Source organism: Spirosoma liriopis (assembly GCF_023196085.1).
Taxonomy (GTDB): domain Bacteria; phylum Bacteroidota; class Bacteroidia; order Cytophagales; family Spirosomataceae; genus Spirosoma; species Spirosoma oryzicola.
Window position 1 is genome coordinate 1 of record NZ_JALPRF010000010.1, and the last position, 57671, is coordinate 57671.

Below are 57671 nucleotides of genomic sequence, written 5' to 3' on the forward strand. Positions count from 1 at the left end.
TTTCGAACAGAGCCGTTAAGCCCCGTACTGCCGATGGTACTGCTGTCACAAGCGGGAGAGTAGGAAGGTGCCACCTGGTGATATTGAGGGGAAAGGCCGTTAGCGAGAGCTAGCGGCCTTTTGCTATTGGAGCCTATTCAACTACCAAGCTGTGGGCACTCCCACAAATAAAACGGGTAAACGGTTGGCTATACCTAGTTGATGTTTTGAAAGCAGTAGAAAAGCCGCGCTTGAGACATCAACTAAACATAGACAAATGGAATTAAATCGCCCTATTGAGCGAATGATAAGCTAGTGCGAATAGGGAATAGTCCACAGAGCGATTCGCTTTATGAGGCTTGTATTAACTTGTCGCTGATCGCTTTTATATCCAATCCGTCGAACACACCTGAACTCATAAACAAAAGAATATCAACTGTGCTGACTTGAGCTAACATGTATTCTTTTAAAGCTTCGAGTTCTGTAAAGACTTTTAAGTTTCTATGTCCGAAGGCGTTTGTAACATCCTCTGGACGTATAGGACTAGCCGAATTTAAGTAAGCCTGCGTGTTAGCGTTGAAGTAGACAACAACTTGGTCGGCGGTATCTACAGTACCTTTGTATTCATCTAGAAAGGTTTTGCTTAAGCTGCTTACCGTATGAAGTTCTACTATGGCCAACAAGCGTTGATTTGGGTACTGATGCTTAACTGCTTCTGTTGACGCTTCAACCTTGGCTGGTGAATGAGCAAAGTCGTGAAAACTGATTCTGTTGACTGAATTGGGTACCGAGATTTCGGCTATTTTTTGTAGTCGTAAAGCTACTGGCTTAAACGTTTGAATTGCTGCGTAGAATTGATCCTCTGTAATGCCAATACGATCACAAACAGTCATCGCACCAGTAACATTCTTCATGTTGTGCTCGCCAAAGAAGGAGACCGGTATTTTTGTTCCTTGTTTGGTAATCAAATAGGTTTGGCCATTCCTTACTTCGCTAAGATGGGCCTGATAGGGTATTTTTGTAATGTCGGTTCGTTCTTTCTGTCCAATTACATCGAGCATATTATCTGATTCATCAAAAATCAAGATACCTGCTTTAGGCATTGCTTCAGCCAGCAATTCAAATTGGTCGACGTACGATTCCCAGGAAGGGTAAATATTTACATGATCCCAGGCTATTCCATTAATCAGGGCGATATGCGGTTGATAATGTAAAAACTTAGGACGTGGATCGATTGGCGAAGAAGCATACTCATCCCCTTCAATAATAATGATAGGTGCCTCTGGTGTAAGCTTAGCCATAGTCTCGAAACCTTCGGTCTGCTCGCCTACCAGATAGTCAAAAGCTCGATTATGAAACGCCAAGGAATGCAAAATCATGGCAGTGATAGTCGTTTTGCCATGACTTCCGGCGATAACCACGCGTTGTTTCTGCTGACATTGCTGGTAAAGAAATTCCGGATAGGAATAAATCGCCAAACCTAATTCCTGCGCCCTGACTAATTCCGGATTATCCCGGCGAGCGTGCATACCAATGATGACCGCGTCTAAGCCCGTGTGAATTTTTTCTGGAAACCAGCCAGCCGTAGCCGGTAGAAGACTATGCTGCTGTAGTCGGGTTCTAGACGGGTCATAGATTTCATCGTCGGAGCCAGTAATTGTAAAACCTTGTTGCTGGAGCGCTAAAGCGAGATTGTGCATTGCACTACCACCAATTGAGATGAAATGGATAGCCTTGGGCATTCGAAAAAAGTCAGTGTCGAGCGGCAAAAGTAGGGTTTCTTTTTGGTTTGATGCAAGAAGGAGAACGAACGGCCAGGAAAGCCGATTTACCTACTATTAAATTTTATCGTTATTCGAATCAAACCCGCGGCATTTTCGTTGACTATCTTGCGAATGGATAGTACTTGGAAAGCCCGATTTTAGAACCCAAATTCGCGCCTGTTTTTGAGAAACACAAACCCCATTTTATGCGCCGAAGCTAGGGATGAAGACTTATTATGACCTGATCGACCAGACATTTGAGTTTCCGACGCGGGAATTCAATGTTGAGAATAATGAATTGATGTTCAACAATGTACCATTGATGGACATTATCAAACAGTATGGAACGCCCCTCAAATTAACGTATTTGCCGAAAATCACCGAGCATATCGAACACGCTAAGTTGCTGTTCAGAAATGCCATGAAGCGGTATAATTACAAAGGGAGCTATACCTACTGCTACTGTACGAAGTCATCCCATTTCCGGTTTGTGCTCGAGGAAGCACTGAAAAATAATATCCATCTCGAATCCTCATCTGCTTATGATATTCCTATTATTCGGGAATTGTATAAGATGGGTAAGGTTTCGAAAAGTACATACATCATTTGCAACGGCTATAAACGGCCTTTGTATACTCAGTACATTAGTGAACTGATCAATGATGGGTTCAACTGTGTGCCTGTTCTCGACAATCTAAAAGAGATCGAGGCTTACGAAAACTCGATAACGGCAGATAGCGTCAATTTTGGCATCCGGATCGCTACGGACGAAGAGCCGAATTTTGCGTTCTACACATCCCGTCTGGGCATCCGATACAGCGATGTTAACGAGCTGTATCGCAGTAAAATTCAGCCGAACGAGAAGTTCAAGCTCAAGATGCTGCACTTCTTTATCAATACAGGTATTAAAGATAGTGCTTACTATTGGAGTGAGCTGAGCCGGTTTATGTACAAATACTGTGAACTACGGAAGGTGTGCCCCGATCTCGATTCGATTGATATCGGCGGTGGAATGCCTATCCAAACGTCGTTCCAGTTCACATATGATTACCAGGCCATGATCGACCAGATTGTGGAGAGCATTCAGTGGATTTGTAACAAAAATAACGTACCAGTCCCCCATATCTTCACGGAATTTGGCTCGTATACGGTAGGCGAAAGTGGAGCGGTGATTTATAAAGTCATCGACCAGAAGCTACAGAACGACAAAGAGCTGTGGTACATGATCGATGGCTCGTTTATTACGCAGCTTCCTGACTCGTGGGGACTCGGACAGAAGTATATCATGCTGTCGGTGAACAACTGGGACAATCCGTACCAGAAAGTAAACCTGGGCGGTTTGACCTGCGATTCGCACGACTTTTATAATACCGAAGCGCATAGTGCCGATCTGTACTTACCTATCTTTAATCAGGATTCGGAAGATCAGTACATTGGTTTGTTCCACACCGGAGCATATCAGGAGTCGTTGGGAGGTTATGGTGGAATTCAGCACTGCCTGATTCCTGCCCCGCAGCATGTAATCATTGATAAAGATGAAGAAGGTAACCTGCGGTCCCGCTTGTTTGCCCCTGAACAGAATAGCGAAGTGATGCTGAAAATTCTGGGTTATGGCGGAGCAGAGCCGGGTATGACCGAGCTGGAAGCAACCGAGGCCGCCGAAGAGCGGGAAGTAGAAGCCGAGCTGCTGAAAGAAGATAACCTGTAGTTTTACGTCTAATGAGTCTGATGCGAACTGTAACAGGCTCATTAGACAAAGTTCACCGAACAATAAAGAAGTTAGACGAACATACCACTTTTGGTATTATTTTCGTTTAACAATCTGAAATTGTAAGCAAAACGTAGCAATATTTCATGAAAAGACTACTCATTTTAGGCGCTGTGCTAGCGACTTTATCGCTCGGGTCATGCGCTCGTAGGGCCAACTGCCCAGCCTATGGTAGTGTGCAGAAAGCCGCGCCAACGCAGGTACGTGTGTAGAAAGAAGCTTAGTGAAAACAAATAAAAGCCCTCTGGACGTTGAATACTCCAGAGGGCTTTTGTTAGGCAAGACCCAACACAAATCGGGATGCTTCAAGCAGATTAGTCGCACTACCGTCGCATTCAGGCGATTGATCTGGTTCGTGAGCGATGCGGACGGTACGAACACCTACCCGTTTACCAGCCTGCATATCCCGTAAAGCATCACCAATCATCCAAGACTCATCAGGAATGATATTGTACTTGGCCATGGCCTTTTCAAGCAAGAGTGAGCCTGGCTTCCGTGTCAACGATTCCGAGTCGTAATTTGGGTGATGAGGACAGTAATAGATATCATCGATAAGCTGGCCGCACTGCTCCTGCAAGTAATTATAACAGGCCATGACATCATCACGGGTATAAAGCCCTTTCGCAATGCCTGCCTGGTTTGTAATTACAATAAGTAGGTAACCTGCATCTTTCAATGAGCGCAGTGCTTCTGGTACGCCATCGGGTATGATAAAATCCTCAACACGATAAACGTAGTCAGTCCGGTCTTCATTTAGAACGCCGTCTCTGTCCAGAAAAACACACTTATTCATAAAGATTGACGGTTTGTTTTAGACAATAATACAACTATTCAACGAAATAATTGTATTGTCGGTTTGGTTGTTTGTATGTTTTACTAAATGGGAACATGTTCTTTCCCATTTAAGCCAATGCAGAAAGTCGTTTCAGGCTCGGTCGAGCAACTGGAAAAAATTTCTGCATCGGCCCACTTCAGAGTAATCAGGCACCTAAGTCCTGAAGGCGTTGCTCTAACGCTTGAATTTTGGCTTCGGCATCAGCAAGCTTTTGCCGCTCCCGTTCAACGACGTCAAGCTTAGCATTAGCAACAAACCGTTCGTTCGAAAGCTTTTTAAGCGTCGATTCCCGGAAGCCAATGTTATACTCCAACTCTTTGCGCGTAGCAGCAACCTCCTGTTCAACGTCAATTTCACCAGCGATATCGACAAAAAACTCATCGCCTTTGACCAGGAATGACAAACCAGCTGCTTTCTCGTTGACGTAACTAATCGTCGAAACGTTGGCCATTTTCTGTATCAGCGGCTCAAGCGTCTGGAAGCGTTCGGGCGTTACCGTCTTGATCGATACGGGTAATTCGGTCTTAGGCGAAATCTGCTTGGCATTGCGAATATTCCGGATGTTTGTGATTACGTCAAACAATGTGTCAAAATCAGCCAGAATCTGGTTGTCAGCCGTCGATGCTTTCGGAAAAGGAGCAACGCAAATGCTATCACCAGTCTGCCGTTCACGAATCTCCTGCCAGATTTCTTCGGTAATGAACGGCATAAATGGATGAGCTAAGGCCATCAACCGTTCAAAGAAATTAATCGTGGAATCGTACGTGACGCGGTCAATTGGTTGCTCAAAACCTGGCTTGATCAGCTCCAAGTACTGCGAACAGAAATCATCCCAGATAAGCTTGTAGATAGCCTGCAACGCGTCCGAGATCCGGAATTTGCTGAAATGATCTTCAATTTCGGTAAGTGTCAAACTTAGCTTTGACTCAAACCAACGGATAGCTAAGTTATTGCTGTTCGTAGTAGCCTGATTTGCTTCGTCAATCACCGTCCAGCCTTTAACCAATCGGAAAGCATTCCAGATCTTATTGCTGAAATTCCGGCCCTGCTCCACCAGTTTTTCGTCGAACAGCAAATCATTCCCAGCCGCTGAACTGAACAGCATTCCAGTCCGGACTCCATCAGCCCCATACTTTTCGATAAGGTCAAGCGGGTCGGGTGAGTTACCGAGTTGTTTCGACATTTTCCGGCCCAGCTTATCCCGAACCATACCTGTAAAGTAAACGTCCTTAAAAGGCTGCTCACTTTTGTATTCGTAACCCGCAATAATCATCCGGGCTACCCAGAAGAAGATAATGTCAAAACCCGTAACAAGCGTGTTGGTTGGGTAATAGTAATCCAGATCCTGCGGTCCAGCTTTAGGATCATCCGGATTGCCCGACGGCTTGAAAACCGACATCGGCCAGAGCCACGACGAGAACCAGGTGTCCAACACGTCTTCATCCTGCGTCAGATCGGCCTCGGTCATGGCGAACAGCAATTTCTCGTGCTGTACTTTTTCCAGAGCCTCGTGTTTGTTTCGGGCAACGATTACGGTGCCGTCCTGCATGTAAAAGGCCGGAATCCGCTGCCCCCACCACAATTGGCGACTAATACACCAGTCGTGCGGGTTTTCCATCCAAGAACGGTACATATTCTTGAACTTCGACGGATGAAGCTGAACGGTGTCGTTCATCACGTTTTCGAACGCAGGCTTCGACAACTCGTCCATCTTCAGGAACCACTGCAACGACAGCTTTGGCTCAATGACGGCATTCGTGCGTTCCGAAAAACCAACGTTCGATTTATACTCCTCGGCTTTTACCAGGTTCCCCGATTCTTCGAGTAGCTTGATAATTGCTTTCCGAGCCGCAAAACGGTCCTGGCCAACCAAAATCTGTGCTTTCTCGTTCAGTGTTCCGTCATCGTTCAGAATGTCGAGCGTTGGCAGGTTGTGCTTGATACCCAACGTATAGTCATTTGGGTCATGAGCGGGCGTGACTTTTAAGCCACCCGTGCCAAAATCCATCGTGACGTACTCATCCGTGATAATTGGAATCTCGCGATTGATGAGCGGAATGATTGCTCTCTTACCGTGCAGGTGCTTATAGCGTTCGTCGTTCGGATTGACCGCGATCGCTGCATCAGCCATGATCGTTTCGGGACGAACCGTAGCAATGGTGATCGAATCCTGCCCTACGCTTCCGGCTATGTCGTACCGAATATAAACCAGCTTCTGCTGAACTTCTTTGGTGACAACTTCTTCATCCGAAACGGCGGTCAATCCCTGTGGGTCCCAGTTGACCATCCGGACACCCCGGTAGATTTTTCCTTTGTTGTAGAGGTCAACAAATGTGTCGATAACTGACTCATAAAGCGCTGGTTCCATCGTAAAGCGCGTACGGTCCCAGTCGCAGGAAGCACCAAGTTTTCGGAGTTGCTTAAGAATGATGCCGCCGTATTTGTGCGTCCATTCCCAGGCGTATTCCAGAAATTGCTCGCGGGTGAGATCATGCTTGTTAATGCCTCGCTCCTTGAGCATAGCCACCACTTTAGCCTCGGTAGCAATACTCGCGTGGTCGGTACCGGGTACCCAGCAGGCATTTTTACCCTCCATGCGGGCTTTACGGATCAGAACATCCTGAATCGTATTGTTGAGCATGTGCCCCATGTGCAGCACCCCCGTTACGTTCGGTGGAGGAATGACAATGGTGTAGGGCTCACGTTCGTCGGGAGTAGATTTAAAAAGTTGGTTATCAAGCCAGTATTGATACCACTTTTCTTCAATGTCCTGGGGGGTGTATGTTTTTGAAATCATAGAAACAGTCGAAACCGGAAAAATTCCTACCAACTAACAAACAGAAGATGAATAGAAAAGGAGCGGTATTACCGATAAAAAGCAAAATTAGTTAAATTGAATAGGGTGAAAAAACGAAAGGCCGTCTTTAGCCGTTTTAACGTAACACTTCATCAGTCATTTATGGAATTCGGAAAAATACATAACCTTGACGCCGTCAATTTAACCTTACCACCCGGATCGGCTTTCAACGCCCGGGTCTGGGCAGGGGTAGAACCTACTCAACGGCCCAACGTCTTTATTGGCGGACCTATCTGGGCCAATAAAGACTATGTAGGTAAAGTGTACCCGTCCAACGCGAAGGAGCGTGACTTCCTGCATTACTACACCCGGCAGTTCAATACGATTGAACTGAACCTGACGCATTACCAGATTCCAACAATGAACATGATTGATAAATGGAAGGCCGAGGCAACCCAAGGGTTTACCTACTGCCCTAAATTTCCCCAGTCTATCAGTCATGAGCGGCAATTAATCGCCAGCGAAACCTTAACCGAAGAGTTTGTCAATGCCGTATTAGGGCTCGAAGAGTTCTTGGGAATGACGTTTCTGCAATTACCGCCGTCATTCGGACCTGACAAATGGCCGATATTAGAAGCGTACCTAAAGAGCTTACCCGACGAACTGGATGTAGCTGTTGAGTTTCGCCACCCGGATTGGTTCAGTAAAGCTGCCTTGTGGCAGCAGACCCTTGAACGGCTTTATGTGTTGCGCCGACATGTGGTCATCACAGACGTAGCCGGTCGGCGTGATGTGTTGCATATGGGACTGAGTAGCCCCGTTTTGACACTTCGATTTATCGCAAACGAGGGGCACCAAACCGATTATGTACGTACCAATGCCTGGATACAACGGCTTAAAACCTGGTTTGAGAAAGGATTGCAAACGGCTTATCTGTTTATTCACGGCGGTGCCGAAAACGACACCGCACCTGAGCTAATTCTTTATTGGACTCGGGAACTGAACAAGCATTGCGGCTTAAACCTGCGCGAACCCGTTTTACAACCCAAGGTCGTACAAGGCAGTTTGTTTTGATTTGCCAGACCGACCCATTATTTTTGCTCTATGACTTTAGCAATCGCAATACATCGGCATCATCATTCTGAGCGGTAACGCAGCAGAACGAGACGCTCGTGTTTGTGCTTTCGGAGAGAAAATCCTGATTCCCACAAGATACAAAGCCCGGTTCTGCCAATGAGCCGGGCTTTTTTTACGTATGAAAACTGTCATAATTAAATACAACGCAGGTAATGTTCAGTCTGTGATGTACGCGCTGGATCGGCTGGGAGCAAACTACCTCCTGACGGATGATGAAGCGGAAATTCGTTCGGCGGATAAGGTTATCTTTCCGGGTGTCGGCGAAGCGAGTACCGCTATGGCCTACTTGCGTGAACGAGGACTGGATAAGCTGATTCCGTCCTTGAAACAGCCTGTTTTAGGAACCTGCGTCGGTATGCAGCTCATGTGCCGTTATTCGGAAGAAAACGATACGACCTGCATGGGTATCTTCGATATCGATGTTCGGCGGTTTCCGGCAGAACCCGGTTTTAAAGTGCCACATACCGGATGGAACAGTATTCATACCTTGCAGGGCCCTTTGACAGAAGGGCTAGCCGAAAACGCTTATGTGTATTTCGTTCATAGCTATGCCGCCGACGTTTGTCCAGAAACGACCGCCGTTTGCGATTACGTGCGTCCGTTCAGCGCCATGCTGCACCGCGATAATTTTTACGCGGCTCAGTTCCACGCCGAAATCAGCGGAGACGTCGGCCAGCGCCTATTGGAAAACTTTTTGAAATTATAACACGAACATCCTGTTCGCCCGTTTATTGCTCTTTCTCTGCGGACAGGATGTCCGCGTTACTTATGCATATCATTCCCGCTATAGACCTCATCGAAGGCAAGGCTGTTCGCTTGACGCAGGGCGATTACAACCAGAAAAAAGAATACAACGCTCGCCCGTTTGAAGTGGCTCAGCAGTTTGAAGACGCTGGCCTGACCCGCTTACACTTAGTCGATCTTGACGGGGCCAAGGAGAAACGCGTTATCAACTGGAAAGTATTAGAACAAATTGCGTCGAAAACGCGGCTGCACGTCGATTTCGGGGGCGGAGTTCAATCCGACGATGATTTACGGATCGTGTTCGAATGTGGCGCTAAACAGGTTACGGGTGGTAGCATAGCCGTAAAAAATCCGGATCTGATGGAGCGCTGGCTTTCCCGGCACGGCTCGGAAGCGATCATTTTGGGAGCGGATGCCAAAAACGAAAAGATTGCTGTGAGCGGCTGGGAAGAATCAACCGAAGTATGGGTGTATGATTTCGTTGAAAAGTGGGTTGAGAAAAGCATCAAGTACGTGATTAGTACCGATGTCGCCAAGGATGGATTATTGCAGGGGCCTTCGTTCGACTTATACCGAAACCTGCAGGATCGCTTTCCCGATCTGAAAATCATTGCCAGCGGAGGTGTCAGCAACATGGCTGATATTGAAACGCTGGCTGATATGAACGTTTTTGGCGTTATCGTCGGGAAAGCGATTTACGAAGGACGGGTAAGCCTGAAGGAATTAAGTCTTTTTTCGGCCCAATAGCTGAATTTGATATGCGTCGTACTTTCTTTCTGATCCTGGCTTTTCTGGTATCAACCAACTGTCTGCGCGCTTCGGCTGACTCGACACGGCAGCGTCGTTTTCAAAAGCTGGCGGACGAAATGCGACTCAAAAAGCCAAAGCTGAAAGAAGGTGACTACGAAGTGCGTATCTGGAATCGGCAGTCATTGCAGTACGGAGACGCGCAAATGCTTTACCGACTAATCAAGCGGAAGGAAACGTTTACGGTAACTAAATCCATCATCCTGTGGAATAAGCATGAATTTAAACATGCTACGGAGTTTAACTCCAATAGGCCCGTTACCGTTGAGCTTTGGCAAAAGCTACTGCAACACAATATCTTGACGTTACCCGATATGACTGCGTTGCGTGATCAGCTGTTTCCGAAACCGGAGAAGGACTCGACCTGGAATGTAATCGAACCGGATGGGACGGTTAGCGTCAAAGCAAAAAGGAAACGAAACAAATGGATAATCATTGGAGATGGTGAAGGCTACTATTTTCAGGTGTTCGGCAAGGATAGCTACCATGACTACGAATACAGCAATCCGCTGGGCTACGTGAAAGAAAAGACCGAAATTATAGAGTTGTGTAACGTCGTCGCCATCCTGCATGATCTGGCACCCGCTTTCCAATCGACTCAATAAACGCACAAACCATGATTCAGGAATACACGGTTAGCGACGATAAAACCAAACTTGATTTAGCTGTCATTCACAGTTATTTAAGTCGCGAAGCCTATTGGAGCCAGAACATTCCAATTGAACTGGTGCAGCGGTCAATCGATAATTCGCTTTGCTTCGGGGTTTATCGGGCAGATCGGCAGGTTGGTTTCGCTCGGGTTGTTACTGATCTAGCCACATTCGGTTATCTGGCCGATGTTTTCATTTTGCCCGAACACCGGGGTAAAGGTTTGTCCAAGAAGCTGGTAGCTTTTATAATGGCTTATCCTGCTTTACAGGGCCTACGCCGGATAATGCTGGTTACGCGCGACGCGCATGGGTTGTACGAGCGGTTTGGTTTCAAACCGATTGATAGCCCCGAAAATACAATGTCTATTAAACTGTTTACGAGCTACTAATGCTGACCAAACGCATTATTCCCTGTCTGGATATAAAAGACGGACGAACCGTAAAAGGTACCAATTTTGTCAACTTACGTGATGCTGGTGATCCGGTAGCGCTCGCGGCTGCTTACGCGCAACAGGGTGCCGACGAACTGGTTTTTCTGGATATAACGGCTACCGTTGACGAGCGAAAAACGCTGATTGAACTGGTTCGCAACGTAGCGCACACAATCAACATTCCGTTTACGGTTGGTGGCGGTATTTCCTCGGTAGCCGATGTGTCGGCTTTGCTCAACGCCGGAGCCGACAAGATTTCGATCAACTCATCAGCGGTGCGTAATCCGGATTTGATCAATGAATTGGCTTTGGAGTTTGGGAGCCAGTGTGTGGTCGTAGCCATCGACACGCGGTATGTAGACGGTGAACACATCGTTCATACGCACGGCGGACGTAAGCCTACCGCTCTTCGCACAATTGCCTGGGCCAAAGAAGTAGAGGAGCGGGGAGCCGGTGAAATCCTGTTAACGTCGATGGATACCGATGGTACAAAGGCGGGTTTTGCGCTTGCGCTAACCGCTCAGATTTCAGGTGCTGCCAACATTCCGGTAATTGCTTCCGGTGGGGCTGGTACAATGGACCATTTCGTGGACGTTTTCACAACGGGCAAAGCCGATGCCGGATTAGCGGCCAGTATTTTCCACTTCAAAGAAATTGACATTCCGGCCTTAAAAGGGTATTTACGAGAAAACGGAATAGAGATGCGGGTTTAGTCAGAGCTTTGCCCGTTTTCGAGTGGTGTCGGGTTCTCAAACCGGACACCACGCCATTGCTAAAATTTGAAGCCCAGATCGAGCGAAACGATTCGGTTTTTGGAAACCAGTTGACTGCCACGTGCTACGTTTATCAGCCCGCGTTGATAGCTCATGCCGATGTTAAACGCGTTATTCTGGTTGATTTTGTATTGTACACCCGTACCAAGCAGTAGTTCAACATCGCCGAATCCATAGTGACGGCTATTGCCTCCATTCTCTGCCGTATACAATCCATTCCGGGCCTGATCCAACGCTTTTTCGGCTAGCTTTACGCTTACCAGCCCCCCCGTCTGAATGTATAAGCGCATGTTTGGCGCTATGTTGTTGGCAAACAACTTTACCGTCAGGGGTATTTGCAGGTACTGGAGGTTGTAGACCGATTCTTTTTCGGGAGCCCCCGGATTCCAGATGTTTTGCCCAAACGTACCGGGCATTTGAAACCCCGACCGTTTGATGGTATACCAGAGACCCGTTCCAAAGGCGTAGCGATTCTTGAAGAAAAAGTAATCCAGCGATGGGCCGACACTCATCCGAACGCCTGCGCCATTGGGTCGGAAACCAGCGTAATTACCGGATCCTTCTGCGGTGTTCAAATCAAGCGAGGGCGCAAAGCGAATGCTCATTTCGATGAGGTGCGTCGGCCAGGCGTAATCGGGTCCCGATCCGTATCCATTATTTTCGTCCGAATCAGTAGTCTGCTGTTTTTTGCGCCGACGTTTGCGGTCATCATCATAATCACGGCGGTTCTGATCCTGTCCGTCGTAATTATCCCCCAAAATTTTACGGAATCGTTTCTCTGTTACGCTCGATTGTTTCGTTCTTAATCGGTAAAGGGCGGGCGACGATGACTGTGCCCAGGCGCTGATGACGGTCAGCAGAACCAAAATCAAACCCAACCCTGCAACTTTTTTCATAATTTTGTACGTTTTCAATACAGAAAACCAGTGAGTTTCATGCGACTAAGGATAGCCCTTGCAGGGCTTTTTTGCTTGTTTTTATTGGCTTCGTGCACAAAAAACGAAGACATCACGCTTATCCGGCTAGACCAACAACTATTTTCGGCCAAATCGGCTGACGGTGTTCGGACCTTTCTGAATCAGAACCCATCAGTAGCTCAATTGTACTTTAACGCGAACGGGGCCGGAAATGATACAGCGCTTGTTCGAGAATTGACCAACCGGATAAATAATCCGGCTTTGAATGAACTGCACCAACAGGTCGAAGCCGAGTTTGGCGATATGGCTGATTTGAGAAAGCAACTCGGTGAAGCCTTTACCAAGATCAAAAAAGACTTTCCTGACTTTCGCTCTCCCAAAATAGCGACCATTGTAACCGGTTTTGCCGGACCCGATTTAGTCGTTACCGACAGCCTGATCGTTATTGGCATCGATTACTTTGCCGGTCCCAACGCGAAGTATCGACCACGTGGTCCCGAATTTCCACAGTACGTCTTGCGCCGGTACCAGAAAGAATACATCGCTCCGGCGGTCGTTTTCGCCATTTCTGACAAATACAACGCGACGAACCGTAGAGATCAAACGATGTTGGCCGACATGGTGTACTATGGAAAAGGGTACGTGTTTACGAAATCGATGGTAGCGGGTTCAGACGGCGAACCGATTGCGGACAGCCTGCTTATCGGATACTCAGACAAGCAACTGACCGAAACGTTTAACGCGCAGGACATTGTTTGGGGGCATTTTATTGAAAATCAACTGCTGTATCAGACTAATCCTGCTATAAAACAGCGATATTTGAATGAGCGGCCCTTTACGGCAGAAATTGGACAAGGTTGTCCCGGTGCCATCGGGCGTTGGGTCGGCTGGCGAATCGTCGGGCGGTATCACGACGAGCATTCCGGTGTTAGTATTGCCGAACTGATGCGCAACAGTGACGCGCGGCAGATTTTTGAACAATCCGGTTATAAAGGTCAAAAAGACAATTGATTGTTGTCATAGCGATAACCCAAAGCGCACAATATTTTTGACCGATTAACGACACGCTTAAAAAGCAGTTATCGAGAATAATTACCACTAATGGCAAAGCGAGGAAGATCTTTTGGCGAGGAGGCCAGTCAGGAGGATAAGAAAAAAATCAATCGGGAAGGCGTCAAAAAGGCGTTGAGCATCTTTCGATTTGTAAAACCATACCGGCTTCAGTATATCATTGGGTTTGTTTTCCTGGTGCTGTCGACGGGTACCACCATGAGCTTTGGTTTGCTGATTGGGCAGATCACCAGCGTAATCCAGGGACAATCGGCGTTTACGCTGAATCAGGTAACGCTGTTTTTTGTGGGCGTACTGGTCGCTCAGGCGATCTTTTCGTTCTGCCGAATCTACTTTTTTTCGCAGGTGAGTGAGCGGGCTATGGCCGACGTACGCCGGTCTACGTACAGCAAAATCATAACCCTGCCCATCCCGTTTTTCGAAAAACGGCGTGTCGGCGAACTAACCAGTCGGATCTCGGCTGACGTGTCGCAGCTACAGGATGTACTGACGCTTACCTTGGCGGAGCTTTTTCGGCAGGTTGCCACGCTGGTGATTGGTACCGGCATTATTTTCTACGTGTCCTGGAAGTTGACTTTGTTTATGCTGGCTACCTTTCCGGTTATCATCGTAGCGGCTATGGTCTTTGGCCGGTTCATTCGGAAGCTGTCGAAGCAGGCGCAGGATTTGCTGGCTCAGGCGAACGTGATTGTGGAAGAGACGCTGCAATCGATCAATATTGTCAAGGCATTCACGAACGAGAAAATAGAAATTAATCGGTACGGTACCGCCCTGAATCGTGTCGTTAACACCGCGCTTCGGTCGGCTAGCTACCGGGGTGTTTTTGTGTCGTTTATTATCTTCGCTTTGTTCGGTGGCATCATCGGTGTCGTATGGTACGGCGGTTCGCTGGTGTTGTCCAACGAAATGCCTTTTTCTGACCTGCTAACCTTTATCGTTTATACCACCTTCATCGGCGGTTCGGTAGCCGGTATGGGCGACTTGTACGCACAGCTACAACGGACAATCGGTGCGTCGGAACGAATTCTCGAAATTCTGGAAGAACCTTCGGAGGTAGATGCGAATCAGGAAACCCCACTTTTTGTGCCGGTGCAAGGTCACGTTCAGTTTAATGACGTTCACTTTTCGTACCCCGCGCGGCCTGATGTACCCGTTTTGAAAGGGGTTTCGCTGGACGTTGCCGCCGGTCGGAAGATTGCGCTGGTGGGTAAGAGCGGAGCCGGCAAGTCGACGATCGTACAGTTACTAATGCGGTATTACGACAACGGTAGCGGTCAGATTACCGTAGATGACCGCGACTTGACGAGCTTCAACATTACCGAATTGCGTAAGAATATTGCTGTTGTACCTCAGGAAGTGATTCTGTTTGGCGGAACAATTCTGGAAAATATTCAATACGGTAAACCAGGAGCAACGGAAGCGGAAGTACGGGAAGCCGCCCGCAAAGCCAATGCCCTGCAATTTGTTGACTCGTTTCCCGAAGGGTTTCAGACGGTTGTGGGCGAACGGGGTGTTAAACTATCGGGTGGGCAGCGGCAACGCATTGCCATTGCCCGCGCTATCCTGAAAGATCCGGCTATTCTAATTCTTGACGAAGCAACCAGTTCGCTGGATGCCGAATCGGAGAAACTGGTGCAGGAAGCACTGGACGAGCTGATGCAGAACCGGACAACGATCATTATCGCCCATCGGCTGGCGACGATTCGTAAGGTAGACCGGATTTATGTAATTCGCGAAGGCCAGATTGCCGAAGCCGGTACGCATGACGAATTAGCGCTTCAGGAAGATGGTATCTACGCGAATCTGGTTAAATTGCAATTTGAAACGATTGAATAACCGTTTGTTGTTTTGATACGATAAGCAACAAATTTGAATCATAACGTGAAATGAATTCAGCCGCTAAAACCCTGAAAGACTTTAACCTTCGGCATACCAACGGTCGGGAGGAAGTGCTGGATTTGTTTCTGAACGCTGGTCATGCGCTGGCACACAATGATGTTGAGAATGGGTTAGGACCTGATCACGACCGGGTAACCATCTACCGGACGCTCCGAACGTTTTTGGACAAAGGGCTTCTTCACAAAGTACTCGACGACGAAGGTGGAACCAAATATGCGCTGTGCCGGGAAACCTGCGCGGCAGGTCATCACCACCACGACCATGTGCATTTCAAGTGCGAACATTGCGGACAAACAACTTGCCTGGATCAGGTTCGAATTCCTACCATTGCCCTACCGGAAGGGTACGACCGGAAAGAAATGAATCTATTGATTCAGGGCGTTTGTCAGGACTGCAATAAGTAATCAAAAGCTTAGTTCTATCAAATGAGCTATGGCCAACGAATCGATACGTTACCAATCGGCAGTGTTTGCACTGCCGATTTTTTTATAACAACCCTATGACCATTGAGAACACCTTTCAGCAACGCGAGCAGCAATTCAGTAAAGCCGAGCAGGTAGCCCAGCAGCAGTATAACCAATTAGCGTTCTGGCGACTTGTCTGGTTTGTAGGCAGTGTTGCGGGCGTCTGGTTACTCATCCGCCTTGATCAGCAATTGGGCGCTGTGGGTGCTTTGCTCATTGGCCTGGTTGGTTTTCTGTTTTTGTTGAAAAAACATCAGGCCGTTCGTGTCCAACGCGATATCAATCATCATCTGGTCTTTGTTAACCGGGATGAAGCGGCTCGTCTTGAACGACGTTATTTGCGCCCTGAAACTGGCGAACAATTTGCTAATCCTGCGCATTACTACGCGGGCGACCTGGACGTGTTCGGCAAGCATTCGTTGTTTCGACTACTCAATCGTACGCACACGCACGAGGGACAGAATCGACTAGCGACCTGGCTACAAACACCATCCGGACCGGATGCTATTCGGCTTCGCCAGCAAGCAGCCACCGAATTGAAAGCGGATCTTGATTGGCGGCAACAGTTTGAAGCCTTGGCGTACACGGAGGAAACAATTACCCGTTCGCCAGAAGAATTGGTAAAATGGGCCACGGCGGATGTTACGCCCTTACCGGGCTACCTGAACATCGTACGCTTTGTATTTCCCGCCATCACACTTGGGATAGTTATTGCCTGGCTGACCGGTTATGTGCCCGGAGTCGCTGTCTTATTGGCACTGGCTGTTCACAGTGGTATGCTGAGTCAAACTTCGGCCCGTGCTAAAGAAGTGAGCGAACAGACGTTTGAGATATCAGCCGCTCTTTGGTCGTACCAGACGTTGTATAAATATGCTGAACAGGTAAAAGGTCAGGCGTTACGATTACAGGCTATTCGAGATGCGCTGAAGTCAACCGACAAGTCAGCTTCCGAAGCGATTGGCCAGTTATTCCAGCTAACCGAAGGATTGAACTACCGACGTAATCCGTATTTCTATCTTTTTTTCGGTATTGCCACCTTGTGGGATATTCATTACCTGTTCCGGCTAGAACACTGGCGGAAAGAACATGGTCCTCATCTGAGTCGCTGGTTCGATGCATTAGGTGAACTGGAAGCACTGAATAGCTTGGCTGGGTTTTCCTATGCTCACCCAACCTACGCCACTCCAGACATTGTTGATGATCAGCTAACGCTAAAAATCAAGTTGGCAGCCCACCCTTTATTACCGCCGGATCGTAGTGTAGCCAACTCGCTTACGCTAGTGGGTAGTGGGCAAACGATCCTGATCACGGGTTCAAATATGTCGGGAAAAAGTACGTTTCTGCGTACCGTTGGGGCAAACGTTATCCTGGCTCTGGCGGGCGCCGTGGTCAGCGCAAAAGAGTTTGTGTGTTCGCCGGTACGGGTGTTTACCAGCATGCGTACGCAGGATTCGCTCGAAGAAAGTACTTCCTCGTTTTACGCTGAATTAAAGCGCCTACAGACGCTTATCAACCTTTCTAAGCAGTCACCTACTACCCTGCCGGGTAGTGTGCCCGTGCTTTATTTTCTGGACGAAATTCTAAAAGGAACCAATTCCGTCGACCGGCACCGGGGCGCGGAGGCTTTGATTCGCCAACTGCACCGTACAACGGCTTCGGGTTTTGTATCAACGCACGATCTTGAGCTTGGTCAGTTGACGGATTCCAGTGATTTTGTTCGTAATTATCATTTCCAGTCCGATCTACACAATGGTGAATTGCTGTTCGATTACACGCTTCGTGATGGTATCTGCAAAAGCTTCAATGCCAGTCAGCTGATGCAGGCAATCGGGATTGAAATCGATGCCGTTCAGAAATAGAACCAGTACCAGCGAAGCTTGGGACCAATTTGTAGCGTCGGTGCCGGAATCTTTATGTATTTGAAAAAGCCTAAAATCAGCTTCGCCGTTGCGCTACGTGGTTTGAAAAGTTTGATCAGGTTTATATCTGGCGCAATATACCATTCATGGCGGCCACCCAGACCGTCGTGGCGGACGCTCCAGCTTTCGGCTTCCAGTCCCATACCGACCGATAGTTGCAACCAGTCAGGCCATGTGTTTTGCCAGCGTTGCCCACCAAAACGGCCCGCCGAGAAAGAAAACCAATACGTCTGGTTCAAGTAGTCGTCGATGGAAAAGCGCTGGCGTGGGATACCGCGTTCGTCAAAATACTTGGGTGTCTGCTGCCAGTAACTAGCCTTCCACTGAGCATCTTGCAAAAACGCAGAGCGGTGTTGCAGCATAGGCCAGAAACCACCGAGGGTACCGGCTGTCACATCGCGCCAGCTAAATCCATACGTCGGCGAATAAGCGTCTTTTAGTTCGATTCCTACCTCAACGAACGCTGCTGCACTCAACGCTAGCCATTGGGCTTTTCGGGGTGCTACACCCGCCCAGCGAAAGGCGTTATAATACGCATCGGATACAAAAACGCCACCTACCAAGTGGGCTACTTTATCGAGGCCGCTGGCATACGTCAAATCCCGCCCTTCGTCAAAATGGAAAGCGGTTCCTTTACCGTTCCACCACGTTCGCTCGAGATAAGCATAGCTTGATCCAAGTGTCAGTAGTGAGGTTGCTCCAACGGCCCACACTCGGCCTGCTTTGGTCGTGCTGGACTGCATTCGGCTGCTGTCCGATGAAACCGGCAACGTATCCGATGACGAAGTAAGAGCTAGTACTAGAAATAGCGTTTTCACAAGATAGTATGTAAGAGCCACTTTCGGCGAATAAAGTTACATACATGTCTGATAGAGAAAAATTGCGCTAGTCAAAATTATGCTCTTCCAACTGGGCAAAATCCAAAACAAGAACTGTCCGCCCTTGTTAGGACTAAAGAAAGCCGTATATTTGCAATAGTATGCAAGCATACTATTGCAAAAGTAAATGACACTTTCCTAATGAAAATCGGAAGCAATACGGGCAACAACGGCCAAAAAAAAGCCTTCCCAATGGGAAGGCTTACGTTAAGGTGGTGGTGATGGACGGAATCGAACCGCCGACACAAGGATTTTCAGTCCTTTGCTCTACCAACTGAGCTACATCACCGAAACGTGGGTGCAAAAGTACGTCGCTTGAGCATTTTTGCAATAGATTGACCAAAAATATTTTTAATAAAATTCTGTCATCTTTCTCAATTATTTGATTAACAGGTGATTTGACTCAAAAATAAATGGAAATTTTTCAGCAAATTTTATTCGTCGTGGCACTGGCAGCTACGGCATGGTACATAACCAAACGCGTTCGGCTTATCGCACGAGCCATTAATTTAGGTCGTCCGGAGAACCGATTCGATCATGCTGACGAGCGATTGAAGACGATGCTGTTAGTTGCGTTTGGACAGAAAAAGATGTTCGCAAATCCATTGGTGGGTGTCATGCACTTTGTCATCTACGCCGGATTTATTATCATCAATATTGAAATCCTGGAAATTATCCTGGACGGCATTTTAGGCACGCACCGATTGTTTGCGCCGTACATTACGCCGGTTTATCCCATCCTGATTGATGTGTTTGAAGTGCTTGCATTTGGCGTTCTGGCGGTTTGCGTTGTCTTTTTATGTCGCCGGTTTATTGCCCGCGTTAGTCGGTTGCAGGCTGAGCGTCACCGCGAGTTACGAGGTTGGCCTGTTTCGGACGCAACCATTATTCTCGTTGCCGAGATTGTACTAATGGTCGCCTTTCTTACCTGGAATGCGTCGGATAGTATCCTGCGCGATCGGGGTGTCGGTCATTACGGTGAGCTGCAAGGTGTCGTCCCTGATTTTCTAATTAGCCAGTATCTCAAACCGCTATTTGCGGGTTTTAGTGATACCGCTTTGGTTGCTTACGAACGTACTGCCTGGTGGTTGCATATCCTGGGCATTCTGGCTTTTGCCGTATATGTCACCTACTCGAAACACTTGCATATCGCTTTGGGCTTTCCCAACGTGTATTTCTCCGATTTACAACCAAAAGGAGAAATGCAGAATATGCCTGAAATTACCAAAGAAGTACAGCTTGCTTTAGGCTTACCGGTTACAACGGGTGCAGATGGATCGCAAGTAAACGACAATGGTGAGCAACCGGCAGAAGTCGGTCGATTTGGTGCGAAAGACGTGCAGGACCTGAAATGGATCAACCTCATGAATGCTTACAGCTGTACGGAGTGTGGTCGCTGCACAGCCGCCTGTCCGGCTAATATCACCGGCAAAAAACTTTCTCCCCGGAAGATCATGATGGATACCCGCGATCGGATGGAAGATATTCAGCGGGGCTGGCAAACGCACGGAAACGACTACCAGGATGATAAGTCGCTGTTGGGGGATTATATCACCGCCGAAGAATTGAACGCCTGTACGACCTGCCAGGCGTGCGTAAACGCTTGTCCGATCAACATTAATCCGCTGGATATTATTCTTCAGTTACGGCGTTACCGGGTCATGGAAGAATCGCAGGCGCCCGCTTCCTGGAACGCGATGTTCAGCAATATCGAAAACAACATGGCTCCCTGGAAATTTTCGCCAAGCGACCGGTTTAACTGGGCCGATCAGGTTAATGAAGTTAAATAGGCACACTTCGATTCTGGCGATTATAAGCCGCATCAACGTATTCATCAAAGAACCATACGCATGACACAGGAAGTAAAAACATATACAGTACCGACAATGGCCGACATGGCCGCGTCGGGCGATGAACCGGAAATTCTATTTTGGGTTGGCTGCGCTGGCTCATTCGATGATCGCTATAAACGTGTGACCATTGCCTTCGTTCGCATTCTAAACCACGTAGGTATCAAATTTGCCGTTCTGGGACCGGAGGAAGCCTGTACGGGTGACCCAGCGCGTCGGGCGGGAAACGAGTTTTTGTTTCAGATGCAGGCCATGGCGAATATTCAGGTGTTGAATGGCTACAACATCAAGAAGATCGTAACGGCTTGTCCGCATTGTTTCAATACGCTCAAGAACGAGTATCCAGAACTGGGCGGAAACTACGAGGTTATTCACCATTCGCAGTTCTTACAAGGGCTAATCAACGAAGGGCGTGTACGCGTTAAAGATGGTGAGTCGTTTAAAGGACGGCGGATAACCTTCCATGATTCCTGTTACCTGGGCCGGGCGAATAAAATCTATGAAGCGCCCCGCGATGTGTTAGCCGCCCTGGATGCCGATCTGGTCGAGATGAAACGCGTACGGGCCAACGGACTCTGCTGCGGTGCTGGTGGCGGGCAATACTTTAAAGAACCGGAACCTGGTACCAAAGATGTGAACGTCGAGCGGGTAGAGGAGGCTCTAGGTACCGGTGCCGATACGATTGCAGTAGCTTGCCCATTTTGCATGACGATGATGTCAGACGGGGTCAAAAATAAGAATCGGGAGGACTCGGTTCGAGTGTACGACATTTCGGAACTCATCGCGCAGGGACAGGGGTTGTAAATTCAGTGTGTAGGTGTCAAGAAAGATCACCGAAGAAAGTGGTTCGCTCGATTCTTGACTGCCGTTAACTGATAACTAGAAACTGGATATGTACGTTGACTTTGACAAACTGCCCCAGGACGCCCGTGTGTGGGTGTATCAGGCAAACCGTCCGCTGGCCGACAGGGAGGTGAATGCGATCAATGCGGCTCTACAACCGGCGCTCGGCCAGTGGAGTGCTCACGGACAGCCTTTGCTGGCATCAGCATTGGTAATCGAGAATCGGTTTATTGTCGTAGGTGTCGATGAAGGCTATACCTTGCCGAGTGGCTGTTCGATTGACAGCTCGGTTCGAACCTTACAGGAGATAAGTCAGCAACTTAGCGCGAGCAGTGAGCCGGTCAATTTTCTTGATCGGTCGGCAGCGGTACAGTCTGACAACGGTTCGGTTACGGTGTATCCACTACCCACGATCAAAGCTGCCGTTGCCGATGGGCTCCTGACGACCGAAACGATTGTTTTTAACACGCTGGTCAAAACGAAAGCGGAGTTTTTGTCAGACTGGCATGTCAGAGCTGCCGACTCCTGGCTAAAGCGGTATTTCAAATCCGTTAGTGCCTAGAAATACGTAAATACACAAGCCAATCAGCCGCTAACGATTCGATCGGGTAGCGGCTGATTGGCTTTAACAGTAAAGCATTTCGAAACGTTCACTGCCAAATCGTCATATTGGCTTGATTTTGAGTTATTTTTTGAACAAAGGAGTGATTTTTGTAGTCAAGTTCTAATACAACAAAGCGGATTGATAACACATAATTATCGAATTCGTTTAGTATTGCCGACGGTAAAAGGCAATTAACTCTTACTTTTATGGCGACCATACAAGAAGTTATGTCAGATACGCCAACTCGCGACGACGACCAATTGCTACCCGACGGCGATCCAACTGAACAGCCCTCGGCCGATACTCCTGCTCGTGGATATACCGATGAGCAGAAATATCGAATTTTCAACAAGGAGTTCATGCCGCACATTGACTCCATGTACAATTTTGCTTTTCGCCTGACAACCGACGAGGACGATGCTAACGATCTCGTGCAGGATACTTACTTAAAAGCGTTTCGGTTTATTTCGTCTTTTGAACAAGGAACTAACGCTAAAGCATGGCTGTTTCGGATTTTGAAGAACAGCTTCATCAACGATTATCGGAAGAAAAGCAAAGAGCCCGCCAAGGTTGATTACCAGGATGTAGAAACCACCTACAATTCTGAAGATGCCGAAACCGAGCACACTGTTGATCTACGGGCTGAGTCAGTTTCTGATCTGATCGGTGATGAAGTGGCAACAGCATTAAATTCGTTGCCGGTAGATTTTCGGACCGTAATTATCCTTTGCGATATCGAAGGATTCACCTACGAGGAAATGGCTAAGATTTTAGACATTCCGATTGGTACAGTTCGATCCCGATTACACCGTGCTCGTAACCTGTTGAAAGAAAAATTGCGGGATTACGCATCTTCGATGGGTTATAATGAAGAAAATGACGAATAAACCGAACTTTTTCTAACTATAATTTGGTTCTGCTAATAACTTAACGTATTATTATTCTTGGAATAAATATAACTTTTCCAATGCAAACGTCGTTGCCATCGTCATCTAATGTAAAGTCTGAGATGAAAGAACATTGTGATCATAGGACAGACTGTCTCAAGATGATACAATTAATCGTGGACGGAGAAGCTACTGAACAGCAGCTTGATAAGCTGAGAGCAAACCTAGAGTCCTGTAAGCCTTGCATTGAGATGTACCATCTCGAAAAAGAAGTAAAAGAACTGTTAGCAAAACGGATAGAAAAGCGGTGCTGCCCTGAGCAGTTAGTGGCAACGATCAAATCTAAAATTCTGACTTTCAGTTAGTCGTTACTATACACACATTGGGGTAATTAAGGAAGTGCTTACCAAGGCAGCCTTGATTACCCCAATTGTCTTATTTACAATTAATTCATTACCCACTTTGGACGGCAAACTCATTATTTTTTCGGCCCCTTCTGGTTCGGGCAAGACCACAATCGTCAAGCATTTGCTGGCCGAGAATACGAATCTCGGCTTTTCCATTTCCGCCTGCACCCGCGACCGTCGGGGACGAAGCGAAGAGAATGGCAAGGACTATTATTTTCTTACTCCCGAGGTGTTCAAACAAAAGATCGACAGTAACGAATTTGTGGAGTGGGAGGAAGTCTACACGGGCGCTTTTTACGGAACGTTAAAATCGGAGATCGAACGGGTATGGGAAAGCGGTAAGCACGTACTGTTTGATGTTGACGTTCAGGGTGGTCTTAAATTAAAAGAATATTACGGCGACAAAGCATTAGCCGTTTTTGTACAGGTCCCTGATGAAGAAACGCTACGGCAACGACTGATCGGGCGGGGATCAGAAACCGAAGAAAGTTTATCGAAGCGGTTGTTCAAAGTGCACTTCGAAATGAGCTTTAAAGATCGTTTCGATGTCATTCTGGTAAATGATGAACTGGAAACGTCGCTGGCAAAAGCGCAGAAACTCGTCGACAATTTTGTTCAAGAAAACAGCGTACCAGCCAAAGGAACCATTATTTAGACAGAAAGTGGGGATGAGGATAGAGAACGTATGTTCACCTTATTTCTCGCTTGGTGCTCCTCGCTTTTATGAAAATCGGCTTATTTTTCGGTTCGTTTAACCCGATTCACATTGGTCATCTGATCATTGCCAACACGATGGCGAATATGACTGATCTGGAACAGGTATGGTTTGTTGTTTCCCCGCAGAACCCGTTCAAAAAAACGAAAAGCTTGCTGCATGAGTTTGACCGGTTCGATATGGTCGAACGCGCCATTGCCGACAATAGCCGCCTGAAAGCTACAGATATTGAGTTTTCGATGCCCAAGCCGAGCTATACAATCGACACGTTGACGCGGCTGAGCGAAAAATACCCGCAGCATTCATTCCGGCTGATCATGGGGGAAGATAACCTTGAGCAGTTTGCGAACTGGAAGAACTACGATAAGATTCTGGAGTACTACGGTTTGTACGTTTACCCAAGACCGCGTGCCGTTGCCAGTCCGTTTGTAACGCACGCTAATGTGCGCTTGGTCGAATCGCCGTTGCTGGATATATCCGCTACGTTTATTCGCGAAAGCATCCGCGCAAATCGTCCAATTCGCTACATGGTGCCCGAAGTGGTGGAGGAGATGATTACACGCAAGAAGTTTTACCTGTAACCTGGGCATCCTGTTCGCATAATCGAGGATTACATTGGCGGACAGGATACTCGTATTACGGAAGGCCGTTCTGAAACGTGATCTCGGTTGCAAGGCCGATGGCACTCATGCGAATAGCAACGGAACGGCTGTTTGATTTAGCGCCCGCCTGATCGCATTGCGGTCCTTTTTCCAGAAAGTAGATGTAAAATTTCTGGTTACGGTCCTCAATCTGATTAACGTCTGGCCGTCCGAGCAATTCACCGATGGTGTTGGCTGTTTTTCCTTTCAGGTTTTGAATCTCCGCTTTAAAGTCGGGTACCAATTTGGCTCGGACGCCATTACAACCACCCCGGTCACCACGCCATTTTTTCAGATCCAGTTTACCAAACTGGTCTGGCGCCGAGCTACAACCCGATAGCAGAACAGCCACTAAAAGTCCGTACAAAAATTTCATAACACGTACTGTTTCAACGCAGCGGCACAAAGAACGCAATCGATAGCCACGATTAGGTCCTTTGCACCGCTGCCTGTTATTGTTTATTGCTCGTTGTAAAGCACCTGCAACAAGGTCTGCCCAACGGCTTTGAGGGTACCCCGGTCGATATTGCTCATGTCATCCTCAGCAGTGTGCCAGGCTGGGAAGAAACCACCTGTGCCAATGTTCGTATGAATAATATCGATCATTGGGATCTTCGCGATTGTATTCGGAGCAACATGGTCGTCAGTGATTTGTCCGCCAGTGGTATCAACGAAATACTGGCTGTAGCCTGCCTGACTGGCCGTTTGCCAGACTTTGTTGACAACTGTTGGTGCAAATTGCATAGACAGCCCTTCCTTGGCGAACGTGGCTCCTTTAGCGCCAACCATATCCAGTAGAATGCCGTAATACGCCGAGTAGCCTGGTTTATGTAGGTTTTTAGACCAGTAACGGGAGCCCAGGCAGAAACCAATATAATCGTACTGATTGCCGCTTTCTTTCTCGAAATCGTTCGCGGCTTTTTCGCCGTTACCCCAGTCTTCGGCGTCGAAGAAAATGATATCGATGCCAACGGTTGGCTTTTGCTGACTCTGTTGAATAGTGCGAGCCAGTTCTAACAAAACACCAACACCGCTGGCGCCATCGTTAGCGGCCGTAACGGGCTTCGATTGGTCTGCTTTGTCGGAGTCCTGATCGGCATGGGGGCGCGAATCCCAGTGCGATGCCAGCACAATTCGTTTAGTCGCCTTGGGATTAATGCTGCCGATGATGTTTCGGGCGTTTAGCTTCTTGCCATCCCAGGTCGTAGCCACAAAATTCTGCTCAATAACCTCACAGCCAAACTGCTTTAGCTTGGCCGCCAGGTAATTTCCCGTTTGAACGTGTGCCGGTGTGTTCGGCACGCGTGGCCCGAATTTAACCTGTTGATCAATATACGTATAAGCAGAGTCAGCGTTGAAAGCAGGCGCCGTAACGGTGCTCGTTTGTTCCGTTGTCTGAGTGGTATCGCTTTCGTTCTGTTTGGTTTTGCAGCTGCTAAAAGCCATCAGAAAGGCTACGGCGGAAAGGGTGATGGTTCTGGTCATGCAGATAAAAGTGGGCCAATCTCCAGATCAGCCCCTGTTATTAATCACATATAGTTTGGTCGATCAATCTGGAGATTGATGCTGTTATTCTTCGTAGGCCCAGTCGATCTGATGCTTCATGTCTTTGATGGCCAGTCCCTGCGCTTTGAAATACGAACGAATCTGATCCACTTTATCGTACTGCTTTTGCTCTTTGTATTCGCGGTACAAGGCAAGTAATCCCTCCAGTACCGGCTGGTTATCGGTTCCTTCTTCCAATAGGCCCAGTACGTCCTGCATAAACGAGACAAACGACTCTTTCAGTAGATTAAATACCTCTTCGCCCAGCGTAGCCGACTGAAGCTGGTTCAGGTAAATCATATTGATGTATTTCAACAACGTAAACAGCTGAGCAATACCAACTGCCGTGTTGAGATCATCATTCATTGCTTCGTAAAACTGCTGTACAGCCTGCCGAATATCCTGCTGTTTGTCTTCGCTCGGCGAAACAGCGTCATCTGCTTTGTAGGCCAGCGTTTTCACAACGCGCAAACCGTTAGCCAGCCGCCGGTATCCTTTCTGAGCCGCTTTGAGCGCTTCGTTGGAGAAGTCCAGCGTGCTGCGGTAATGCGATTGCAGCATAAAAAACCGTACCGTCATAGGGCTGTAGGGTTGCTCAAGCAGGTAATGGCTACCCGCAAATAGCTCGGCGGGCAGGAATGAGTTGCCCAACGATTTCGACATTTTCTGGCCGTTGACCGTCAACATATTCGAATGCATCCAGTACCGAACGGGGTCATGTCCGGTCAAACCATCGCCCTGCGCAATTTCGCATTCGTGGTGCGGAAATTTGAGGTCCATACCGCCCCCGTGGATGTCAAACTGCTTGCCCAGGTACTTGGTACTCATGCAGGTGCATTCCAGGTGCCAACCGGGAAAACCGGCTCCCCAGGGCGAGTTCCAGCGCATCAGGTGTTCGGGTGCGGCTCGTTTCCAGATGGCAAAGTCGAGCGGATTTCGTTTTTCGGATTGACCGTCGAGTTCCCGCGTTTCATTCAGTAGATCGTCGAGGATACGGCCCGAAAGTTTACCGTAGTTGCCCCCCCGCTGATTATAGGTTTCTATATCGAAATAAACCGAACCGTTTGATTCATACGCCAGTCCTTTTTCCAGCAAGCTTTGTACGGCTTCAATTTGTTCGACCATATGCCCGGTAGCGGTTGGCTCAATGCTGGGAGAAATGGTATTGAACTGCGTCATGACGGTGTGGAAATCGTTCGTAAACCGCTGTACAATCTCCATCGGCTCCACTTTTTCCAGCTTAGCCATCCGACCAATCTTGTCTTCGCCATCGTCGCCGTCGCCGACCAGGTGTCCAACGTCGGTCAGGTTACGGACGTAGCGAACTTTATAGCCGATAAATGTCAGATAGCGGTATAAGGTATCAAACGTCAGGAAGGTACGGACGTTGCCTAAGTGAACGTAGTTATAAACCGTCGGACCGCAGACATACATGCCCACGTAGGGCGCATTGATTGGTTCGAACAGTTCTTTTTTACGAGAAAGCGTATTGTATAACGATAACGGTTGCATTGGTTGGTTGACTGTTTTAAGGCCGTGATAAAGGACCCGACTTACCGGGTTGGTGTTCATGAGAAGAGTAAGCAGATCAGCCGCAACAATGCGGTACCATGGGATGAATCGCCTTTATCAGCATAACAAATAGATTCCTGTTCGTGACGGCGAAGTTACGGATTGTTAATCGGAAAACGGTAGCCTGACGGACACAGCCAGATGCTTTTGGTTATATTCGCGCTTTGTTTCGCGCTTTTCTCCGCTTAGGCTCAGTAATGCAGGTAGTTGAAGTTGGCACCAACGCCAAATATCAGAAAGAGTTTATCGAATTTCCCGTGCGGCTTTACCGCCATGATCCATACTGGATTCGGCCGTTGGATGCCGATGTGGAAGAGGTATTTGACCCGTCGCGCAACAAGCGTTTTGAGCACGGCGAATGTGTCCGTTACTTACTGCTGACCGATAAAGGTGAAACAATTGGCCGGGTTGCGGCTTTCGTTGACCGCGAAATCGCGAATCTAGGCAATGACCAGCCGACAGGTGGTCTGGGCTTTTTCGAGTGTATCGACGATCAGAAAGCGGCTTTTTTACTGTTCGATGCCGGAAAAACGTGGCTGCAAAGCCGGGGTATGGAAGCAATGGATGGTCCGATCAATTTCGGTGACCGCGACCGCTGGTGGGGTTTGCTGGTTGATGGCTTCGAGCGGGAGCCTAACTACTGCATGCCTTACACGAAACCGTATTACATTCCTTTCTTCGAGAACTACGGCTTCCAGGATTATTTCAAGCAATTTACGTTTGGTATTCCGACAACGTGGGCCAAGCTGGTCGATATGTCGCAGGCGGTAAAGGATCGGGCGCAACGGGTTTACCAAAATCCGGATTATAGTTTTCGGACCATCGACAAGAAAGATTTGCCCGCAGCGGCCGAGCAGTTCAGGCATATTTACAACGCGGCCTGGGGCGGCCATAGCGGGGTCAAGGAAATGTCGGCTGAACAGGCGCAACTGCTGATGAAAAAGCTAAAGCCCGTTCTTGACGAAAATATTATTTACTTCGCTTATTATCAGGGCGAGCCGGTCGCTTTTTTCGTTTGTCTGCCCGAACTCAATCAGGTATTCAAGCATGTTAACGGCAAGCTTGATTTAATCGGCAAGCTGAAATTTCTGTGGCACATGCTTCTTCGAACCAACCACAAAGCGTTTGGTGTGGTGTTTGGCGTGGCCCCTGAACACCAGGGAAAAGGCGTTGAAGCCGCCATTGCGCTACGGATGCCCTACGAAGCCGATCATAATCCGAAGTTTCAATACACCGAGTTAGAGATGAACTGGGTTGGTGATTTCAACCCAATTATGGTTCGCTTTGTCAGTCAGTTAGGGTCAAAAATCGTGAAAACGCACGTGACTTACCGCAAACTTTTCGACGAGACAAAGCCCTTTAAACGCTGTCCGGTAATCGGACGAAAAAAATAAGTTCTCGGTTTTCAGTCCGTGGGTTTCGGTTAGCTGCTGCATCTATCAGTTAACAGTTGCTTGAACTGAAAAATGAAAGCTATAAACTGAAAACAAACAACAATGAGCTTACTTACCGTTGGTTCCGTAGCGTTTGACGCCCTGGAAACCCCATTTGGCAAAACCGACAAAATCATCGGCGGTGCCGCTACGTACATCACGCTGTCTGCTTCGTACTTCACGAAAGCAAATAATCTGGTTGCCGTGGTGGGTGACGATTTCCCGCAGTCGATGATTGACATTCTGCTTCAGCACGGAATCGACACCGAAGGATTGCAAATCCGCCAGGGAGAAAAAACCTTTTTCTGGTCGGGAAAATATCACAACGATATGAACACCCGCGATACGCTGGAAACGCAGCTGAACGTGATGGAGCATTTCGATCCGATCATTCCTGATGCGTATCAGAATTGCCAGTACCTGATGCTCGGTAATACAGCACCGGCTATCCAGCAGATGGTCATCGAGCGGCTGCACAATCGTCCCAAGCTGATCGTACTCGACACGATGAATCTTTGGATTGACATAGCCAATGCTGATCTGATGGGTCTAATCAAGCTCGTAGACGTGTTGGTTGTCAACGACGAAGAAGCCCGGCAACTGACGAAGGAGTACTCGTTAGTGAAGGCCGCGGCCAAAATTCAAACGATGGGACCGAAGACGGTTATCATCAAAAAAGGCGAACATGGGGCTTTACTGTTTAGTGAAGGCCGCGTTTTCTTTGCGCCCGCCTTACCGCTCGAAGAGGTATTCGATCCGACCGGCGCAGGCGACACGTTTGCGGGTGGCTTCATCGGCTATCTGAGCAAAACTGACGACATCTCGTTCGACAACATGAAGCGGGGCATCATTTACGGTTCTGCTATGGCATCATTCTGCGTAGAGAAATTTGGTGCCGAACGGATTATGAACCTAACGCAGGAAGAAATTGAGGAGCGGGTCAATGAGTTCGTCAAATTGTCGGCTTTTGGACTAAATTAACTCGCTTAGGAGCCGGTAGTTATGTCAGAACAATAGTCAATTCTGTTCTGATGAAACTATCGGCTCTTTCTTTTAGGGAAAACAAAAAAAACTGATCATATTTGTTACTGATAACGACTTAAAGGAAATACCTGCCCGTCAAAATAGCGTATATAGGGTGTTATTGTGCTAAATACTAGTAAAACTATAAAAGTGGCTGATTAATACATCGATCAACTATGGCTATCATTTACTTCGCGTATCTATTCTTTTTAAGCTATTTAGCACTTAGTGTATTATATCTGGCTGTGTTTGCCATAGCTGGTCGTCTTGGCCGGGCCGATGATAACTACTTACCTGGCCGGGCGCAGGTTCTCAAAAAAATAGGTGTCCTGATCCCCGCCTACAAGGAGGACGCTGTTATCGTAGATTCCGTTAAGGCTAACCTCGCTCAGGACTATCCTGCCAGCCGTTTCGATCTGATTGTTATCGCCGATTCGTTCCAGCCGCATACGCTGGCGACACTCGCTACACTACCAATTAAAGTAATCGAAGTGTCGTTTGAGGTATCCACGGTCGCCAAGGCCATCAACGCGGCTCTTGCGCAGATACCCGATCACGAATACGATATCCTAGTCGTATCGGATGCTGACAACCACATGGCGGCTGATTTTCTGAGTCGCATCAATGCTGCGTTTGGGCAGGGATGGAAAGCCGTTCAGGGGCACCGGGTCGCGAAAAACACCGATACCAGTGTAGCTGTACTGGATGCCATTAGTGAAGAGATCAACAACCATATTTTCCGGAAAGGTAGCCGCGCATTAGGTCTGGCATCCTCAATTATTGGATCAGGAATGGCTTTTGACCCCGTTCTGATGAAAAGCTGCATGGCCAACCTGCACACGATGGGAGGGTATGACAAAGAACTGGAAATGAACATCGTACTGAGTGGCCATAAAATCGGTTATCTGGAAGATGCCTTCGTTTACGACGAAAAAGTAGCGCAGCAGGCCGTCTTCGAAAATCAGCGTACCCGGTGGATTGCGGCTCAGTGGCAATTCCTTAAATTTTATTTCAGACGTGGCATAACCGAGCTGTTGAACGGGCGCATGTCCAGTGCCTTCAAAGTTATTCAGGCGTTGGTCTTACCCAGAGTGATACTGCTTGGCGTACTGGCTTTATGCTCCTTTATTGGCTTACTAATACCTGATCCTACCCTGCGTAGCCTTCCGATTGCTTCGCTGCTGGGTTTAATTGCTAGCCTTATCCTTTCTGTCCCCAATTATCTATGGAAGCGCGTCACCATGCGGGAGGTTATGCTTATTCCGGTGCTGATGTTGCGCTTTGCCCGTGCTATCTTCAATATGCGAAAAGCCTTTAAAAGCTTTATGCACACTCCTCACACGAGCGCTCCTGACAAATCAACTGATACCGTAAGAATACCCTGACCGTAGATTTATAGCCAAAATTGTTCCTACGTTTTACTAATTCGTTGGCTGGGTAAATATGCTCTTTAGTTTAATAACTTATATTGTACGTTACTGATTATCAATAATTTGTTTTCTAATTTGCTCTATTTTGAAACAGCCTGTTTTTTCAATAATCAAATACATAAAATTAGTATTCACACTATAAAGATAAAATAGCCACAGCTTTAAGTGTGACACAGTGAGCAGTTAATAGTCAAAAGTTTACGAGAATCTACTATAGAAGTAGATAAAGTACCAATTCTCAAACTTAACGATAGACAGAAGAATATTTTATAAACAACTGCTGTCATCCTTATTGGGCCAGAGAGTTAAGTAGTTGCTTTCTACAAACGTTCTTTATAATGAAATTTTCTTTATCCAGGCTATTTATCACCGTATCCTACTCTGTTAGCCTGACTTTATTAATTGCGCTTACATCGGCCGTTTGTTTAGGCCAAAAAGCGAGTGGTAGAAGGTTGATGATGTTTGGACAGTCAACCGGATTGGCTAACGACACTGTTTATCTGGATATTGATCAGGATATCGCCGTTCAACTGCTTCCTTTCGATGAGATGGTGAAAATAGCCATTGCCAACTCTCCGTTGATCAAGTACCAGAACGAAGTTGCGAACTCATTGAATTCGTCGTACCAATCGTCTAAAGTGCAAATACTCCAGAATCTGGGGGGGTATGCCAACTACTCCGGAGGAAATCAATCCATCATCTCATCGGGTACGGCGATAATAAATCGGGACCCTATTGGACAAATTGCGAATGGTTACCGGGTAGGGGTTGATCTGCGGATGTCACTTTATGACCTGTTTGGGCGTAAACACCAGCTCCGGCAGGCGTATTCGAATTACCGGGCGGCTGTTATTCAGAAAGAAACCATTGAGCAGCAGATAAAGCGGGAGCTGATCACACTGTATCAGGATATGAGTACGACGCAGCAGATTCTTAAGCTAAGACTCGTTGATGAGCAGGCTTCGCTGGCAGCCTACCGGATTGCCGAAATCGAAATTCAAAAAGGAAAAATAACGGCTGAGCTGCTGGCAAGTGCCACGAGTCGCTACATAGAGACGAAGACCATATCGGAGCAGGTCAAAGGCGAATTTTTGAAGAACGTTCACATTTTCGAAACATTGATGGGGGTCCCCATTCAACGGTTGAAGCGTAATTAATAGAATTGTATGACAGTCGAGGTATTTTTACGGCTTCTAAAACAGCATGTACTCTGGTTTATCCTTATTCCCTGTGTAACGGCGGGAACGGCTTATTTCGTTACGCGGAATGAACCGAAGGTGTATAAATCGCAGGCAACGCTCTACACGGGCCTTGTTTCTCGTTATTCATTGCTGTCGGATAAACAGTCGGGCTTTGTTGATCGGTCGTCCAGCGCGATTGATAACATCCTGACTACGCTCAATTCGAAAGAAACGCTGTTACAGATCGGTGTGAACCTGCTCACCGACCATTTACGGCTTCAGCAACCTGATACGCTGGTGCTTTCTGAGCCTGGCTTTCTGGAACTTCGCCAGTCTATTCCGCCGAGCTGGCAGAACATGCTGCTGATGAACAGCGATTCTGTCAGCATGCATCGCTATATCGACAGCCTGGCCAGAACACCATCGGACAACCCGATCAAGTCGTTACTGATCAAATCGGATTCTCATTATTCCATCCAGCAGATCGGCGAGAAACTGAAAGCGTCGGCCCGTAGAAATACGAACGACGTATTGACGATGGAGTACGAGGCCAACGATCCAGCGGTAGCCCAGCAAACGCTTGTGTACGCTATCAAAGCGCTCAACCTACGATACGCCAATCTGAAGACCTCGGAAACTAATTCCGTCGTCAATTATTACGAGGATAAGTTACAGAAAGCCAAAGAAACCCTTGATCGGGCGGAAGCTAACCTACGCGCGTTCAACACCGGACATAAGGTATTGAACTATGAAGAAGAGGCTAGTAACGTTGCTACTTCGCGGGAGGAGCTTATCAAAGAGTACAACGACGAGTTAATGCGCAAAGACGCGGCTAAAGCGGCTCTCGATGCGCTCAACCGTCGGATGGGTCAGCAGGGAACGATGAATGCTGCCAATGCCGATCTAAACGAAAAACAGAAAAAACTGACCAACGCTGAAAATAAGCTATCGAATGCCCGTGCTTACGGTCAGCCTAAGCATATAATTACACGATTGCAGGAAGAAGTTGCCAAAGCATCCGACGAACTGAAAGCCAGTGCTCAGAAATACGATGCGGCCACCAACGCATCGGACGCCATTCCGGCGCAGACGATGGCGAGCGACCGATTGGCAAAATCATTGGAGTATGAAGAGTCGGTGGCCCGTTTGCAGGTTTACAAAAAACGGATGAACGAGTATCAGGCAAAGACCAATGAGTACACGCCTTTAGGCTCGCAGCTTCGCCAGTTACAGCGTGATCTGAGCGTTGCCGAAAAAGAGTACCTCGATCTGTTGCAGCAGGTAGAGCAATCCCAAACCCGCCGTCAGGACATTGCCATCGGCGGAACGCTGGAAATCATGGATGCTCCTGATTACCCGCTGGCTCCGCAGGTGTCCAAACGCATGCAACTGATTGCCATCGGAGCGGGGGTTGGTATTTTTATCGCTTTGCTCCTGACAGCTCTGCGTTTCTGGCTCGACAACCGGATTCATTCACCCGAGCAGGCCGAGTCGTTGGTCGGTATGCCTGTAACGGCTTTGTTTCCCCACGTCAAGAAACCAAACGTTTTTTCAAAAGCGACGCTGGCTACCCGCAACATGCTGGAACAGCTTTTCAACGCGGTGAACATCGAAATTGCGCAGGCTACGGACAAGCCATTCCCACCCATCATTACCCTTTTCAGTATCGGGTCGAAGCAGGGAAAAACCTGGGTAGCCAATGGGTTGAATCAATTGTACTCGGAAGCCGATCAGCAGGTAGCTTACTGCTACCCGCGTGTCACCGGAAAAGAACAGAAGGAGCGCGTAAACGGCATTACGTTTTTCCCGTATACGATTCGCCCCGATTTTATGAACGTTACGGGCATCGACTATCTGGTTGACTACAGCCACGGCTTCGATGCTACTCAGTTTGATCGGATTGTCCTTGAATTGCCGCCATTAATCAATAATCAGATACCCGTTTACCTGCTCAAGAATAGCGTCTTATCGTTACTGGTTGTTGATGCGAATAGTGCCTGGGCACGCGCGGAGAAACAGTTGCTAAGCCTGTACGTTCGGGTGACAAACCAACCTATTCTGTTGGTGCTAAACCGGGTAGAGGATAATTACCTTGACGTTCCCAACCGAGCTGACATCAGACAGCCTACTTCCGGTGCAGAACGGTCATTACTGTCTCAGCGTAATATTTCGTAGTGCTCCGACACGGTGTAAAAGCGTAGAAAAGAAAATACGCTGCTATTAGTGACGTATTTAAGGATTAGATAGCTATAGCTGCTGACTAGCATGGAAAACAAGAGTCGTTTCGCCCCGCAGTTTGTTCATCAACTCGTTGAAAATACGGCTGATACGTATCCCGATGCTGTTGCCTTAATTTTGGGCGATACAAGCGTAACGTATCAGCAGTTAAACGACCAGGCGGATGCTGTATGTGAGGCTATTCTAACGATAGATCCTGGTGCTGAGCTAATCGGCGTGAGTAGTACCCGAAGCCTGGAAATGGTAATCGGGGTGCTCGCTGTGCTAAAAGCCGGAAAAGCTTATCTACCTCTTGATCCAGCTTATCCGGAACAGCGTTTGCAGCAAATCTGCTCGGATTCGGGGGTGAGAACCTGTATCGCCTTACCACAGGATGCGCCACTCTTCGAACGCTTAGGACTTCGGGTTGTCTCGGATGCGGATAAGAGCACTACGGCTCTGTCGGCTAATCAGGCCAATAGTACGGCTTACGTTCTATATACTTCAGGATCAACGGGCAAGCCTAAAGGCGTTTGTATGGGTCATGGGCCGCTCCTGAATCTGTTGGCTTGGCAGGCTGACAATTCAGAGGCTACCGTTGGTACACGGACGCTGCAATTAGCCCCCCTGAGTTTTGATGTTTCCTTTCAGGAAATCTTCGCTACGCTAAGTACTGCCGGAACGCTCATGTTGATCGATGAAGCGTTGCGGCTGGATTTAAACGCACTGCTGGCATTTATTGACGAGCAATCGATAAACCGGTTGTTTCTGCCGTTTGTGGCGCTTCAATACCTGGCCGAGGTTGCCGTTACTACGCAGCGTTTTCCGAAATCATTGCGAGAAGTGATGACGGCGGGCGAACAGCTGAAGGTCACTCCCCAATTGATCGCTTTCTTTTCGGCACTGCCCGGTTGTGTGTTATTCAACCAGTACGGACCAACTGAGTGCCACGTCGTAAGCCAGCTAAAACTAGCGGGTAATCCCAGCGAGTGGCCCTCGTTGCCGTCAATTGGTAAAGCTATCGATAACGTCGGTCTGTTCATTGCTGATGAACAACTGACACTACTACCCGACGGTGAGGCTGGCGAACTCCTGATTGCTGGCGACTGCTTGGCCGAAGGTTATCTGCATCAGGCGGAGTTGACGCAAGAAAAATTTGTCGAGCTGGCTATTCCGGAGCAGGGGACAATGCGTATCTACCGCACGGGAGATCTGGCCCGCTACCAACCCGACGGAACGATTGAATTTCTGGGCCGTCGGGACGATCAGGTGAAGATTCGTGGACATCGCGTCGAGTTAGGTGAGCTGGAAGTTAGTATCAACCAGATTCACGGTGTCAAACAAGCAGTCGTTGTGGCTCGTGAAGCCGTAGGTGGTCAAAAGCAATTGATCGCTTATCTCGTTGCCAGCGCTGATTCTGTTGATAAGTCGGTTATCCGAAAAGAGCTCGAGCAGCGGTTACCGGAGTACATGATGCCGTCGGCTTTTGTCTGGATGGCGGATTTTCCGAAAACCAGCAGCGGGAAAGTTGACAAGAAGCAACTGCCGACCCCTGAGCGCAAACGCCCTGAACTGGCGGTAGTGTACCGTAAGCCGAAAGCAGAGGTCGAACAGCAAATTGCCAGCATATGGGCCGACTTACTCCAACTGGATAAAGTCGGTCTGGACGATAATTTCTTTGAGCTAGGTGGCAATTCATTGTTGGCTCAGAAACTGGTTGCCGCTTTAAAGCAGGCACAACACACGTTGCCCATAACAAAGCTCTACCAGTACCCGACCGTTGCCGGAGTTACGCACTACCTGCAACCTCGATCTACGGGATCATTTACCCGTTTAGCGGAAGAAAAAGCGGATCGGTCAGCTAATCAGGCTGATGTAGCCGTGATCGGTATGGCAGGTCGTTTTCCGGGTGCAACGACCATCAATGAGTTTTGGGAAATCTTGAAGCAGGGTCGCGAAACAACGCGATTCTTCACAGATGATGAACTGGATGCTACGATACCGGACAAGCTTAAGAACGATCCGTTGTATGTAAAAGCAAGGGGAGTTATTGACAACGCCGATCAGTTCGATCCACAGTTTTTTGGGTTGCCGCCTACGGTTGCTCAGCTGATGGACCCGCAACAGCGCATTTTTCTGGAGATTGCCTGGGAAGCGCTGGAACAAACTGGCTATTTGCCGCAACGTTACGGGGGGCGTGTTGGGGTATTTGCCGGATGCGGAAACAACACGTATTACCTGAACAACGTGCTGACCAACAAAGAACTGGTCGATCAAATCGGCGCGTTTCAGGTTATGACGCTGAATGAGAAAGATTACATAGCTTCTCGTACGGCTTACCAGCTGAATCTCAAAGGTCCAGCCGTTAGCGTGTATTCGGCTTGCTCTACGTCGTTACTCGCTATAACACAGGCCGTTCAAAGCATTCGTAGCGGGCAGTGCGACGTTGCGCTGGCAGGTGGCGCTACCGTGACCGCGCCAATCTACAGCGGCCATCTTTATCAGGAAGGGGCAATGCTTAGCAAGGATGGGCATTGCCGGTCATTTGATGCGCAGGGGCAGGGAACTGTTTTTAGTGATGGCGCGGGCGTCGTATTGTTGAAGAACCTGGAAGCAGCACAGCGGGATGGCGACACCGTTTACGCCGTTATCAAAGGAGTCGGCGTCAACAACGACGGCGCTGGTAAAGGCAGTTTTACGGCTCCGAACGCGGAAGGTCAGGCTGGTGCCATTGCAATGGCTTTGACCGATGCCGCTGTTGATCCGGCTACCATTAGCTACGTAGAGGCACACGGAACCGCGACGCCCCTTGGTGATCCGATAGAAATTGATGGCTTGACGATTGCGTTTGGTGAGCAGCCAGAAACGCAGTATTGCGCGATTGGCTCACTCAAGAGCAACATGGGTCACTTGACACAGGCGGCTGGTGTTGCAGGATTGATCAAAGCCGCGCTGGCGTTGCACCATAAGCAAATTCCGGCTTCGCTTAATTTCTCCACGCCTAATCCGGCTATTAACTTTACGGATAGTCCTTTTTTCGTCAACACGAAACTAACGGACTGGACTTTAACGGGTGTTCGTCAGCATAAGCCGCGACGCGCTGGCGTAAGCTCGTTTGGGGTGGGTGGAACCAACGTACACATCGTTCTGGAAGAATTCACGCAGGCTGTACCAGCACCCGCTAGTACAGAGCGACCTGTACAATTGATTACCTGGTCTGCTAAATCGCCGGTGAGTCGTGACGCTTACGGTAATCGTTTGGCCGGGGAAATTCATCAAAATTCTGAATTAGCATTAGCTGACGTAGCGTTTACGTTACAAACAACGCGACCCGACTTCAATCATCGGCGATTTGCGGTAGCCTCAACCAATACCGAGTTCGTCGAAAAACTTTCTTCCACTACGGCCATCTCTTCAACGGCCAAAACGCTCAAAGAGACACCGGGCGAAGTGGTCTTTATGTTTCCAGGGCAGGGAGCGCAGTTTCTCAACATGGGTCGTATGCTGTACGAACATGAGCCTGTATTTCGCCGGGCGGTTGACGAATGTGCTGAGTTGTTGATGACACTTATTGAAGGCGATATTCGGCAGGTAATCTACCCGCAAACTGCGGATTTGGACGCCGAACATCGTCTGAGAAATACGCGCTATACACAACCCGCCCTGTTCATTACTGAATATGCGCTGGCTCGACTATGGATGAGTTGGGGTATTGAACCGACTGTATTTTGTGGGCATAGCATTGGTGAGTTTGTGGCCGCTCATCTGGCTGGCGTCTTTTCGCTGTCCGATGCACTGACACTGATTGCTACCCGTGGAAAAATGGTCAGCGAACAACCGCGTGGTAGTATGCTGTCTGTGCGCATGGATGTTGCAACGCTACAGGCCATGATGCCCGCGAGCCTTTCCGTGGCGGCTGTGAACAGTCAGAAACTGTGCGTGGTAGCGGGCCCCGATGAACATATAGCCGATTTCGTTCGTCTGCTCGATGATCAGGAAATTATCAATCAACCGCTTGAAACAAGTCACGCGTTCCATTCGTCAATGATGGATCCGGTTGTTGACGAGTTCGAGAAGGTTGTAAAAACCGTTTCGCTGAATCGCCCTCAGAAGCCGCTCGTATCAACCGTCACGGGTACCTGGCTAACCGATGCGCAGGCTACAGACTCGGCTTATTGGGCGAACCACTTACGGGCGACAGTACGCTTCATGGACGCAGTGGCTACCCTGGTTGATCTGGAGAACCCGCTTTTGCTGGAGGTTGGTCCCGGCCACGTTACAGCTACTCTGGCGAGACAGCAAACCGGCAAAAAGTCGATTCCCATATTGGCGGGTCTGGTCAATCAACCCGATACACTGGTCGCGTATCAGGCTGTTCTGACCACGCTTGGGCAGCTTTATCTAAACGGTTTGCAACCGGACTGGAATGCATTTTACGCAGGACAGCAGCGGAGAAAAGTAAACTTGCCCACCTACGTTTTTGATCGAAAACGGTGCTGGGTTGACCCAGCGGTTGAGTTGATGCCACCTGTAACGCAGCAACACACCCTTTCCGACGCATATCTACCTTATTCACACATGAATCAAATGGCTAAGAGAAAAGACACGTTGATTAGTAAGATCAACGAACTACTAGAAGACGCATCCGGTATTGATATGACCGGGGTGACGCCTGACATGAGTTTTCTTGAAATAGGTCTTGACTCATTACTACTCACGCAGGTTGCGATAACACTGAAGAAAGAGTTTGACCTACCCGTAACCTTTCGGCAACTGACGAATGAGTATAGCACACAGGAACTGCTGGCTGCCTATCTCGATCAGGCGTTACCGGCTGAAGAAACGCCAACTCCCGTACCGCAACCCGTAGCGGCTCCTGCTCAGCCGAGCTATACCCATACCACCCCCGTAACGGCTTCCGTTCAGATACCTCTTTCGGCCAACGATTCGGCACTGGGTCTCATCGCTCAACAGCTTCAGTTGCTGGCGAAACAAGTCGCGCTCATGCAGGGCGATTCACCAGTTCCTGCCATGTCACCGGCTCCGGTACCACAGCCAGTCGTAGCGACCAGTGCGCCAGCAAAAACCGCATCTCCACCCAAAGCTGCTCCGGCAAAACCAGTCCACGTTACTGCGGCTGAACTAACTCCCGAAGAGCAGATTGAGCATAAAAAACCGTTTGGCGCAACGGCTAAAATTGAACGTCAGATTGCTGAATTGACCGATGAACAGCAATTCTTTCTAGATCGACTGACCCGCCGGTACAATCAGAAGACGAAGCAGAGTAAAGCCTTCGCGCAGGAGCACCGTTCGCACATGGCAGACCCACGGGTCGTATCGGGCTTCCGGCCATTGACGAAGGAAATTGTGTATCCGTTGGTCGTGAATCGGTCCAAGGGAAGTCATTTGTGGGACATTGATGGCAATGAGTACATTGACGCCCTCAATGGGTTTGGCTCCAACATGTTTGGCTATCAGCCGGAGATGATCAAGCAAGCCCTGCACGACCAGATCGAAAACGGGTATGAGGTAGGCCCTCAGCACGAACTTGCCGGCGAGGTGAGCCAACTGATTTGCGACCTGACGGGTGCGGATCGGGCTGCTTTGTGCAACACAGGTTCGGAAGCGGTACTAGGGACGATGCGCATTGCGCGCACGGTTACGGGTCGGTCCTTGATCGTTGCGTTTTCAGGATCGTACCACGGTATCGTTGATGAGGTGCTGGTGCGCGGTAGCAAAAAGCTGAAGTCGTTTCCGGCAGCGCCGGGTATTATGCCCGAATCCGTTCAGAATATGCTGATCCTGGATTACGGTACGGAAGAAAGCTTGCAGATTATTCGGGAACGCGCTCACGAATTAGCCGCTGTATTGGTGGAGCCTGTGCAGAGCCGTCGGCCTGAGTTCGTACCCATTGACTTTCTCAAGCAAGTACGTAAAATCACGGCGGCATCGGGAACCGCGCTGATCTTTGATGAAGTAATTACAGGTTTTAGAACGCACCCTGGCGGAGCGCAGGCGCTGTTTGGTATCAAAGCTGACCTGGCTTCGTATGGTAAAGTTGTAGGGGCTGGTTTGCCAATCGGCGTTATCGCGGGTAAGCGAGCGTTTATGGATGCGCTTGATGGTGGTTTCTGGCAGTACGGGGACAATTCCGCGCCTGAAGCGGGCGTCACTTATTTCGCGGGAACATTTGTGCGTCACCCACTCGCTTTGGCAGCCGCTAACGCATCGTTGCAATACATGAAAAAGAAGGGGCCATCCTTGCAGGAAGGGCTTACGTTAAAAACAAAGCGGTTAGCCGATGCTTTAAACGGTATTATCGACCGGCAAAGAATTCCACTGATCGTCGTTCAGTTTGGATCACTGTGGAAAATAAAGTTTAAAGAAGAGGTAGCTTATGGTGAACTGCTTTTCACGCTTATGCGCGAAAAAGGAATCCATATCTGGGACGGATTCCCTTGTTTTCTGACAGAAGCTCATACGGATAAAGAGATAGATACAATCGTTGATCGGTTTTCGAAAAGCGTAAACGAATTGATTGAGGCCGGTTTTCTGGACGCTAAATTGACGCTTACCAGTCGGGTGCAGATGGCCAGTGTAGAAGTTGCTGGCGAAGGCGCTTTTCCTCCCGTTCAGGGAGCACGGTTGGGGCGGGATAAGACCGGAAACCCGGCTTGGTTTGTGCCTAATCCCGAACAACCTGGTAAATATTTACAAGTCAAATTAACCGAGATTTAAATGGTGAGAAGTGATACACAGACCGATATAACGTTTGTTGAAGTTGACTTTGATCCATTTGCCGGTCCTGAGCTGCTACGGTTAGCACCGATTACTGAATCGCAGGAGGAAATCTGGGCCTCTTGTCAGTTGGGCGGTGACGACGCTAATAGAGCCTACAATGAGTCGGTCTCACTTAAGCTACAAGGTTCGTTAGATAAGTCAGCTTTAGAGCGCGCTTTGCTGGCCGTTGTCCAGCAGCACGAAGCGTTACGTTCTGCTTTTAGCGCTGATGGCAGACAGATTTGCGTCTTTCAGGTGTCGCCCATCAAAGCGGACTACATTGATTGTTCAAAGCAGAAGGAGGAAGAGAAAAAGGCAATTGTTGCGTCCTACTTACTACAGGATGCTTTACACGTTTTCGATCTGCTGAATGGCCCTCTGATTAAGGCGGGACTGATTAAATTATCGGATCCAGAACATCAGCTTGTCTTGACAGCGCATCATCTTGTTTGTGATGGCTGGTCGATGGGCATCATTCTACAGGACCTGAGTGCGTTGTATTCCGCTTACGCTCAGAATGTATCGCCTAAGCTGCCAGAACCTGCATCGTACAGCCGATACGCAGTTGAGCAGGAGGCATTTGAAAAGAGTAGTCAGTATCGTCAGATCGAGACGTTCTGGATAGACCAGTACAGCCAGACGGTTCCCGTAGTAGACCTACCCACTGATTTTCCAAGACCAGCTTTACGGACGTACAAAAGCAGTCGCCGTGATTATCCGCTGGACGATGGCCTAGTGCTTGCTGTCAAACAAATGGGTATAAAAGCGGGCAGCAGCTTTGTTACTACGTTGGTGGCGGCCTTTGAAGCACTGCTGCACCGCCTGACCGGTCAGCAGGATATTACACTGGGGCTGCCGGCAGCAGGGCAATCGGCTACGGGTAATCTTCGTCTGGTTGGTCACTGCGTAAATCTACTGCCGCTGCGGAGTACCATCCAGTCTGGTCAACGTTTCGATGATTTTCTGCGTCAGCGGAAAGAGGAGGTACTCAACGCTTACGAGCATCAGCAGTTAACGTTCGGTAGCTTACTGAAAAAACTACCGATCAGTCGCGACGCATCACGGGTGCCCTTAGTGCCGGTTATTTTCAACGTAGATATCGGTCTGGACAGCGGGGTTGATTTTTACGGTCTTGAACATCAGCTAATTAGCAATGCGCGCGAATTTGAAACGGTTGATTTGTCGGTCAACGTAAGCGGCTCGTCTGCAACTTCATTGACTATAGAATGCTCATACAACACGCAGTTATTCCAGAAAAGTACAATCGACTGGATGATGGCGGAGTTTGTGAGCCTGCTGAAAGCGGTAGTAGCGAACCCGTCGATTTGCATTGAACAAATTCCATTAACCAATCAAAGCGACCTGCTGCGGAAACTGGCTAACTGGAACAATACTGCCGCTGAGTACCCACGAAACACACCCTTACACGAGCTACTAGCGAAGACTGCGGCTGCCTTTCCTCAAAAAACAGCACTTATCGCAAACGGACATTCGCTGGATTATCAGACGCTGCATCAAAAAGCAGATCAGGCGGCTCGGGCAATGCAGGCGGGCGGACTAAACGTTGGTGATGTCGTGGGCGTAGTGCTGGACCGCTCCCCGGAACTGGTTATTGCTTTGCTAGCCATTCTCAAGGCGGGAGCCGCTTACGTACCTATCGACCCGACCTATCCGCAGGATCGTATTGCTTTTATGCTGAGCGATTCGTCGGCGGGTCTGTTGATTACCTCAAAGAAATACGCTGGACGACTTGAGCATCAGGCTAAAGAAGTACTGATCGAATCGTTGTTGGCTACTTATAAGGAATCCTCTCACCCCGAAGTTTATACAACTGTTTCGGGTAGTGATCTGGCTTATATTTTATACACGTCTGGTTCGACAGGCCGTCCCAAAGGAGTATTGATTGAGCACGAGAATCTGGTTAACCTGCTATACAGTATGATCACGCTGCCTGGTATCACCAGCGATGATGTGCTCCTGGGGGTTACTACAGTATCATTCGATATAGCTGGTCTGGAATTGTACCTGCCTTTGCTGGTGGGAGCTACGCTTGTGCTGGCTGACTCTGAGACGGCTAAAGATGGGCGAGCGCTGTTGGACAAACTTGACGAGCCTGTGCGAACGAACGCAGGCCGACCTGATCAGCCAATAACGATCATGCAGGCGACGCCAGTAACCTGGAAGATGATGCTGGCTGCAGGCTGGGAAAAGAAATTACCCTTAAAGGTTTTGTGCTGCGGTGAACCATTGTCGAAAGATCTGGCCCAAAAGCTTACGGCACGGTGCGATACGCTCTGGAATATGTACGGGCCGACAGAAACGACGATCTACTCGACCGGTAAACAGATTCTGGCTACCGACGAGATTATCACCATTGGCTGGCCGATTAACAACACGCAGGTTTATGTTCTCGACAAGCAGCTAAAGCCGCAGCCGGAAGGTATTGTTGGTGAAATATACATCGCCGGTGATGGGGTAGCGCGCGGTTACCTCAACCGCCCTGAATTGACGGAAGAAAAATTCGTTCCGAATCCGTTTGCTGGCTCCATGTCGGCAAAAATGTACCGCACTGGCGACCTCGGCAAATTCATGGCTAATGGTGAAATACATTGCCTGGGGCGCAGTGATCAACAGATTAAGATTAGAGGCTATCGGGTAGAGCCAGGCGAAGTAGAGCAGGCGTTGCAAGCATTAGATGGCGTTAAAGAAGCGTTAGTCGTTGCCCGTGAAGACCGCCCTGGCGATCAACGGCTGGCTGCTTATTTGGTACTGAAATCACCAAGTACCGATGAAGCCTTCACGAACCAGGTATTGCTGTGGCGAACGAAGTTGCAGGAGGTTTTGCCTGATTATATGGTACCGTCGGATTTTGTTTATTTGACGGAGTTTCCTGTTACACCAAACGGGAAAATTGACCGAAAGGCACTTCCCAAGCCAAACAGTGCTTTACGGTCGGCGGGCAAAGGCATTACGGAGCCTGTAACAGATACCGAGAAGCTAATCACTGCCATATGGGCTGATACGCTTGGTCTGGAGAAGGTCGGTATTCATGACAATTTCTTTGAGTTGGGTGGCCACTCAATGATTGCGGTGCAGGTGATGACACGGCTTGAAAAAGAAACAGGTCGGCGTTTGCCCTTGTCGACACTGATGACGTACCCGACCATCCATAAGCTTGCCCAGCTATTTCAGGAAAACAAGCCCGCTACCAAATGGAAATCCCTGGTCCCTATTAAACCGCAGGGCAGCAAAGTTCCGATCTACATTATTCACGGCATCGGACTAAACCTGTTGAATTTCAGTAGCTTCCTGGCTAATATGGACCCCGAACAACCCATCTACGGCTTGCAGGCACGAGGGTTAGACGGTATCGACGAACCACTGGACACGATGGAATCGATTGCCGAATTTTATAATTCGGAAGTCCTGGAACAGAATCCTACCGGCCCATACGCCATTGCTGGTTACTCGTTTGGAGGCTACGTGGCGCTTGAAATGGCCCGCCAGCTAAAAGCGATGGGTAAAGAAGTGAAGCTATTGGCAATGCTTGATACAAACGCTCAGGAGTGGGAGGCAAACTACTCGTTGGTAAACCGGTGGACCCGTAAGATACGGCGGCAATTTCCAAAGATAGTGTGGTTCACCAAATCATTGCTGGTACAGCCCATTCCTACTATTCGCTACCAGCAGCAGTATATTGAGCGGCAGATCAACTCGTTGCTGAAAGCTGTTGGCTTGCGGGAGGAGCCAGAGCCCGAAAAAGGATTCGATCTGCTAAGCCTCATTGTCGAGAAGCACGAGATTGCGTATCAGAACTACAAAATGAAGCCTTACGACGGAGTTGTTGACCTTTTCAAAGCGAAGACCCGGCTTTATTTTGTTGACGATAACAAATTCCTGGGCTGGAAGAAATACGCCTTAAAAGGCGTTCGCGTGCACGAAGTACCAGGTGATCATCAAATGATGCTGTTGCCGCCCAACGACAAGGTATTCGCCCAGGTATTGCAAAAGGCGCTGGATAATGATTAGGTCGGATAAGTAAGTCGGTAGTAAGACTGCCTTCGTGGGTAATGAAATGAGCGAAGTAATAAAATTCGCTTTCTATACGAAACTCGAGCCGGTTGGCTATAGTATCAGCACCTTGAAACTGAGACTATAGCCAACCGGCTCGAGTCTATGAGGAAAACTACACGCTGATTTTTTCCTGTAAATTAATGAGTTGTCCTAGCACCTTAGTATAGACCAACGCTGGGACAGCCATGCCAGGACGATATGTTTTCAGGGATTGGTAATTATCGTTCGCGAAGTCGTTCCAGTTTGAAGCATTCAGATGAACCCGTCCCAGCGAAATACACGGCTCGTGAATTTGCGTGGTGTGCCACCATTTTGTGGGGAACAAAATAGTCTCTCCTTCTTCAACGGTCACTCGTATGGGTTTAGCTTGCCGAAAAAGAGGAAATTTATCGTGGTCTGGATTGAAAACGTTGACCTGAGAAATTTTAGGATTGTCTTCTCTTGGGTACATAAAAGCGGTTTGCTCGGGAGGGAAAAGGATGAATTCCTTTGAGCCGTGCAACTGAGTAATTTGCGTATGCAGAAATAATGCATCTACATGCAAAAAAGGAAAGTGGCCGCCATTTCCGCCAAAAAAGAGTTCATAAACCTCCGTACCCCGCAGCATAAATTTGGGTAGTAAAGGATTTTTTATCCGGTCCGATTTAGCGTAAATTATTTCGGGCTTTAAATCGTCGAGCAGTTCGGGAGCGCGTTGCTCAATATTGAAATTAAAGGGATAAGGCGCTGGCTTCTCCGGGGTCGATTGCAGCATCAAATCAATATACTCGGGTAAAGTATAGGTCTTGCCCTTAATTTCTTTGGTTATATGTCCGTAATTATCCTTAAAAAATTGCGGGTTAAATTTATTCCTTGCTTTCCAGTCTTTAGTGGCATTTGTTAAGACAACCGGAATCGCAGGCTCAATGTATTCTTTTATAAGCTCTGCTCTTGAAATATTAATGCGCTTATCAACTTCCGTAATAAGACTTTTTGTAGACTGATTGACTTTTAGTTGAACATTCATACCGTTTCCAGAAAGAAATTAGTGTTGCATTATAAATATACTTTCAGTACTATGAGACCAAATTACAGAATTTACACGTACTATTTCACATAAAAAATGACTAGATTATTACGTGAAATAAATTGTCGCCAGTGAGTGTGAAAAAGATGAGACAGCTGCTCTATTTTTAACAGTGCTTGTTTATTTATGAAAGTAGTGTATTGGTTAATTTTGTCTGTCTGTAACTAATTAGCTTCTTAAAGAATAAACTAACTAGTTAGCGATTGACGGTACGTTTTTATTTCATCAAAAGAGATTTTATACGATAGCGTTAAGGCTGCGTACGTTAATCCACCAATAATTATTTCTACGATTGTATTGGTAAGATCTTGGGTATTTACAAAGAGCTTAAAAATATAAATGACCAGTACCATAATCAGACAGAAGATGGTCGGTTTTGCAATACTTCGGAGGAAGCTCCCAAAAAAATCGCCGATCAGGTGTTGAACTAGTAAGAAGTTAGCGATCAGATTAAACAAGGTGGCTAATAAAAAGGCAACAGCAATACCCATAACGCCCCAATAAGTACCCAGCCAGTATACCAAAGGTATTTTTACGACCAGGGTTGCGAGATTAAGATAGAAGAGTAAGTTTGGTTTTCCTTTCGTGAAAGCTAGTGTAAACAAAGGATGGCTCAGGCACGAGAGAATAGCAACAAAGACGAAAACCTGAATCAAATCAACTGTTTTATCCCAACCAGGACCATAAATCAGCGGTACCACGCTATCTGCTGTAATGAATAGTCCAGCAAGTAACGGCATGTTGCAATAGCTAATAAAATCAAGAATTTTCAAGTACGATTTTTTTAAACCAGACGTGTCATCCTTCATTTTAGCCAATATCGGGTAAGCAACTTGTAGGATTATCGGATTCAATTTACCAGTAGGATATACTGCTAGTTGGTAAGCAATTGTGTAGTATCCCAACATTTTGACACCTAACATGCCGCCAATAAAAATATTGTCAGAATTGGCTTGAGTAAAACCGAGTAGTCCATCCGCCAGATTATAAATCCCGAATTTTAAGTGTTCCTGTATGTTATTGAAGTCTAATGATAACGTTGGAATAAAATACTTAATACCAAACGCTATTTGCAGTACAACCTTGACAAGCTGCATAGCAAGAGAGCCAAGAATAAGCGATAATTCCTCATAGTCACTGTAGGCTAGTATTACCGTTACTGCTGATCCAATAACAGTGCCGACGATATCGATTATAGCGACCGATTTGAATTTTAATTCTTTCTCTAAGATGAATAGATAAAGTTGTCCGAAATAAACAATTATAAAGTAGCAGGAAGAAAATTGAAGAACCCGTTCTAGTTTTGGTTCATGATAAAAGGAAACAATAAAAGGAGAGGTAAATTGAATAACGATAAATATAGAAATACCAACGAATAAGTTCAAGAAATACAAAGTTGATAATACTTTCTGATCGCTTTCCTGCTTGTAGATAATTGAATTGGAAAAACCAAGATTAGAAAATATCTGAAAGAAACTAATGATCAACGTACTGATGCTGACAATCCCAAAAGCAGAAGGATCTAATAAACGGGCTAGTAATGCTACCTGTAAAAATTGAAAGACGGTCGATATGGTCGTGGCGATTGTAATCCACTTTCCACCGTTCATTGCCTTGCTCGTGTTACTCATGCGGTATTCTACTGACTAGTCTGGGTAGGGTACGGTATAATTGATCCTACCGGTTTCTGATAATTTTTTTTACTGTTCGTGCTTTGCCCTGTCGTATGTCAAGCAGATATACACCGTAGGGCAATGAAGCCAGATCTACTTTCTCGGTGAATGTACGGCCTGACTTGGGAAAATTTACTCGCGTACGTTGTCGGCCGGCGCTGTCGAAGACCGTTATATCTACGTCAGCTGTTGAGCCATTCTCAATAACTAAGTTGACAAAGGAAGTAGTGGGGTTTGGATAAACCTGTACATTTCCTAAATCTCCTGATTCCTTCCCATCCGAAGAGGTCACAACAAATACGGGCGTTTCGCTCACCTGCACCGTAACAGTACCCGTCGTACTAAGTAATGAGGTTTGACTCATCACATCACTTCCTATTTTAGGCGTGTAGAGTTGTGCTGTATCACCCTTGTTCACCGATAACTGGTAGGTGCCGGTTCGGCCTCGTTCGTCGGGAATGACCAGCATGTACGCCGAACGGCCATCCAGTTCATAGCGATCGACCAGAGGGTCAGTACTGATTGTTTCTTTATAGCGGTAATCGCCTAAAAGTCGGTGAGTCTGGTAGAGGTAGTCAGCGGCAGGCTTGCGCGTTTTATCGCTGTTTACCAGACCCATCGAGCTAAATTGAGTTGGGTTCTGAATATTGTCGTCGTAAAGCTGGTAGAAGAATAACCGGTCAATACCTACCCGTGTGTAAAGCAGCGCTGTGCGCAAAGTCCAGTCAGCATGCGTTTCCAGAACGCTTTTGTTGCCAATCGCAATTGCCTTGAATGGGCTGCCCTGATTGACATCATAACCGGCTTCGGTGATCCAGACGGGCATATCATGGGCTAGCTGATGCGATAAAGCGACAAAGGCTGCCGCCTGCTCACCAACGCCGGATAATTCGGGAGCCGCACCCCGGCTTCCACCACCGTTTTGCGATGATTTGGCATCGTTAGCATACAAGTGCTGATTGATGACATCCCAGCAAAGATTGATTCGACCGTCGGGTAGGTAGCCTCTGAACTCACGACACCAGTCAACCATACCCCGGACATAGTCAGTGCTTGAAGCCGCCAGACCGCCAATGACCACAGTCATGGATGGATCGGCATTTTTTACGCCTACGCCCGAACCGAGTGTGTTTTTATGACCATCGTAAAAAGCGGATAAGTTAGCAGCGTATTCACGAGCCGATTGGTACGCTTTTCTACCCTTCCAGGTTTTGTCCCGTTCGTTTTCGCACTCGACGTAACGAATCAAGCCTAACCCTATTTTTACCTCATTGATGCCCGCCCAGGTTTTTACATTGCTTACCTTTACCAGCGAGGGATCTACCTTTTTATTACTACCGTACCGAGCGGCAAATTGAAAACCTAACCGGGCCTGATCGATGTATGAATTGGGTGATAGCAAATCACTGCCATACGGGGCTGGTACGTTTTCGTAGTCGCGTTCTCCTTCGGGATACGTTGTTTCCAACCACTTTGGAATTGTCTTTAAGCAGGCTAACACCTCAATGCCTTCCGCCTGGCAGCGTTCGTAGATCGCGTCATAATTCCAGCTACCGCTACCGGATGGATTAAATGTGTAATTGCCTTTCTGCGATTCCAGCTTTTCCCAGTCGAGGTAATGGCGAACCGACGAAAAAGCGTTCATTGCCTCAACACGGCTATCTTCAACTTTCCAGGGAGAACTACCTTCTTCAAAATTCCACTCGAATACATTGACACCCAAGGATTGCCGAAAGGGTGTGGCGCGGACCGTAGGAGCGGTGATCTGACGTTGACTTGGTTGATAGACGCCATAGAGCTCCATTTCTGTTGGGTAAGAGCCTGACGTATTGATAACCAAATAGCGTGCGCCGGTAATTGGTGTTTTTAGGTTAAATTCATCCAGTTGATCGGGGTTTGGACCTACCCAGGACTGGTACCGATCGCCAACAAAACGAGCGATAGGAATTCGCTCCCACTTATCCGTTATTATCGATAAGGTCATGGGCGCATCCGTGTTGGTACCCGCGCCGTCGTAGAAGCGAATGCTTTCGATGCTCATTGTTTCACCGTCAAGCAGCGGGTAATAAGCATCGTAATTAGACAATATTTTACTCCAGCCCGTGTTGACACTTTCGTCCGTGATTCCATCAAAAAGTCCTTCCAGCCCGCTGCTTACGTTATTTACCTGATACCAGCGCTTAGGGTCCATCGGTATTTTGCTGGCCGAGTTCATGGTCATTGACGTTGCTGAGTGAGGGATTTTAGGTTCTCCCGACCGGGCAAAAATCAATAACGCAATACACGCAGCTGGTACTGTCAAAATACTTTTTCTCATTGGTACAGATAGGTTGATGCGGTAGGTCAGCCAATCAGTCATCTTAGTGTATAGCAAAGTGTGGTCTGATCAATAGAATCTATCGGAAAAGTCTGCTGATTATAGCAGTCGCGCGTGCGAAGCTCTTCAGATAGGTATAGAATATACTTAGGCGTCGAACTGACGAAGCAGCTGGAGTTCGGTTTATGAAAAAAGCTAACTATGTTGTGCCATCACAAGTGGTTATTCATGTATTACTTTGCACGGACTCGTATGACATCCATTTTTAGCGACGATTGGCGCATCAGTAGTGGTGAAAAGGTGAAGTGACATTTTTGCGGGCGATCCAACAGTCCGTTTCAGCTTGTTCTAGAATTAAGACTTTTGTTTTTGGGATGGGTCACCCTTTTAATGAAGAATTCATATAGAGTTAATTCATTGATTTAAAATGATTTGCGTTTAAATCTGATAGGGTGATTAAGTTATTAGTTGTGGATTTTTTAGCTATGTATGAAAGCGACGACCGTTTGGTGTAACACTTTGCAGACTGTTGATTGGTCAAGCTGGGCAGTTTGTTCATTTTGCGACGAGGTTGCTGTATTCCGGCTGTTTATGCCCGCTGATCTGGAAGTCAACCCTTACATGCTCACTCTCTTACAACCCGACGAGTGGGAGCGTGCAGAACGGTTCCGTCGAATAAGCGATCGAAATCGATTCGTGTACGGGCGTGCGCTAACGAAGATTGTTATCGGAAAATTGGTGGACCGGAAACCGGCTACTATTCGGCTCGTAACCGGCATAAACAAAAAACCACTGATAGCGGGCTTCAGTGCGGTTCACTTTAATGTATCGCACGCTGGTGACTGGATTATGCTGGCTGTGAGCAAAGCCGAAGTTGGCGTTGATCTAGAAAAAGAAGAAGACAACTTTACGTTTCAGGATATCCTGTCAACCAGTTTTAGCGCAGAAGAACAAGCCTTTATCGGAGGTAGTAACAATCCGAAAAAGGAATTTTATCGTTTATGGACACGAAAAGAAGCGCTCGTGAAAGCTACCGCGAAGGGTATCGACGATGATTTCTATCGAATCCCTTCGTTGGATGGCGAGCACCAATCGAGCGTTGATCTACCTGGAAAGGACGGCTTCTGGACGATCACCAGTTTTCGGGTCGACGATGATCATCAGGCTGCGGTTGCCTATCAACCAAGTGCCGGAAGTCCCAAATTTTATACGGTTGATAGTAACCTGTTTCTTCAGAATTAGTCCAATAAGTGGAGTCGCTAAAATTTGAGACCAGCGGTCACTAAGCAACAAGGTACAAGGGCTTTTCGCAAGGGTAGAGACAGCCAGATTGACCCAAACTAGTTTACTTTAACGATTAATGGGCATGGTAATTGCCAGAATTTCAGGCGGATTAGGAAATCAGTTATTTCAGTATGCGTTGGGCAGGCGTCTCGCTCTTCAGAACAAAACATCGCTTTATTTTGACTTGAGCTATTACAAATACGAATACGAGACCGATACGCCCAGAAAGTTTAAGCTTTATCCCTTTGGCATTGACTATCGCCTGCTGGATACCTCACCGTATCTGTACGTATCGAAGGCAACAAAGCTATTCCCAGACCGTACGTTAAAGCCTTTCGTTGAATTTCACCTGGAAGAACAATTTCACGTTGATCCTGAACTAGTAAAGGCTAAATCAAAAGTTATTATACTGGATGGTTGCTGGCAGTCAGAGACTTACTTTGCTACCGCTGCTGATACAATCCGAAAGGAGCTGACATTCAAACGGCAAACCGGCTCTACATTCGGTAGGTATAAGGCAGCGATTGAACGGGAGGCTATTCCCATATCCCTTCATATTCGGCGTGGGGATTACGTAACGCATCCTGAGTTTAGCCAGTCGTTCGGTTTTCTTGGCCTCGATTATTACCAAAGAGCAATTCCACTTCTAACAGATCGGTTTTCCCAGGGTAAGTTTTTTATTTTTAGTGATGATCCGGATTGGGTCCGGCAAAATCTTGCGATCAATGCCCCACACGAATTTGTTACAAATACGAGGCCGGAAGCTGACCTGGATGATTTGCAATTGATGGGGTTATGTCACCATCACATCATTGCCAACAGTTCGTTTAGTTGGTGGGGCGCCTGGTTAAATCCCAGAAAAGATAAAGTAGTTATTGCCCCGAAGCAGTGGTTTAAAAACAAGCCGACCTGGGATACAAAAGACCTTATACCGGCAAACTGGAGCCGTATTTAAGCGGAGGCACAACTGCCTTTTTCAAGTAAAACTAGCGGGTAGCCGTCACAGAATCGGGTGTGAAAGCAGCCGGTATCTGGTGAATCACCGCTTCAAATTCATCTGCCCGCTTTTTCCACGAATTGTTTCTAGCCATTGCAATACGATGTGCAACTTTGTTGGCGCTAGTATCGGCCAGGGCTTTACGAAGCGCCTGCGAAAATTCGGTCTTGGTTGCTGCTAGTTCGACTACGCCGTCAAAGTCGTTGAGCAGCGAAAAAGGTGTTGATACCACAGGAAGGCCAGCCGCCAAGTACTCGTTAATTTTTAGCGGATAGATGGTATAAGTATGGTCGTTACAGACGAATGGAATCATTGCCGCGCTCATCCCTGCCAGCAAAGGGGGTAGGTCAGCAGGTTGCCGGGGCGGGGTAAAAACAACGTTTGGGTAATTGGATAAACGCTGGGTAATGGCTGGTTCATGCACTTCGCCGACAAATTGAAATGTTACGTCAGGCATCGTTTGAACGCAGAATTCCACCAGGTCAAGGTCAATACGGTCGTCGGCTGTACCAAGATAGCCAACTACTTGTTTGGTTGTTGGCTGCGAATCAACCAGTTGTTGGGCTTGGTTGAACAGGTCAAAGTTGACACCATTTTTAACGCAGAATGTGTTAGGCTGCACTGAGGACTTCGACTGACGCAGTGTCTCTGAAGTCGTAACAACCGCATCGACTTGCCGGAGATACGCTGGCTCATAGCGGCTACCGTGCCGGTTCATCCACTTTATAATGGTTATCTCGTCAAAGCAGTAATAGACGGTGGCACATTCGTTCAATCGCTTAAGCATGGGTAACCCAAAGACCGGGTTTAGTCCATTGATGACCAAAGGCCGAGTCATGTTTAACTGACGCATTACGCGCCGAAGCCCCGCAACCAGCCGGTTAATATTCCATTCCACAAGCAAGTCGTGCGGTTTCGCTGACAGCCAGTTGATAGGCAACATCAGGGGCGGTGTCCAAACGTAAACTTCGCTGCCGTTCTCGCTTACCTTTTTCGTCAGTGGATTTGATAGCCGCATCAGCTCCCGAACAGGAACGTCTCGCTGTCCGGTTACGCCCATCACCCAATCTTTTACGGTATATTGATAATCGACGTATAGGATCCGGTGTCGGACTGCCATTTCTGTCATCAACTGCACAACCGCCTTTTGAAAGTCTCCTTCCCAGGGCGTCTGACCGACACAGATGATGCTATCAAAATTATTCATGCTTTGGTGATGAAGAACGGCCCGCTGTTTAGTCTTCCGAAGTTTTTGTGTCGTGTGGTGCTTGAGGAGTGAGGTAAGAAAACGCTCTGTCTAACTCTTTTCTCACCCGCTTACCCAGCGCCTTCCAGATCGTACCATCTTTCATAAGCGTTCTGGGGCCTGTCCAGACACGCGCCGAACTTGTTTTCATTTGAACAACCTTACCGTAAGGCATCATATCAAAGCAAAGCCGTCCGTCTTCACCCCAGGTTCGATTGTGCATCATGTAACCCGCTCTCAAACCGGCTTCCCGAAGATAACCCATGCTGATGCCGTAGGCATTGAGGTAAGGTCTTTTAAAGTGGCGAAACTCGGCAACGATGTCTTTTAACGTTTCGTGCAGGGTAAGTTGCCATCTGGGGAGTTCGGGATTGGCAATGAACGAGTAACGTCCGTAGACGCAGACAACGCCGGGCTGCTGAAGTTTTTTCATCATCTCATCAAGCCAATTGACGGGATACAAACAATCCGCGTCGGCAAGCAGCATGTATTTGCCAACGGCCATTTCCTGAGCCAGCTGCCGGGCCGGACCACATCCTTGAATTGGCTGAAAAAACTTCCTGACGTGCAGTTTATCGATTGTATCCTGAGTACGGTCCTTTGAATTGTTATTCACGACAACAATCTCAAACGGAATCGTTGTTTTCAGGCACGATAGCGAACTGATGCTACGAAGGATATTAACTTCCTCATTGTAAGCAATCACCATAACAGAAACCAGCGGTTTTGTACTGATTTGCTTATCTAACCGAGCGTTGATTTCATCAAAAATAGATTGAGGAACCTGATCGATGCTGGCGTAAGGATACTCGTGGCGCTGTAGCCATTTCGGGTTTGAAAACAAGTTCATTGCTAAATGAGAAGGTGTAAATAGTGAAACGATCGTTGATAGAGGGTATAGCGTTCTTGCTATGTAGACTTGCTTCTGATAGATAAAGTAAGTCTGGAAGAGAATTGCACGGATGCTATTGTGAACGGTATCAGGCCATGACTTTTTCGAGCGATTTCTCTGTCACGTTATCCCAGCGATGACAGGTTGTAAACAGGATACAAGCTATGTACAACATGGTAGAGGTAGGGAATTGGCTTAGTGTTGGGTTCGAATAACACATTAGCGTTATCCCAATAAAATTGGCCAAAAGAATAGTCATCAGCTTGAACAACCAAGGGTCTTTGATCTGCCAGACTTTGTAAGTGCCGTAGCCAATCATAGTAGCTAGCATAAGCAAATAAAGCGTTAGGCCCACAATACCGGTTTCAATCCAGATTTCAACGTACCAGCTATCGGGAGGAATTTGAGCCGCGAAGTGATTGGGTGAAAAGCGGGCTCCCGTATCGGCCGACGTACCAATTCCTGCGCCAAAGGGCAGGTGCTTGAGGTAGGCCCTGAGTTTCTGCTGATTTTCCAGACGTACCAGGAACGAAGCATCTTCGCTCGGATGTAAGGCCGTACGAATACGGTAAATGTGGTAGTTCGAATCGCCGATGTGCGTAAATAAAAGAATCGCCAAGAGGGGAGTAGCAACGAGAGCTCCCCGAACAATCATGCCCATATTACGGCGGAGTACTAAATAGGAAGGGAAACCAGCAACGAGCACGAAAAAGGCACTTCGCGTACCGGAAATGGCAAAAGCCCAGAAAAAAACCAAGGCAAGACCCAGATAAATGAGTTTATGCACCAGCCTTTTTTCATCCGCAAATTTTATAGCCGAAAAAAGCGTTGCACTCGCCATCTCAGCGCCAAACTGTGAGGCATCGGAATAAAACGAGAACGTTCGTAGTTGCCCCCAAAGAAGGTGGGTTTTCGCATTTCCTTCCGCCAGCCACCGTTGTTCGGCTTCTGCCAGGCCAATATATTGTTGTTTAAACCCCCAGAGTGCAGCGAGAAAAGACCAGATAAGCCACGTCTTGATTATCAAACGGATGTCTTCTTTTCTAATCGGCATGACCAGCATGATGGTGGCCATATAGAACCAGTTCAGCGAGAATGCGCGTGCGTGATAAAACCAGGCCGGTCGGTAAGGCGCTTCAGGATTTAAAAGCTCTAGAATTGTGTACAGCAGCCAGAATACCAGGGCAAAGTAAACCGGGTACCGAAGCTGCTTCCAGTCCATACGTTTAGCATTCAGTAGCACGCTTAGTAGCGTTAACATCAGCGTGCTATCCATCGCTAAGCCGAGAGGAGAATCGCTTTGAATGAAGCGGGTAAAACCCAGCATAAAGCTTAGATTCAGATAGACAAATAAGCCAACCTTCGGCTCTAGTAGTATGCTGATAAGCAACAACAAACCTACGGGCAAACCCACCGTCATCAGCGCGCCCAATGGCCCGAAATTTCCAATGAGCCAACCCGCGGTCATTGCGATCAGAATCCCTAAAAGCGTAAAAAGCCAGCGGGTGTCGCGTGGTTGGTGGGTAAGAAGGAATGTTCGTTCAAACATGGTGTTGTCTCACTGTTAGGCTATTTCTGGAGCTGGCCAACGAAAGGCAGCGTTAAATCAATAATCAGACGTTTTACACATTCTCTTTCTGCCAAAGGCTGAAGAACGTTTTACAGAGAATGTACATATCCGTTTTAAAGGAAAATGTATTTGCGTATTCAATGTCCAGCTGGGTACGTTCCCAATCGGACATGGGGCCCTGACCTTTTGCCCGCTTTTTAACTTGCCACAGTCCGGTCAGTCCAGCGGGGCCGGCAAACCGTTGAGCAAATTCGTCGGAGGTCAGCTTTTCGGCTTCGTAGAGAGGCAGAGGCCGATTACCAACCAGCGACATATCGCCTAGCAGAATATTGAAAAGTTGTGGCAGTTCATCAATGCTACTGTTGCGAAGCAGGGAACCAAGTCGGGTAATTCGCGGATCATTTCGGAATTTCATGAACTTGGCGGCTTCTTCGTTTTCCCGCAGAAATACTTTCTCACAAACTATTTGATCTTGATCGAAAAGTGGCTGCTGGCAAGCTATACCCCCTTGTCGGCAAGCGTCGCAGCGGTATTCACTTCTAAGGTCAGCGCCATCATCGGAATGGTTCTGAGTAGCCGATTTTGCGTAAAT

The 57671-nt window shown here is 47.9% G+C and carries 41 protein-coding genes and 1 tRNA gene (1 of these 42 running past the window's edge); 26 read left to right on the forward strand and 16 right to left on the reverse strand.

Annotated elements, in window-relative coordinates; translation table 11 throughout:
* Positions 1-329 precede the first annotated feature (329 nt).
* On the reverse strand, positions 330-1721 hold the full coding sequence (locus M0L20_RS27455; RefSeq protein WP_248480379.1) for a UDP-N-acetylmuramate--L-alanine ligase: 1392 nt from the start codon (positions 1719-1721) through the stop codon (positions 330-332).
* A gap of 244 nt (positions 1722-1965) precedes the next feature.
* On the opposite strand from M0L20_RS27455, the gene M0L20_RS27460 reads away from it, so the two are divergent.
* Positions 1966-3450 (forward strand): type III PLP-dependent enzyme domain-containing protein, encoded by a 1485-nt coding sequence (locus M0L20_RS27460; protein ID WP_232560495.1) that lies wholly within the window; start codon positions 1966-1968, stop codon positions 3448-3450.
* Positions 3451-3784: 334 nt separating this feature from the next.
* Here the strand turns inward: M0L20_RS27460 and M0L20_RS27465 are convergent, their stop codons facing one another.
* Together M0L20_RS27465 and M0L20_RS27470 are read right to left on the reverse strand one after the other, a co-directional pair.
* Entirely contained in the window at positions 3785-4303 is a 519-nt protein-coding gene (locus M0L20_RS27465; protein ID WP_232560496.1) for a D-glycero-alpha-D-manno-heptose-1,7-bisphosphate 7-phosphatase, read from the reverse strand.
* Positions 4304-4490: 187 nt separating this feature from the next.
* Positions 4491-7142: a valine--tRNA ligase gene (locus M0L20_RS27470; RefSeq protein WP_248480381.1), complete on the reverse strand. Its 2652-nt coding sequence runs from the start codon at positions 7140-7142 to the stop codon at positions 4491-4493.
* A 162-nt stretch (positions 7143-7304) separates the two neighbouring features.
* On the opposite strand from M0L20_RS27470, the gene M0L20_RS27475 reads away from it, so the two are divergent.
* The 6 genes from M0L20_RS27475 (at position 7305) to hisF (ending at position 11624) form a co-directional block, all read left to right on the forward strand.
* A complete protein-coding gene (locus M0L20_RS27475) occupies positions 7305-8216 on the forward strand; it encodes a DUF72 domain-containing protein (protein ID WP_248480383.1) in 912 nt (303 codons plus the stop codon).
* A gap of 181 nt (positions 8217-8397) precedes the next feature.
* Positions 8398-8985 (forward strand): imidazole glycerol phosphate synthase subunit HisH, encoded by a 588-nt coding sequence (gene hisH / locus M0L20_RS27480; protein ID WP_248480385.1) that lies wholly within the window; start codon positions 8398-8400, stop codon positions 8983-8985.
* 62 nt (positions 8986-9047) lie between these two features.
* Positions 9048-9770: a 1-(5-phosphoribosyl)-5-[(5-phosphoribosylamino)methylideneamino]imidazole-4-carboxamide isomerase gene (gene hisA / locus M0L20_RS27485; protein WP_248480387.1), complete on the forward strand. Its 723-nt coding sequence runs from the start codon at positions 9048-9050 to the stop codon at positions 9768-9770.
* A gap of 11 nt (positions 9771-9781) precedes the next feature.
* On the forward strand, positions 9782-10435 hold the full coding sequence (locus tag M0L20_RS27490) for a hypothetical protein (RefSeq protein WP_248480389.1): 654 nt from the start codon (positions 9782-9784) through the stop codon (positions 10433-10435).
* Positions 10436-10446: 11 nt separating this feature from the next.
* On the forward strand, positions 10447-10869 hold the full coding sequence (locus M0L20_RS27495) for a GNAT family N-acetyltransferase (protein ID WP_248480391.1): 423 nt from the start codon (positions 10447-10449) through the stop codon (positions 10867-10869).
* Complete coding sequence (gene hisF / locus M0L20_RS27500; protein WP_248480393.1) at positions 10869-11624, forward strand: imidazole glycerol phosphate synthase subunit HisF; 756 nt, start codon at positions 10869-10871, stop codon at positions 11622-11624. Before M0L20_RS27495 ends, hisF begins: the two co-directional genes overlap by 1 nt.
* A 59-nt stretch (positions 11625-11683) precedes the next feature.
* Here the strand turns inward: hisF and M0L20_RS27505 are convergent, their stop codons facing one another.
* Complete coding sequence (locus M0L20_RS27505; RefSeq protein WP_232560504.1) at positions 11684-12580, reverse strand: porin family protein; 897 nt, start codon at positions 12578-12580, stop codon at positions 11684-11686.
* A 39-nt stretch (positions 12581-12619) separates the two neighbouring features.
* Here M0L20_RS27505 and M0L20_RS27510 point away from each other — a divergent pair, with 39 nt between their 5' ends.
* The 4 genes from M0L20_RS27510 to M0L20_RS27525 all read left to right on the forward strand — a co-directional run bounded on the left by M0L20_RS27510 (position 12620) and on the right by M0L20_RS27525 (position 17894).
* Complete coding sequence (locus M0L20_RS27510) at positions 12620-13612, forward strand: gliding motility protein GldB-related protein (protein ID WP_248480395.1); 993 nt, start codon at positions 12620-12622, stop codon at positions 13610-13612.
* A 90-nt stretch (positions 13613-13702) separates the two neighbouring features.
* Positions 13703-15508, forward strand: a complete 1806-nt coding sequence (locus tag M0L20_RS27515; RefSeq protein ID WP_232560506.1) for an ABC transporter ATP-binding protein — start codon at positions 13703-13705, stop codon at positions 15506-15508.
* 50 nt (positions 15509-15558) lie between these two features.
* Positions 15559-15975 (forward strand): Fur family transcriptional regulator, encoded by a 417-nt coding sequence (locus M0L20_RS27520; protein WP_232560507.1) that lies wholly within the window; start codon positions 15559-15561, stop codon positions 15973-15975.
* 95 nt (positions 15976-16070) lie between these two features.
* Positions 16071-17894 (forward strand): MutS-related protein, encoded by a 1824-nt coding sequence (locus M0L20_RS27525; RefSeq protein ID WP_248480397.1) that lies wholly within the window; start codon positions 16071-16073, stop codon positions 17892-17894.
* On the opposite strand, the gene M0L20_RS27530 is transcribed toward M0L20_RS27525, so the two are convergent.
* Entirely contained in the window at positions 17885-18772 is an 888-nt protein-coding gene (locus M0L20_RS27530) for a DUF2279 domain-containing protein (RefSeq protein ID WP_248480398.1), read from the reverse strand. The two genes, M0L20_RS27525 and M0L20_RS27530, sit on opposite strands and share 10 nt — an antisense overlap.
* A gap of 273 nt (positions 18773-19045) precedes the next feature.
* Positions 19046-19121: transfer RNA gene (locus M0L20_RS27535), tRNA-Phe, on the reverse strand.
* 124 nt (positions 19122-19245) lie between these two features.
* On the opposite strand from M0L20_RS27535, the gene M0L20_RS27540 reads away from it, so the two are divergent.
* The 6 genes from M0L20_RS27540 to nadD all read left to right on the forward strand — a co-directional run bounded on the left by M0L20_RS27540 (position 19246) and on the right by nadD (position 24719).
* A complete protein-coding gene (locus tag M0L20_RS27540) occupies positions 19246-20622 on the forward strand; it encodes a 4Fe-4S dicluster domain-containing protein (RefSeq protein ID WP_248480399.1) in 1377 nt (458 codons plus the stop codon).
* 60 nt (positions 20623-20682) lie between these two features.
* Complete coding sequence (locus M0L20_RS27545; RefSeq protein ID WP_232560511.1) at positions 20683-21486, forward strand: (Fe-S)-binding protein; 804 nt, start codon at positions 20683-20685, stop codon at positions 21484-21486.
* An 88-nt stretch (positions 21487-21574) separates the two neighbouring features.
* On the forward strand, positions 21575-22087 hold the full coding sequence (locus M0L20_RS27550; protein WP_248480400.1) for a hypothetical protein: 513 nt from the start codon (positions 21575-21577) through the stop codon (positions 22085-22087).
* Positions 22088-22335: 248 nt separating this feature from the next.
* Positions 22336-23016, forward strand: coding sequence for a sigma-70 family RNA polymerase sigma factor (locus M0L20_RS27555; RefSeq protein ID WP_232560513.1), 681 nt, complete (start codon positions 22336-22338; stop codon positions 23014-23016).
* A gap of 462 nt (positions 23017-23478) precedes the next feature.
* A complete protein-coding gene (gene gmk / locus M0L20_RS27560) occupies positions 23479-24078 on the forward strand; it encodes a guanylate kinase (protein WP_232560514.1) in 600 nt (199 codons plus the stop codon).
* 68 nt (positions 24079-24146) lie between these two features.
* A complete protein-coding gene (gene nadD, locus M0L20_RS27565; RefSeq protein ID WP_248480401.1) occupies positions 24147-24719 on the forward strand; it encodes a nicotinate (nicotinamide) nucleotide adenylyltransferase in 573 nt (190 codons plus the stop codon).
* A gap of 55 nt (positions 24720-24774) precedes the next feature.
* On the opposite strand, the gene M0L20_RS27570 is transcribed toward nadD, so the two are convergent.
* From M0L20_RS27570 to cysS, 3 genes are all read right to left on the reverse strand, one after another.
* On the reverse strand, positions 24775-25155 hold the full coding sequence (locus M0L20_RS27570) for a hypothetical protein (protein ID WP_232560516.1): 381 nt from the start codon (positions 25153-25155) through the stop codon (positions 24775-24777).
* A gap of 83 nt (positions 25156-25238) precedes the next feature.
* On the reverse strand, positions 25239-26264 hold the full coding sequence (locus M0L20_RS27575) for a M28 family peptidase (RefSeq protein WP_248480402.1): 1026 nt from the start codon (positions 26262-26264) through the stop codon (positions 25239-25241).
* A gap of 84 nt (positions 26265-26348) precedes the next feature.
* On the reverse strand, positions 26349-27836 hold the full coding sequence (cysS, locus tag M0L20_RS27580) for a cysteine--tRNA ligase (protein WP_248480403.1): 1488 nt from the start codon (positions 27834-27836) through the stop codon (positions 26349-26351).
* Between the two features lie 257 nt (positions 27837-28093).
* Between cysS and M0L20_RS27585 the strand changes: the two genes are divergently transcribed.
* The 7 genes from M0L20_RS27585 to M0L20_RS27615 all read left to right on the forward strand — a co-directional run bounded on the left by M0L20_RS27585 (position 28094) and on the right by M0L20_RS27615 (position 45989).
* Positions 28094-29290, forward strand: coding sequence for a hypothetical protein (locus M0L20_RS27585; protein ID WP_232560519.1), 1197 nt, complete (start codon positions 28094-28096; stop codon positions 29288-29290).
* A 102-nt stretch (positions 29291-29392) separates the two neighbouring features.
* Positions 29393-30310 (forward strand): PfkB family carbohydrate kinase, encoded by a 918-nt coding sequence (locus M0L20_RS27590; protein ID WP_232560520.1) that lies wholly within the window; start codon positions 29393-29395, stop codon positions 30308-30310.
* 218 nt (positions 30311-30528) lie between these two features.
* Positions 30529-31737 (forward strand): glycosyltransferase family 2 protein, encoded by a 1209-nt coding sequence (locus M0L20_RS27595; RefSeq protein WP_248480405.1) that lies wholly within the window; start codon positions 30529-30531, stop codon positions 31735-31737.
* A 383-nt stretch (positions 31738-32120) separates the two neighbouring features.
* Positions 32121-32939 (forward strand): TolC family protein, encoded by an 819-nt coding sequence (locus tag M0L20_RS27600; RefSeq protein ID WP_232560522.1) that lies wholly within the window; start codon positions 32121-32123, stop codon positions 32937-32939.
* Positions 32940-32948: 9 nt separating this feature from the next.
* Positions 32949-35138 carry a GumC family protein gene (locus tag M0L20_RS27605; protein ID WP_248480407.1) on the forward strand — a complete coding sequence of 730 codons (2190 nt, stop codon included), beginning with the start codon at positions 32949-32951 and terminating at the stop codon, positions 35136-35138.
* Positions 35139-35228: 90 nt separating this feature from the next.
* Positions 35229-41918 carry a polyketide synthase gene (locus M0L20_RS27610; protein WP_248480408.1) on the forward strand — a complete coding sequence of 2230 codons (6690 nt, stop codon included), beginning with the start codon at positions 35229-35231 and terminating at the stop codon, positions 41916-41918.
* Positions 41919-45989 carry a non-ribosomal peptide synthetase gene (locus M0L20_RS27615; protein WP_248480409.1) on the forward strand — a complete coding sequence of 1357 codons (4071 nt, stop codon included), beginning with the start codon at positions 41919-41921 and terminating at the stop codon, positions 45987-45989. It begins immediately after the preceding gene.
* 157 nt (positions 45990-46146) lie between these two features.
* Here the strand turns inward: M0L20_RS27615 and M0L20_RS27620 are convergent, their stop codons facing one another.
* The 3 genes from M0L20_RS27620 to M0L20_RS27630 all read right to left on the reverse strand — a co-directional run bounded on the left by M0L20_RS27620 (position 46147) and on the right by M0L20_RS27630 (position 51090).
* Entirely contained in the window at positions 46147-47040 is an 894-nt protein-coding gene (locus M0L20_RS27620) for a cupin-like domain-containing protein (RefSeq protein ID WP_248480410.1), read from the reverse strand.
* A 248-nt stretch (positions 47041-47288) separates the two neighbouring features.
* Positions 47289-48731: an MOP flippase family protein gene (locus M0L20_RS27625; RefSeq protein ID WP_255720818.1), complete on the reverse strand. Its 1443-nt coding sequence runs from the start codon at positions 48729-48731 to the stop codon at positions 47289-47291.
* 46 nt (positions 48732-48777) lie between these two features.
* Positions 48778-51090, reverse strand: a complete 2313-nt coding sequence (locus M0L20_RS27630; protein WP_248480411.1) for a T9SS type A sorting domain-containing protein — start codon at positions 51088-51090, stop codon at positions 48778-48780.
* 489 nt (positions 51091-51579) lie between these two features.
* Here M0L20_RS27630 and M0L20_RS27635 point away from each other — a divergent pair, with 489 nt between their 5' ends.
* Positions 51580-52332, forward strand: a complete 753-nt coding sequence (locus M0L20_RS27635) for a 4'-phosphopantetheinyl transferase family protein (RefSeq protein ID WP_248480412.1) — start codon at positions 51580-51582, stop codon at positions 52330-52332.
* Between the two features lie 124 nt (positions 52333-52456).
* Positions 52457-53329, forward strand: coding sequence for an alpha-1,2-fucosyltransferase (locus tag M0L20_RS27640; protein WP_248480414.1), 873 nt, complete (start codon positions 52457-52459; stop codon positions 53327-53329).
* A gap of 31 nt (positions 53330-53360) precedes the next feature.
* On the opposite strand, the gene M0L20_RS27645 is transcribed toward M0L20_RS27640, so the two are convergent.
* The 4 genes from M0L20_RS27645 to M0L20_RS27660 all read right to left on the reverse strand — a co-directional run.
* On the reverse strand, positions 53361-54578 hold the full coding sequence (locus M0L20_RS27645; RefSeq protein ID WP_248480416.1) for a glycosyltransferase: 1218 nt from the start codon (positions 54576-54578) through the stop codon (positions 53361-53363).
* Positions 54579-54606: 28 nt separating this feature from the next.
* The gene (locus tag M0L20_RS27650; protein WP_248480418.1) at positions 54607-55467 is read right to left on the reverse strand and encodes a glycosyltransferase family 2 protein; all 861 of its coding nucleotides are present in this window, start codon (positions 55465-55467) and stop codon (positions 54607-54609) included.
* Positions 55468-55597: 130 nt separating this feature from the next.
* Positions 55598-57058, reverse strand: a complete 1461-nt coding sequence (locus M0L20_RS27655; protein WP_248480420.1) for an O-antigen ligase family protein — start codon at positions 57056-57058, stop codon at positions 55598-55600.
* Positions 57059-57131: 73 nt separating this feature from the next.
* Positions 57132-57671: the end of a sugar transferase gene (locus M0L20_RS27660; RefSeq protein ID WP_290428931.1), read on the reverse strand. 705 nt of this gene lie beyond the right edge of the window; 540 of the gene's 1245 nt are visible here — the last part of the coding sequence; its start codon lies off the right edge, out of view; the stop codon is at positions 57132-57134.

Coding starts and splice junctions, on each gene's coding strand:
- M0L20_RS27455 (WP_248480379.1), bottom strand. CDS start 1,721: ATGCCCAAGGCTATCCATTTCATCTCAATTGGTGGTAGTGCAATGCAC.
- M0L20_RS27460 (WP_232560495.1), top strand. CDS start 1,966: ATGAAGACTTATTATGACCTGATCGACCAGACATTTGAGTTTCCGACG.
- M0L20_RS27465 (WP_232560496.1), bottom strand. CDS start 4,303: ATGAATAAGTGTGTTTTTCTGGACAGAGACGGCGTTCTAAATGAAGAC.
- M0L20_RS27470 (WP_248480381.1), bottom strand. CDS start 7,142: ATGATTTCAAAAACATACACCCCCCAGGACATTGAAGAAAAGTGGTAT.
- M0L20_RS27475 (WP_248480383.1), top strand. CDS start 7,305: ATGGAATTCGGAAAAATACATAACCTTGACGCCGTCAATTTAACCTTA.
- hisH (WP_248480385.1), top strand. CDS start 8,398: ATGAAAACTGTCATAATTAAATACAACGCAGGTAATGTTCAGTCTGTG.
- hisA (WP_248480387.1), top strand. CDS start 9,048: ATGCATATCATTCCCGCTATAGACCTCATCGAAGGCAAGGCTGTTCGC.
- M0L20_RS27490 (WP_248480389.1), top strand. CDS start 9,782: ATGCGTCGTACTTTCTTTCTGATCCTGGCTTTTCTGGTATCAACCAAC.
- M0L20_RS27495 (WP_248480391.1), top strand. CDS start 10,447: ATGATTCAGGAATACACGGTTAGCGACGATAAAACCAAACTTGATTTA.
- hisF (WP_248480393.1), top strand. CDS start 10,869: ATGCTGACCAAACGCATTATTCCCTGTCTGGATATAAAAGACGGACGA.
- M0L20_RS27505 (WP_232560504.1), bottom strand. CDS start 12,580: ATGAAAAAAGTTGCAGGGTTGGGTTTGATTTTGGTTCTGCTGACCGTC.
- M0L20_RS27510 (WP_248480395.1), top strand. CDS start 12,620: ATGCGACTAAGGATAGCCCTTGCAGGGCTTTTTTGCTTGTTTTTATTG.
- M0L20_RS27515 (WP_232560506.1), top strand. CDS start 13,703: ATGGCAAAGCGAGGAAGATCTTTTGGCGAGGAGGCCAGTCAGGAGGAT.
- M0L20_RS27520 (WP_232560507.1), top strand. CDS start 15,559: ATGAATTCAGCCGCTAAAACCCTGAAAGACTTTAACCTTCGGCATACC.
- M0L20_RS27525 (WP_248480397.1), top strand. CDS start 16,071: ATGACCATTGAGAACACCTTTCAGCAACGCGAGCAGCAATTCAGTAAA.
- M0L20_RS27540 (WP_248480399.1), top strand. CDS start 19,246: ATGGAAATTTTTCAGCAAATTTTATTCGTCGTGGCACTGGCAGCTACG.
- M0L20_RS27545 (WP_232560511.1), top strand. CDS start 20,683: ATGACACAGGAAGTAAAAACATATACAGTACCGACAATGGCCGACATG.
- M0L20_RS27550 (WP_248480400.1), top strand. CDS start 21,575: ATGTACGTTGACTTTGACAAACTGCCCCAGGACGCCCGTGTGTGGGTG.
- M0L20_RS27555 (WP_232560513.1), top strand. CDS start 22,336: ATGGCGACCATACAAGAAGTTATGTCAGATACGCCAACTCGCGACGAC.
- nadD (WP_248480401.1), top strand. CDS start 24,147: ATGAAAATCGGCTTATTTTTCGGTTCGTTTAACCCGATTCACATTGGT.
- M0L20_RS27570 (WP_232560516.1), bottom strand. CDS start 25,155: ATGAAATTTTTGTACGGACTTTTAGTGGCTGTTCTGCTATCGGGTTGT.
- M0L20_RS27575 (WP_248480402.1), bottom strand. CDS start 26,264: ATGACCAGAACCATCACCCTTTCCGCCGTAGCCTTTCTGATGGCTTTT.
- cysS (WP_248480403.1), bottom strand. CDS start 27,836: ATGCAACCGTTATCGTTATACAATACGCTTTCTCGTAAAAAAGAACTG.
- M0L20_RS27585 (WP_232560519.1), top strand. CDS start 28,094: ATGCAGGTAGTTGAAGTTGGCACCAACGCCAAATATCAGAAAGAGTTT.
- M0L20_RS27590 (WP_232560520.1), top strand. CDS start 29,393: ATGAGCTTACTTACCGTTGGTTCCGTAGCGTTTGACGCCCTGGAAACC.
- M0L20_RS27595 (WP_248480405.1), top strand. CDS start 30,529: ATGGCTATCATTTACTTCGCGTATCTATTCTTTTTAAGCTATTTAGCA.
- M0L20_RS27600 (WP_232560522.1), top strand. CDS start 32,121: ATGAAATTTTCTTTATCCAGGCTATTTATCACCGTATCCTACTCTGTT.
- M0L20_RS27605 (WP_248480407.1), top strand. CDS start 32,949: ATGACAGTCGAGGTATTTTTACGGCTTCTAAAACAGCATGTACTCTGG.
- M0L20_RS27610 (WP_248480408.1), top strand. CDS start 35,229: ATGGAAAACAAGAGTCGTTTCGCCCCGCAGTTTGTTCATCAACTCGTT.
- M0L20_RS27615 (WP_248480409.1), top strand. CDS start 41,919: ATGGTGAGAAGTGATACACAGACCGATATAACGTTTGTTGAAGTTGAC.
- M0L20_RS27620 (WP_248480410.1), bottom strand. CDS start 47,040: ATGAATGTTCAACTAAAAGTCAATCAGTCTACAAAAAGTCTTATTACG.
- M0L20_RS27625 (WP_255720818.1), bottom strand. CDS start 48,731: ATGAGTAACACGAGCAAGGCAATGAACGGTGGAAAGTGGATTACAATC.
- M0L20_RS27630 (WP_248480411.1), bottom strand. CDS start 51,090: ATGAGAAAAAGTATTTTGACAGTACCAGCTGCGTGTATTGCGTTATTG.
- M0L20_RS27635 (WP_248480412.1), top strand. CDS start 51,580: ATGAAAGCGACGACCGTTTGGTGTAACACTTTGCAGACTGTTGATTGG.
- M0L20_RS27640 (WP_248480414.1), top strand. CDS start 52,457: ATGGTAATTGCCAGAATTTCAGGCGGATTAGGAAATCAGTTATTTCAG.
- M0L20_RS27645 (WP_248480416.1), bottom strand. CDS start 54,578: ATGAATAATTTTGATAGCATCATCTGTGTCGGTCAGACGCCCTGGGAA.
- M0L20_RS27650 (WP_248480418.1), bottom strand. CDS start 55,467: ATGAACTTGTTTTCAAACCCGAAATGGCTACAGCGCCACGAGTATCCT.
- M0L20_RS27655 (WP_248480420.1), bottom strand. CDS start 57,058: ATGTTTGAACGAACATTCCTTCTTACCCACCAACCACGCGACACCCGC.